Source organism: Pseudomonas luteola NBRC 103146 (assembly GCF_002091675.1).
GTDB lineage: Bacteria > Pseudomonadota > Gammaproteobacteria > Pseudomonadales > Pseudomonadaceae > Chryseomonas > Chryseomonas luteola.
In genome coordinates this window covers 1-41,318 of record NZ_BDAE01000031.1, presented here as the reverse complement: position 1 = coordinate 41,318, position 41,318 = coordinate 1, and the positions used below count along the sequence as shown (strand labels likewise).

General features: G+C 53.0%; 48 protein-coding genes. 28 read left to right on the top strand and 20 right to left on the bottom strand.

The genetic code is table 11. The features are described 5' to 3' along the window. Positions 1-203: hypothetical protein (locus tag PLU01S_RS26025; RefSeq protein WP_218019573.1), on the top strand; the 203-nt coding region annotated here is incomplete at its 5' end. A gap of 7 nt (positions 204-210) precedes the next feature. Further along, positions 211-486: a hypothetical protein gene (locus tag PLU01S_RS22365; RefSeq protein WP_074824019.1), complete on the top strand. Its 276-nt coding sequence runs from the start codon at positions 211-213 to the stop codon at positions 484-486. Positions 487-672: 186 nt separating this feature from the next. On the opposite strand, the gene PLU01S_RS22360 is transcribed toward PLU01S_RS22365, so the two are convergent. Beyond that, on the bottom strand, positions 673-1,416 hold the full coding sequence (locus PLU01S_RS22360) for a class I SAM-dependent DNA methyltransferase (RefSeq protein ID WP_074824397.1): 744 nt from the start codon (positions 1,414-1,416) through the stop codon (positions 673-675). 328 nt (positions 1,417-1,744) lie between these two features. On the opposite strand from PLU01S_RS22360, the gene PLU01S_RS22355 reads away from it, so the two are divergent. From PLU01S_RS22355 to PLU01S_RS22305, 11 genes are all read left to right on the top strand, one after another. Next, positions 1,745-2,170 carry a hypothetical protein gene (locus PLU01S_RS22355; RefSeq protein ID WP_074824014.1) on the top strand — a complete coding sequence of 142 codons (426 nt, stop codon included), beginning with the start codon at positions 1,745-1,747 and terminating at the stop codon, positions 2,168-2,170. 57 nt (positions 2,171-2,227) lie between these two features. Beyond that, positions 2,228-2,698, top strand: a complete 471-nt coding sequence (locus tag PLU01S_RS22350) for an NUDIX hydrolase (RefSeq protein WP_074824012.1) — start codon at positions 2,228-2,230, stop codon at positions 2,696-2,698. A 213-nt stretch (positions 2,699-2,911) separates the two neighbouring features. Then, on the top strand, positions 2,912-4,330 hold the full coding sequence (locus PLU01S_RS22345; RefSeq protein ID WP_074824009.1) for a glycoside hydrolase family 28 protein: 1,419 nt from the start codon (positions 2,912-2,914) through the stop codon (positions 4,328-4,330). Positions 4,331-4,420: 90 nt separating this feature from the next. Then, positions 4,421-5,137, top strand: coding sequence for an rRNA pseudouridine synthase (locus tag PLU01S_RS22340; RefSeq protein ID WP_074824006.1), 717 nt, complete (start codon positions 4,421-4,423; stop codon positions 5,135-5,137). 46 nt (positions 5,138-5,183) lie between these two features. Further along, the gene (locus PLU01S_RS22335; RefSeq protein ID WP_074824003.1) at positions 5,184-5,645 is read left to right on the top strand and encodes a YehS family protein; all 462 of its coding nucleotides are present in this window, start codon (positions 5,184-5,186) and stop codon (positions 5,643-5,645) included. A 48-nt stretch (positions 5,646-5,693) separates the two neighbouring features. After that, on the top strand, positions 5,694-6,734 hold the full coding sequence (locus tag PLU01S_RS22330) for an RNA methyltransferase (protein ID WP_074824000.1): 1,041 nt from the start codon (positions 5,694-5,696) through the stop codon (positions 6,732-6,734). Between the two features lie 103 nt (positions 6,735-6,837). After that, positions 6,838-7,038, top strand: coding sequence for a glutathione S-transferase N-terminal domain-containing protein (locus tag PLU01S_RS22325; protein WP_083397852.1), 201 nt, complete (start codon positions 6,838-6,840; stop codon positions 7,036-7,038). Positions 7,039-7,136: 98 nt separating this feature from the next. Continuing rightward, on the top strand, positions 7,137-7,397 hold the full coding sequence (locus PLU01S_RS22320) for a glutathione S-transferase family protein (RefSeq protein ID WP_083397851.1): 261 nt from the start codon (positions 7,137-7,139) through the stop codon (positions 7,395-7,397). 127 nt (positions 7,398-7,524) lie between these two features. After that, positions 7,525-7,929: a 3-phosphoshikimate 1-carboxyvinyltransferase gene (locus tag PLU01S_RS22315; RefSeq protein WP_074823998.1), complete on the top strand. Its 405-nt coding sequence runs from the start codon at positions 7,525-7,527 to the stop codon at positions 7,927-7,929. 204 nt (positions 7,930-8,133) lie between these two features. Further along, complete coding sequence (locus PLU01S_RS22310) at positions 8,134-9,792, top strand: nitrite/sulfite reductase (protein ID WP_074823995.1); 1,659 nt, start codon at positions 8,134-8,136, stop codon at positions 9,790-9,792. Beyond that, positions 9,776-10,276 (top strand): DUF934 domain-containing protein, encoded by a 501-nt coding sequence (locus PLU01S_RS22305; RefSeq protein WP_010794851.1) that lies wholly within the window; start codon positions 9,776-9,778, stop codon positions 10,274-10,276. Before PLU01S_RS22310 ends, PLU01S_RS22305 begins: the two co-directional genes overlap by 17 nt. A gap of 45 nt (positions 10,277-10,321) precedes the next feature. Here PLU01S_RS22305 and PLU01S_RS22300 read toward each other — a convergent pair whose 3' ends face one another. Beyond that, positions 10,322-11,314, bottom strand: coding sequence for a YhdH/YhfP family quinone oxidoreductase (locus PLU01S_RS22300; protein ID WP_074823992.1), 993 nt, complete (start codon positions 11,312-11,314; stop codon positions 10,322-10,324). A 38-nt stretch (positions 11,315-11,352) separates the two neighbouring features. Further along, positions 11,353-12,378 (bottom strand): protease SohB, encoded by a 1,026-nt coding sequence (sohB, locus tag PLU01S_RS22295; protein ID WP_074823990.1) that lies wholly within the window; start codon positions 12,376-12,378, stop codon positions 11,353-11,355. A gap of 243 nt (positions 12,379-12,621) precedes the next feature. Between sohB and PLU01S_RS22290 the strand changes: the two genes are divergently transcribed. The 3 genes from PLU01S_RS22290 to PLU01S_RS22280 all read left to right on the top strand — a co-directional run bounded on the left by PLU01S_RS22290 (position 12,622) and on the right by PLU01S_RS22280 (position 14,610). Then, complete coding sequence (locus PLU01S_RS22290; protein ID WP_074823987.1) at positions 12,622-12,933, top strand: SCP2 sterol-binding domain-containing protein; 312 nt, start codon at positions 12,622-12,624, stop codon at positions 12,931-12,933. A 50-nt stretch (positions 12,934-12,983) separates the two neighbouring features. Next, positions 12,984-13,748: an SDR family oxidoreductase gene (locus tag PLU01S_RS22285; protein WP_010794855.1), complete on the top strand. Its 765-nt coding sequence runs from the start codon at positions 12,984-12,986 to the stop codon at positions 13,746-13,748. A gap of 82 nt (positions 13,749-13,830) precedes the next feature. Next, on the top strand, positions 13,831-14,610 hold the full coding sequence (locus PLU01S_RS22280) for a TSUP family transporter (RefSeq protein ID WP_010794856.1): 780 nt from the start codon (positions 13,831-13,833) through the stop codon (positions 14,608-14,610). Here the strand turns inward: PLU01S_RS22280 and nudC are convergent. From nudC to PLU01S_RS22250, 6 genes are all read right to left on the bottom strand, one after another. Then, entirely contained in the window at positions 14,578-15,408 is an 831-nt protein-coding gene (gene nudC, locus PLU01S_RS22275; RefSeq protein ID WP_074823983.1) for an NAD(+) diphosphatase, read from the bottom strand. The genes PLU01S_RS22280 and nudC overlap by 33 nt on opposite strands. Continuing rightward, positions 15,405-17,093: a FimL-related protein gene (locus tag PLU01S_RS22270; RefSeq protein ID WP_074823979.1), complete on the bottom strand. Its 1,689-nt coding sequence runs from the start codon at positions 17,091-17,093 to the stop codon at positions 15,405-15,407. Before PLU01S_RS22270 ends, nudC begins: the two co-directional genes overlap by 4 nt. A gap of 36 nt (positions 17,094-17,129) precedes the next feature. Then, positions 17,130-17,942, bottom strand: coding sequence for a crotonase/enoyl-CoA hydratase family protein (locus PLU01S_RS22265; protein WP_074824395.1), 813 nt, complete (start codon positions 17,940-17,942; stop codon positions 17,130-17,132). A gap of 280 nt (positions 17,943-18,222) precedes the next feature. Next, the gene (dnaQ, locus tag PLU01S_RS22260; protein WP_074823976.1) at positions 18,223-18,966 is read right to left on the bottom strand and encodes a DNA polymerase III subunit epsilon; all 744 of its coding nucleotides are present in this window, start codon (positions 18,964-18,966) and stop codon (positions 18,223-18,225) included. A gap of 13 nt (positions 18,967-18,979) precedes the next feature. Continuing rightward, complete coding sequence (gene rnhA, locus PLU01S_RS22255) at positions 18,980-19,432, bottom strand: ribonuclease HI (RefSeq protein WP_010794861.1); 453 nt, start codon at positions 19,430-19,432, stop codon at positions 18,980-18,982. Continuing rightward, entirely contained in the window at positions 19,425-20,192 is a 768-nt protein-coding gene (locus PLU01S_RS22250; RefSeq protein WP_010794862.1) for a methyltransferase domain-containing protein, read from the bottom strand. Before PLU01S_RS22250 ends, rnhA begins: the two co-directional genes overlap by 8 nt. A 270-nt stretch (positions 20,193-20,462) precedes the next feature. Here PLU01S_RS22250 and gloB point away from each other — a divergent pair, with 270 nt between their 5' ends. The 7 genes from gloB to fabI all read left to right on the top strand — a co-directional run bounded on the left by gloB (position 20,463) and on the right by fabI (position 29,426). Beyond that, complete coding sequence (gene gloB / locus PLU01S_RS22245) at positions 20,463-21,239, top strand: hydroxyacylglutathione hydrolase (protein WP_074823975.1); 777 nt, start codon at positions 20,463-20,465, stop codon at positions 21,237-21,239. A 74-nt stretch (positions 21,240-21,313) separates the two neighbouring features. Next, entirely contained in the window at positions 21,314-22,897 is a 1,584-nt protein-coding gene (locus PLU01S_RS22240; RefSeq protein ID WP_074823972.1) for a LysM peptidoglycan-binding domain-containing protein, read from the top strand. A gap of 155 nt (positions 22,898-23,052) precedes the next feature. After that, positions 23,053-24,882 (top strand): extracellular solute-binding protein, encoded by a 1,830-nt coding sequence (locus tag PLU01S_RS22235; RefSeq protein WP_074823969.1) that lies wholly within the window; start codon positions 23,053-23,055, stop codon positions 24,880-24,882. Continuing rightward, positions 24,882-25,964, top strand: a complete 1,083-nt coding sequence (locus tag PLU01S_RS22230; protein ID WP_074823960.1) for a microcin C ABC transporter permease YejB — start codon at positions 24,882-24,884, stop codon at positions 25,962-25,964. The genes PLU01S_RS22235 and PLU01S_RS22230 overlap by 1 nt, the downstream gene beginning before the upstream one ends. After that, positions 25,964-26,986, top strand: coding sequence for an ABC transporter permease (locus tag PLU01S_RS22225; RefSeq protein ID WP_010794867.1), 1,023 nt, complete (start codon positions 25,964-25,966; stop codon positions 26,984-26,986). Before PLU01S_RS22230 ends, PLU01S_RS22225 begins: the two co-directional genes overlap by 1 nt. Further along, positions 26,964-28,613 carry an ABC transporter ATP-binding protein gene (locus tag PLU01S_RS22220; protein WP_074823957.1) on the top strand — a complete coding sequence of 550 codons (1,650 nt, stop codon included), beginning with the start codon at positions 26,964-26,966 and terminating at the stop codon, positions 28,611-28,613. Before PLU01S_RS22225 ends, PLU01S_RS22220 begins: the two co-directional genes overlap by 23 nt. 18 nt (positions 28,614-28,631) lie before the next feature. Next, positions 28,632-29,426, top strand: coding sequence for an enoyl-ACP reductase FabI (gene fabI, locus PLU01S_RS22215; RefSeq protein ID WP_074823955.1), 795 nt, complete (start codon positions 28,632-28,634; stop codon positions 29,424-29,426). 34 nt (positions 29,427-29,460) lie between these two features. On the opposite strand, the gene PLU01S_RS22210 is transcribed toward fabI, so the two are convergent. The 5 genes from PLU01S_RS22210 to pcsA all read right to left on the bottom strand — a co-directional run bounded on the left by PLU01S_RS22210 (position 29,461) and on the right by pcsA (position 32,312). Further along, a complete protein-coding gene (locus PLU01S_RS22210; protein ID WP_074823952.1) occupies positions 29,461-30,291 on the bottom strand; it encodes a formate/nitrite transporter family protein in 831 nt (276 codons plus the stop codon). Between the two features lie 13 nt (positions 30,292-30,304). After that, the gene (locus tag PLU01S_RS22205) at positions 30,305-30,550 is read right to left on the bottom strand and encodes a hypothetical protein (protein ID WP_010794871.1); all 246 of its coding nucleotides are present in this window, start codon (positions 30,548-30,550) and stop codon (positions 30,305-30,307) included. A 191-nt stretch (positions 30,551-30,741) separates the two neighbouring features. After that, a complete protein-coding gene (locus tag PLU01S_RS22200; protein ID WP_010794872.1) occupies positions 30,742-31,116 on the bottom strand; it encodes a response regulator in 375 nt (124 codons plus the stop codon). A gap of 92 nt (positions 31,117-31,208) precedes the next feature. Continuing rightward, complete coding sequence (locus tag PLU01S_RS22195) at positions 31,209-31,415, bottom strand: hypothetical protein (protein WP_010794873.1); 207 nt, start codon at positions 31,413-31,415, stop codon at positions 31,209-31,211. Positions 31,416-31,604: 189 nt separating this feature from the next. Further along, positions 31,605-32,312, bottom strand: coding sequence for a phosphatidylcholine synthase (gene pcsA / locus PLU01S_RS22190; protein WP_010794874.1), 708 nt, complete (start codon positions 32,310-32,312; stop codon positions 31,605-31,607). Positions 32,313-32,683: 371 nt separating this feature from the next. Here pcsA and dusA point away from each other — a divergent pair, with 371 nt between their 5' ends. Continuing rightward, positions 32,684-33,694, top strand: a complete 1,011-nt coding sequence (gene dusA / locus PLU01S_RS22185; RefSeq protein WP_074823949.1) for a tRNA dihydrouridine(20/20a) synthase DusA — start codon at positions 32,684-32,686, stop codon at positions 33,692-33,694. Positions 33,695-33,739: 45 nt separating this feature from the next. Continuing rightward, positions 33,740-34,663 (top strand): transaldolase, encoded by a 924-nt coding sequence (gene tal, locus PLU01S_RS22180; protein WP_010794876.1) that lies wholly within the window; start codon positions 33,740-33,742, stop codon positions 34,661-34,663. A gap of 12 nt (positions 34,664-34,675) precedes the next feature. On the opposite strand, the gene rssC is transcribed toward tal, so the two are convergent. Together rssC and rssB are read right to left on the bottom strand one after the other, a co-directional pair. Further along, entirely contained in the window at positions 34,676-35,158 is a 483-nt protein-coding gene (rssC, locus tag PLU01S_RS22175) for an anti-sigma factor antagonist RssC (RefSeq protein WP_074823947.1), read from the bottom strand. After that, entirely contained in the window at positions 35,155-36,339 is a 1,185-nt protein-coding gene (rssB, locus tag PLU01S_RS22170) for a two-component system response regulator RssB (protein ID WP_010794878.1), read from the bottom strand. Before rssB ends, rssC begins: the two co-directional genes overlap by 4 nt. A 224-nt stretch (positions 36,340-36,563) precedes the next feature. Here rssB and PLU01S_RS22165 point away from each other — a divergent pair, with 224 nt between their 5' ends. Further along, a complete protein-coding gene (locus tag PLU01S_RS22165; RefSeq protein ID WP_074823944.1) occupies positions 36,564-36,863 on the top strand; it encodes a PilZ domain-containing protein in 300 nt (99 codons plus the stop codon). A 56-nt stretch (positions 36,864-36,919) separates the two neighbouring features. On the opposite strand, the gene PLU01S_RS22160 is transcribed toward PLU01S_RS22165, so the two are convergent. Then, positions 36,920-37,567: an MlaA family lipoprotein gene (locus PLU01S_RS22160; protein ID WP_037030381.1), complete on the bottom strand. Its 648-nt coding sequence runs from the start codon at positions 37,565-37,567 to the stop codon at positions 36,920-36,922. A 215-nt stretch (positions 37,568-37,782) separates the two neighbouring features. On the opposite strand from PLU01S_RS22160, the gene PLU01S_RS22155 reads away from it, so the two are divergent. Next, positions 37,783-38,049, top strand: coding sequence for a DUF4404 family protein (locus tag PLU01S_RS22155; protein ID WP_010794881.1), 267 nt, complete (start codon positions 37,783-37,785; stop codon positions 38,047-38,049). Positions 38,050-38,051: 2 nt separating this feature from the next. Here PLU01S_RS22155 and queF read toward each other — a convergent pair whose 3' ends face one another. From queF to PLU01S_RS22140, 3 genes are all read right to left on the bottom strand, one after another. Continuing rightward, positions 38,052-38,885 carry an NADPH-dependent 7-cyano-7-deazaguanine reductase QueF gene (gene queF, locus PLU01S_RS22150; protein ID WP_074823941.1) on the bottom strand — a complete coding sequence of 278 codons (834 nt, stop codon included), beginning with the start codon at positions 38,883-38,885 and terminating at the stop codon, positions 38,052-38,054. A 65-nt stretch (positions 38,886-38,950) separates the two neighbouring features. After that, complete coding sequence (locus PLU01S_RS22145) at positions 38,951-39,730, bottom strand: ABC transporter permease (RefSeq protein ID WP_074823938.1); 780 nt, start codon at positions 39,728-39,730, stop codon at positions 38,951-38,953. Next, a complete protein-coding gene (locus tag PLU01S_RS22140; RefSeq protein ID WP_074823935.1) occupies positions 39,727-40,659 on the bottom strand; it encodes an ABC transporter ATP-binding protein in 933 nt (310 codons plus the stop codon). The genes PLU01S_RS22145 and PLU01S_RS22140 overlap by 4 nt, the downstream gene beginning before the upstream one ends. Positions 40,660-40,822: 163 nt before the next feature. Here PLU01S_RS22140 and PLU01S_RS22135 point away from each other — a divergent pair, with 163 nt between their 5' ends. After that, on the top strand, positions 40,823-41,233 hold the full coding sequence (locus tag PLU01S_RS22135; RefSeq protein WP_010794885.1) for a PA2817 family protein: 411 nt from the start codon (positions 40,823-40,825) through the stop codon (positions 41,231-41,233). Positions 41,234-41,318 lie beyond the last annotated feature (85 nt).

Below are 41,318 nucleotides of genomic sequence, written 5' to 3'. Positions count from 1 at the left end.
CCGACCTGAATACTCTCGGCAACCTGGTAAACGGACTTGGCCAAATCAACCGCTATGCGTTTCATTGCACCTCTCCCAGCGAACAGTCACCACTGTGTTATAGAAGAAATGTGGTGCAGGGAGAGTCCATTACAGCCTTCAAGTTTGTTCGCTTCGTTTACTCTAGCGCGCCCGCGCGCGCCTTAACCTGTCCGTTAGGCTAACTCTTCTATGGCGCAGACCTCTGAACTTGATGTATTACCCTTGCTAGAAAAAATTATTACTGCAAACTCTCCGGTTAGTTTGGCTATTTTAGTCTTTGCTGCGGTTATATGGATCGCAGGTGGCAATCTTCTTATTAGTTACCATTTTCGAAGGGTTGGGAATAAGCGACCAAGGCTTTTTCCATTTAACAACTTCAATCGTTTTGAATGGGCTGTCTTATTAGTGCTTTTGCTTACCGTCTTTGCCTCGTTTCTTATTGCATTATCAATCAATGAGAAGTAACAGCAGCCTAATAAATGGTTCAAACTTTTCGCTTCGCTCACTACGAGCTAAAGCACATCCCTTAGGCTATTCAGATTTGAATAAAGCCAGCATCTGACCGCTAACGCTGAGCAAAAGCATAGGCTTTTGTACTATCTCAACCACACAACAATTCCCTGTCATGGATGGCCGCTATCTCATACATCGTTAAGTCTTTACACAAACAAAAAAAGCATTCCCAAAAGTTCCATTCCAAGGGATGATCTTCTCATAATCATGTTCCAGAACATGAATCTCAAAGTACGGCTGCAATAACGTCTGTAACTCGTTGAAACTTACAGCCACCATAGGGTGTTCGTCGTGCCATACCTGGCGCTCATCAATTGTCGTTTTTTCGATGCGAAGTTTCAACGATTGCTGCTCACCCTCTCCCCTGTAATTCCAACATGAGCTAAAGCTGAATAAACCTTCAGGGTGATTGACGGTGTGCGATACAAATGAGCTGTTGTCGATAGTGTTCTTGTTGACTGCGTTGAAGCAGAAGATGCCATGATCGGCCAATGCGCCATATACGCTGGCGATACAGGCTTTCAGCCTTTCAACGCTTGCGCTGTAATGAATGGAATACAAAAAGCAGGTAATGAGATCGACCGGCTCTTCTACCGTGAAGCTGCACATGTCCTGCAAGGAAAACTGAGCTTCAGGGCAGCGAATGGATGCTCTATCCAGCATGGGCTGATTGATGTCGAGCCCAGCGCTTTGATAGCCAGCATCAATAAAATGCCGAACATGCGGCCCTGTTCCGCAGGCCAGATCGAGATGCCTGCTTCCGCCACTCCCGAATAACTGATGCAGCCGATGAACGCAGTGGCTTTGCGCCTGATAGTTGATATCGGCGCACATGAGATCGTAGTAACCCGACAGGTCGGTATAGAGGGCGTTGCCGGGCATGATGACCTGATTTGAGTGCAGCGTTGGGGGGCGCGCATCATATCCGAAGCGGGTCATCGTAAGAATGGGCGCTGTGGAAGTAAATCGGCCTTTACGAGCCTATTGTGCGCGATAGCGAGCTTGACTCGCATCGCTTGGAGCGCTCAGAGCAGCATGCTAGATGCCTTGCTGGCTTAACGTTTAAAGAATCTGTCATCCACGCCCTATACCGTAACCCTGGTAAGCAGCGCGTCTCCAGACCGTGTTCAGGCAAGAAGTATTGAAGCACTCTCCTTCACTCAAGCTTTATATCACCCCGGAAACGCTCCGCCTCAACAGGAGAGCCAAGATGACAAGGAGCGCTGATGCCCCTTCGAAAGATCAGCTTATTCGTGACCTTACCAAGGCCCGTACCGGCCTGATCCACACCTATGTAATGCATGTTGTGTGGTTTGTGGTCATGTGTGTGTTCTTCACGTTGCAGTGGGAAAAGCACGGTATGCAGGCGTCAGTTCTGCTTACACTCGTCACGCTTCCACCTGTGCTGTTCTACACCGTGCGGGTTCACAGGCTCTGCCGCAGCATTGATCCCAAGGCGCGTACGGTCGGGCTGATGACCGCGTTGATCACAACATTTGTGTTGAGCCCTTTTGAATCAGGACTGGTTCTTCCAGCCAAGAACCTGATGGCTGCAAACAAGATTCTCAAGGCTCATCAGCAGGTGACGACTCTGGCTCCTGTCGCCAAAACAGCCAAACAGCTGGGGCAAGCCTGAGCGGTCTACCTTTACCAGATACCATGCCCGGCTCTTACCCGACAAAGGCAATGACTCATGATCTCTGTCGATATTGACGGCTACCGCTTCCAGGTGCGTGCAGCGGCCGTTGTGGAACACGACAACCATATTCTGCTACACCGAGGCGTGAATGACTCATTTTGGGCATTACCTGGAGGCCGGGTTGAGCCAGGTGAAAACGCCCAGGCCACACTTGTTCGCGAAATGATGGAGGAGCTTGATGAGCCTATCGTCTGTGGCGAGCTGCTTTATTTGGTTGAAAATTTCTTTAATTACCTAAACCAGCCAAATCATGAAATCGGCTTGTACTTCCGGGCACAGCTTCATAGCCACTCTGCCCTTCTTGATACATCACGTAGCTATAACGGCATTGAGGCTAGAACTCGGCTGGAGTTTCGATGGTTTCCCAGGGCATCCCTTCGTGATGTAGACCTGCGCCCTGCCTTTTTGCGTGAATCGCTTTCCTTATCGACGCTTAACTTTCAGCATGTTGTGCAGCGAGGTTAAAACCTGCTTGGCTATACCCTTTCTCCCCTGAGCAACGTGTACGGTTGGTTTTGCACTCATTTGGCTTGCACGTTAAGCCGTGCCACCCCATTTCACTACCTACCTTAGTAGCCTCATAGCCTCGCGCCGCTTCGATTGCGTCTATAGTGGAAGAGCCGCGTATCGCGGCATCACCTGAAGCAGACAACTCGAATAAGGAATTGCTGAGTGAGCATGTTTAGTCGACGTCGTATTCTGGCGTCCATGGCAGGAGGGGCTGCTGGCCTCGCGCTAATCAATCTTCAAGGGTGCTCGTCGTTCGGGTCAGGCGGTTCTGGCCAGACCAACGATTGGGCCATGGCCGATGCGATCCGCCGCAAGACCACCGTCCCCCGCTTTCCAAACGTAGACTTCGATATCCGCCGCTATGGCGCGGTAGGCGATGGTCGTACCGACAACTCCAAGGCTTTTGCCGCCGCCATTCAGGCCTGCTTCGCTGCTGGCGGTGGTAGGGTACTGGTAACCGGTGGCGATTACCTGACCGGCCCCATCCACCTCAAGTCCAATATCAATCTGCATATCGAAGAAGGTGCGAAGATTCGCTTCACCACCGATCCCAAGGCTTATCTGCCTGCGGTATTTACCCGCTGGGAAGGTATGGAGCTAATGGGTTACTCCCCACTGATCTACGCGTACCGTCAGAAGAACATTGCTATTACTGGTAAAGGTGAGCTGGACGGCCAGGCCGACCGCACTACGTGGTGGCCTTGGAAAGGTAACAAGGAGTGGGGTGTGGAGGGCTATCCTTCTCAGGATGCCGGCCGCGAAGCGCTGATGAAGGATGTGGAGGCTGGCGTACCGCCTGAGCAGCGAATGTATGCCGAGGGGTATTACTTCCGCCCACCCTTCGTGCAGCCTTATCTGTGCGAGAACGTGCTGATCGAGGATGTGCGCATCGTACGGGCACCCTTCTGGCTCTTGAATCCAGTGCTGTGCGAAAACGTGACCGTGCGCGGCGTGCACCTGGAAAGCCTGGGCCCGAACTCGGACGGCTGCGACCCTGAGTCCTGCCGCAACGTAGTGATCGAGAATTGCTTCTTCAATACCGGTGACGACTGCATTGCCATCAAGTCCGGACGTAATGCGGATGGGCGCCGGATCAATCGACCTGCCGAGAACATTGTCATCGCCAACTGCAAGATGGAGGCAGGCCATGGCGGTGTCGTGATTGGCAGCGAGATCTCGGGCGGCGCACGAAACATCTTTGTCGAGCATTGCAGCATGAGCAGCCCTGATCTGGAGCGCGGTATCCGCTTCAAGACTAACTCCATACGCGGCGGCGTAATCGAACATATTCGCTATCGGGATATCACCATTGGTGAGGTCCAGAATGCGATCGTCATAGACTTCCACTACGAGGAAGGCGATGCCGGGAAGTTCGACCCAACGGTGCGCGATATCGAGATTCGCAACCTCGTCTGCCAACGTGCCGATCAGGTGTTTCAGGTTCGCGGCTTCGAACGAGCACCTATAAAAGACCTACGACTGGTGGATGTTCATTTCCAGAAGGCAGGTGGCATTGGTGTGCTTGAGCACGTGGAGGGTCTGACTGCACAGAACGTCACCATCAACGGGCAACCGTTTACCAGATAGCGGCATAAGATCAGGGCGGGTCGGATAAGTCCCGCCCTTTTCGTGCATCCCAGGTAAACTAGTCTTCTTTTCTGACGTTTGCCTCTCCTCATGACTGACTCCATTCGCCTTTCCAAACGCCTCATTGAACTGCTGGGCTGCTCGCGCCGTGAGGCTGAGCTGTATATCGAAGGGGGTTGGGTAACGGTCGATGGCAACGTTATCGACGAGCCGCAATTTCAGATTCACGCCGAAACGGTGGCATTGCTACCAGGCGCTTCGGCTACCCCGCTGGAGCCGGTAACGTTTCTGGTCTATCAGCCCGCTGGCATCGCCTCATTGCCAGACGCTGACAAGCATCTGCTTAGCCGTGAAACGCACTGGGCGGAAGACCCAAGCGAGCGACCGGTGCTCAAGGGGCATTTTGCTCGCTTAAAGCCAGGGCTGGCATTACAACCCGGCGCGGAAGGGTTGGCGGTTTATAGCCAGGACTGGCGGACGCTGCGCAAACTGACTGAGGATGCAGCCAAGCTTGAACAGGAATATGTCGTTGAAGTCAGCGGTGAGCTGGCGCAGAACGGGCTGGAACGCCTCAAACGCGGTCATACCCATAAAGGCCAGACACTTCCTGCCTGCAAGGTCAGCTGGCAGAGCGAGACACGCTTGCGTTTCGCCATGAAGAATCCCGAACCTGGAATCATTCAGCGCCTTTGTGAAAGCGTTGGGCTAAAGGTAGTCAGCATGAAGCGTCTGAGAATAGGCGGCGTTTCGATGGGCAAGCTCCCCTGGGGGCAGTGGCGCTACCTTTCACTTCAGGAACGCTTCTAACCGCGCTGCTCTTTACGTCTTTCACGCTTACCCAAGGATCACCCGCATGCTCAATAACGATGTATTACGTAGCGTTCGCTACATGTTGGATATCAATGACCGGAAGGTTGCCGATATCTTTAAATTGGCTGGCAAAACGGTCAGCTCAGATGACATTACCGCCTTTCTCAAGCGAGATGATGAGGCCGGGTTCGAGCTGTGCCCGGACGAGTTGATGGCCAGCTTTCTGGATGGTCTGGTCTTCCACCTACGCGGCAAGGACGAGAGCCGCCCCGCCCCTCCGCTTGAGCTGCCGGTTACGAACAACCTGGTGATGAAAAAGCTACGCGTGGCCTTTGAGCTCCGGGAAGAAGACATTTTGCAGATTTTGCAATCCGTAGACTTCACTATCACCAAGCCAGAGCTCAACGCGGTGTTTCGCAAGTTTGGACACAGCAACTACCGCACCTGTGGCGATCAGTTATTACGAAATTTCCTGAAGGGCCTGACGTTACGCGTGCGAGGCTGACCTACCCGTAGCAACCGTATTCCGCCTTATGAATCAGTAGTCTATTTCATGCGCATCCACGAAGTTCAAAACCGCCTTGCCGACCTCGGCGCCAAACCCATGCACATCGGACGCGTCAGTCGCGCCTGGCTGAAAGGCCTGCCACTCGACACCGGGACACGGCATCAGCAAACGGAAAACTTTCTGCCGCTGACCGTTCGTGAAGGGCTGCCTGAGCTTGCCCGCACACTTGACGGGCTTGCTCGATTGAAATCAGAGCACCCTGCTGCCGATGGCTCGGCGCGCCTGCTCGTAGAGCTGGCCGATGGGCAGATGGTGGAAAGCGTACTGTTACCTCGGGATGGTCTGTGCGTCTCTACACAAGTGGGATGTGCAGTAGGCTGTGTATTCTGCATGACGGGCAAGAGTGGTTTGCTGCGCCAAGTGGGTAGCGCTGAAATCGTGGCCCAGGTTGCGCTGGCTCGTCGTTTCCGGTCGGTCAAGAAAGTCGTCTTCATGGGGATGGGCGAGCCGGCCCATAATCTGGACAACGTACTGGAAGCGATCGATCTGCTCGGCACAGAGGGCGGCATCGGCCACAAGAACCTGGTGTTTTCAACCGTGGGGGACATGCGCGTATTTGAGCGTCTGCCTCAGCAAACCGTCCGTCCAGCCCTGGCGCTCTCGCTTCACACGACCCGTGCCGACCTGAGACAACAGCTACTGCCCAAGGCCCCCCGGATAGATCCGGAAGAACTGGTCGAACTTGGCGAAGCCTATGCTCGTCAGACGGGTTATCCCATCCAGTATCAGTGGACGCTCTTGGCCGGCATCAATGACAACCAGGAAGAGCTGGACGGCATCCTGCGCCTGCTCAAGGGCAAGTATGCCGTTATGAACATGATTCCCTACAACAGCCTGGAAAGTGATGATTACCAGCGGCCACGCAGTGAGCGTATCGTTGAGATCGTTCGCTATCTCCACAGCCGTGGTGTACTGACCAAAGTCCGTAATTCAGCCGGTCAGGATATCGAGGGCGGTTGCGGGCAACTTAGAGCGCGCGCCGTGCAGACCGTTGACAGCAAGCGGCTGATCAAGCGGGTCCGCTAAGCGCCACCCCGCCCTGGCGGCACTACCTTACCGCTTTACACATGGACATCTTTTTGCCTGAGGCCTGCTCACTGTAGACAGGCTCGCAGCAATAAGGATGTCCATGAAACTCTCCCCATACGATTATTGCCCCTTCTGCGTCCGTGCCGATATGGTTGCTAACTACAAGCAGGTCGAGCGCGAGAAGATCTACCTTTCCAATGATGACGAAGCTACCTGCTTCGAGCTGATCGGCGCAAAAAAGGTGCCTATTCTCCAGCTCAACGATGGCAGCCGCATGGGTGAGCGTCTTGATATTGCCTGAAAGCTGGCTGAGCTGGGCAACCTAGAGCGTGTCATACGCACCGGAATTCGTAACCCAATCGGGGCGCGATTATTTTCAGCTGCGCAAGGAAGCGATGATTGAGCGCTCATTTGAGCAGGTCCTTGAGGAAATACCCCCTCCACAAGCAAAGCGCAGAAAAAATGCTTGTAGGGCTAAAGGTTTTGCCCATACCGGCAGATAACGGTAACACCCTTAGCTGGGACGACGTACTGATCTATCCAACGCTGCGCAACCTGACGATGGTCAAGGGCCTGGCTATGCCACCCCATGTAAGCCACTACGTTGAGTCCGTAGCCGCACTTACCGGCGCGTACACCTACTACGACAGCGCCTTGTAAGCAGTCGTTTAAGGCAAAGTGTTTCATCTGCCGGTGCGAAGAGATAGGCCTGTACACGTCCTGTGCAGGAAGGAAACCTGTTAGCTCAAAGGCCTCTGCCCTGGCAGACGCAAAAAGGATCTGTACGATGCCGGATATCGATATCCATCAAGACCCCTTCGTTCAAGGCCTGAAGGAGCGCTTGCCCAGCGACCTGAAAGAGTCGTTCACCGAGGAGCAGCTCCAGGCGCTCAAGGTTGCGTTTGGCGCCCGCCAATGGGGAAAGCATGCGGTTGACCTTCGCGCCACGTTCAAACTGTGGCGCTGGCGGTACTACTGTGTGTTCCTGGTTGGCCGCAACCGCCGTGATCTGTCCCGGCGCCAGCATGAGCTGTCCCAGATGGCTAAGGCGTTCGTGATTGCTGTTTTCCTGCTGTTTAGTATCGCGGTTGGCTTGGTAATTCTCTATCTGATCAAATCGGCCCTGAACATCGATATCTTCCCCAACTTCTCGTTTGGTGTGTGGGACTGGTTCAAGAGCCAATTCAACTAGTCCACCTCTGGTAAGACAGCGCTTCCCTTAACCCTAGGGCAAGCGCTGCCTTGCCATGCCTGCTTGAATCACCCCTTATCGCTCAAATCGATTTTTATATAAAAAAACATCACTTTTAAGCATATACGGGTGCTGTTATCGTGGGCATATCTGATAAGAACGCGCAGTCGTGCGCGCACAGCCTTAGCCTGAGCAGGATTTTTAATGTACGTATACGACGAATACGACCAGAGGATCGTCGAGGAACGCGTCAAGCAGTTCCGCGATCAGACCCGCCGTTATCTGGCTGGTGAGCTTTCAGGCGAAGAGTATCGCCCACTCCGCCTGCAGAACGGCCTGTATATCCAGCGCTACGCCCCCATGCTGCGTATCGCGGTACCGTATGGCCTGCTCAACACCAAGCAAGTACGCAAACTGGCGCAGATCGCCCGCGACTACGACAAAGGGTATGCCCATGTCAGTACGCGCCAGAACTTTCAGTTCAACTGGCCTGAGCTTGAAGAGATTCCGGATATTCTGGCCGAGCTGGCTACGGTGCAGATGCATGCCATCCAGACCAGTGGCAACTGTATTCGTAACACGACAACCGACCAGTTCGCCGGTGTAGCGGCGGACGAGCTAGTCGACCCACGTCCCTGGTGTGAGATCATCCGCCAGTGGTCGACCTTCCATCCCGAATTCGCCCACCTGCCACGCAAGTTCAAGATTGCCGTGAACGGCGCCAAGATGGACCGTGCCGCCATCGAGGTTCATGACATTGGTCTTGAGGCAGTCAAGAACGAAGCGGGCGAGCTTGGCTTCCGCGTGTTGGTAGGTGGCGGACAAGGCCGTACGCCTTACGTAGGTGCGTTCATCAAGGACTTCCTGCCCTGGCAGCATCTACTGACCTATCTGGAAGCGATCCTGCGCGTCTATAACCGTTATGGTCGTCGGGATAACAAGTTCAAGGCACGCATCAAGATCCTGGTGAAGGCGCTGGGTGAAGAAGCTTTTGCCGAGAAGGTCGAAGCGGAATGGGCGCATCTTAAAGACGGCCCTAGCACCCTGATCGAAGCAGAAGTCGAGCGCGTGTCCAAGTTCTTTGTTGATCCGGCTTATGAAGCGCTCGAAAACCAAAGCGAGGCCTTGGCAAAGCTGGACGCCGAGAATCCGGGCTTTGCCCGCTGGAGAAGCCGCAACACCTTCCCGCACAAGAAGCCGGGTTACGTAGCGGTAACGCTATCCCTCAAGCCCACCGGCACAGCGCCTGGCGATATCACTGACAAGCAGCTCGACACCGCTGCCGATCTGGCGGACCGCTACAGCTTTGGCGAGCTTCGTACGTCCCATACGCAAAACATCATACTGGCAGATGTCCGTCAGGATCAGTTGTTCACGCTGTGGAACGAACTGCGCGAGAATGGTTTTGCGACACCAAATGTGGGCCTTTTAACGGATATGATCTGCTGCCCAGGCGGCGATTTCTGTTCGCTGGCGAATGCCAAGTCCATTCCGGTGGCCGAGTCGATCCAGCGCCGCTTCGATGATCTGGACTATCTGTTCGATATCGGTGATATCGACCTGAACATCTCCGGCTGCATGAACGCCTGCGGGCATCACCATGTAGGCCATATCGGTATTCTGGGCGTAGACAAGAAAGGCGAAGAGTTCTACCAGGTGTCGCTCGGCGGCTATGCCGGTCGTGACGCCAGCCTGGCAAAGATCCTGGGCCCCTCCTTTGCTCAGGACGAAATGCCGGATGTGATCGAGAAGATCATCAATGTTTACGTCGATCAGCGCACCGAAGATGAGCGTTTCATCGATACCTACCGCCGTATTGGCATCGACCCCTTCAAGGAGCGCGTCTATGCAAAGAATCATTAAGGGACGTGAGGTCGTTACCGATAACTGGCACCTGCTGCCAAAGGAAACCACCTTCGAGGAAATTCCCAACAGCGATAACGTCATCATTCCCGCTGCGCTCTGGCTTGAGCATGGTCATGCCTTGACGACACGCGACGGCGGGCTGGGCGTTTGGCTGGATAGCGATGAAGAGCCGGAAAGCATTGCTGATTCCCTGGAGCATTTTCAGGTAATCGCCATTAATTTTCCGGCCTTTACTGACGGTCGCGGCTTCAGCTACGCGCGTCTGCTGCGGGAGCGTTTTGGTTACAAGGGAGAGCTTCGCGCCATTGGCGATGTGCTCCAGGACCAGCTCTTTTTCATGCAGCGTTGTGGCTTTGATGCCTATGTGATCCGTGCAGATCGTGATCCAGAAGCAGCCCTGGCAGGCCTGGACGATTTCACGGTTGCCTACCAGAGCGGTGTAGATCAGCCCCAACCGCTTTTCCGGCGACGCTTGGCCTGATGAAAAAAGCCCCGTATTAGCGGGGCTTTTTTATAGGCTATGTATTCATTGAAGATTGACGAGTGCCCGTCCGATCATTTTACCTGCCAACATCTGATTGATAGTGCCTAGCAGATCATCAAGCGGTACTTCTCGTGTGATTTCATCCAGCCCCTCCAGCCTCCACTCTGCCGAAAGCTTTTCCCACATGGCTGCTTTTACAGATAGGGGCAACTCTACCGAGTCTACCCCCAGTAAATTGACACCACGCAGAATGAACGGAAAGACCGATGCCTTGAAACCACTGCCAGCCGTCAGGCCGCAGCTGGCAACGCTTGCGCCATAGCTCAGGGACTTCACGATATTGAACAGGATGTCACCGCCCACGGTGTCTACCGCGCCGGCCCATTGCTCTTTTAAAAGCGGCTTTTCAATACCATCTAATACCGTGGCACGATCCAGGATCTGTTGTGCGCCAAGGTGATGGAGAAACTCGGCCTGCTCCAGCTTGCCTGTGGAAGCCGCTACTCGATAGCCCAGCTTGCTCAACAACTTGATGGCAAGGCTTCCAACACCACCACAAGCACCCGTTACCAGAACAGTACCCGCTTCCGGTACCAGGCCTGCATGCTCAAGCTTGTCGATACACAACCCAGCCGTCAGGCCTGCTGTACCCAGCGTCATGGCCTCACGTAGCGACAAAGCCTCAGGCCGCTTGATCACCCAGGCAGCAGGAACACGAATGTATTGCCCGAAGCCTCCCGGCGTATCCATGCCAAGGTCATACCCCGTCACGATGACCTCGTCGTCTTCTTTAAACTCATCCGACTGAGATTCGACCACGATACCGGCCGCATCGATACCAGGGGTATGAGGATAACGCCGTGTAACACCGCGATTACCAATCGCCGACAGGGCATCCTTGTAATTGAGCGAGGAATAACAGACCTTGATCAGCACCTCGCCAGCGGGCAGTTCATCGATACGGCGCTGGATGACCTCTTGCTGGAATGCCCCATGAGGGCCTTCCGTAATCCAGAGCGCCTTGAAAGTATCCATCTACCTTCTCCTAATCGTGATGCCTGAAAACCTGGGCATTACTGCCAGGGGCGATGCTGAGTGAATCTACCCCACCATGTCGTAACCAGTCGGTCGACAGTGGCGCTGGCAAACAGACCTACGCGCTCAGGCAATGTCTTTCTTTCAATAAAGCGAACCTGGAAAAGCTCTGCCACTTTGGCTCGCTCGCACAGGTACTCGTCACTGGTCTTGAGTTCATCAACCAGACGCTTACCCAATGCCGATTCACCGAGCCATACCTCTCCTGTGGCCACCTCATCCATGATCAGTTGCGGGCGATACCGATTCACGAAGTTCTTGAAGAGTTCATGGGTTTTCTCTAGGTCTTCCTGGAATTTCTCGCGCCCTTTTTCCGTATTTTCACCGAATACCGTCAAGGTGCGCTTGTATTCGCCAGCCGTAAGAACCTCATAATCGACATCGTGCTTTTTCAGCAGCTTGTGCACGTTGGGTAGCTGGGCAACAACACCGATCGAGCCCAGAATGGCGAATGGCGCACTCAGGATGCGGTCACCGATACAGGCCATCATGTATCCGCCACTGGCAGCAACTTTGTCGACACAGATCGTCAACGGAACACCTGCCTGACGGATGCGTGCCAGTTGCGAGGCTGCCAGCCCATAGCCATGCACCATGCCTCCACCGCTCTCCAGACGAACAACCACTTCATCCTTGGAAGTTGCCATCGTTAATACGGCCGTCACCTCATGGCGCAGTTGCTCAGTGGCAGACGCCTTGATGTCGCCATCGAAATTCAGCACATAGACGTGACTCTTGGCAGCCCCTTTCTTGCGATTGGCCTTTTCTGCTTTCGCCTCCTCCTTGCGCATCGTCTTGAAGCGTTCCTTGTCAAGGACGCTCTGCTGCAAGCGGAGCCTTAGCGATTTGTAGAAATCATTCAGTTTCTGGACTTCAAGGTGTCCTCCCGTGGCACGCTTGCCTTTACTGCGTGGGGCAGCGATAAAAATCAGCACCGCCATGATGGCAATGACAACCGTAACGGTCTTAATTAGAAAACTGGCGTAATCCGCAAAAAAATCCACATGCTCTCCTTACTGTCGACAAGCCTTCCGCTCATCCACGACTCTTGATCCACTAAGCATACTCATGGCTACGCTTGCCAGCCAGCGGGACACCCAGGCAACTATAGCGTATTCAAACAACCGTATGATTTTCCATTGACAGCGAACACTAGCCACCCTACTCTCGATTCATTGCCGCTGATGAGCGGCTGGGCTAACCGCGGACGCGTCCGCATTCACGTACGACCCCTAAGGATTCCGCATATGAGCAGTGCTGACATCATCGAAAACCTGAAAAGCAAGTTCAATCCTGATGCGGCCGCCGGCCTGGATCTCACTTATCAGTTTGACATCGAAGATGGTGAGAATTATCACCTGGTTGTGAAAGATCAGACTTGCGACGTCAAGGCAGGCAATGCTGACGAGCCGGATTGCACGCTCATCATGACTACCGACACGCTCAAAGGCATCGTTTCTGGCGAAACGGATGGCATGCAGGCCTTCATGGCTGGCAAGGTTCGCGCCGAAGGCAACATGATGCTGGCCATGAAGCTCAGCGAATTGTTCCCTAACTAAGCACGTGAAAGCCGAAGCATGCTCCGGCTTTTTTATAGCGGAGAAATGACATGAGCGCAGCGTTCGATCTTACCGGCAAGACAGCATTTGTCTCTGGCGCAAGCCGCGGCATAGGTGCTGCTATCGCCCATTTGCTCGCTGCGCAGGGTGCTCATGTCATCGTATCCAGCCGCAAGGCCGACGGCTGCCAATCGGTTGCAGACGCGATTAACCAAGCTGGCGGTCAGGCAACCGTCATACCCTGCCATATCGGGGACCTTGATCAAATCAGGCAGACGTTTATCCACATCGGTGAGCGCTTTGGCTCTTTAGATATCCTGGTTAACAATGCCGCTATCAATCCGCAGTTCGGGCATATTCTCGACACGGACGCCGAGGCATTTCAAAAGACGGTTGATGTCAATATCCGCGGATATCTGTTCATGTCCATCGAGGCGGGCAAATTGATGCGCCAAGCCGGCACGGGCGGAAGCATTATTAACATAGCCTCGGTCAACGGCGTTTCGCCGGGCCTCATGCAGGGTGTTTACTCCATCACAAAGGCGGCGGTTATCAACCTCACCAAAGTCTTTGCCAAGGAATGCGCCAGTTTTGGCATCCGCTGCAACGCCTTGCTTCCCGGCCTTACCGATACACGCTTTGCATCGGCACTGGTCAATAACCCCTCCATCCTCAATCTGGCGCTTCAGCAGATTCCGCTCAAGCGTGTCGCACAACCGGACGAGATGGCTGGCGCAGTGCTATACCTTGCCAGTGATGCGTCAAGCTATACCACCGGTACGATCCTAAACGTCGACGGTGGCCTCTTGGCATAACCGCCTGGGCTTTCTAACCCCTCCGTTATTAGGCACTATACGGCCCGCCCCGCCGGGATAGCGGTCTTGTCGAGCTGTAGTTATGCCTTATGATTTTGCGCTTGAACCCATCACACTTATTATCCTCGCGGCCGTTGCCTTTCTTGCAGGCTTCATCGATGCCATTGCTGGCGGAGGCGGCCTGCTAACGGTTCCCGCCCTGCTCCTTGCTGGCGTGCCTCCTCACTTGGTACTGGGTACGAACAAGCTGAGTTCGACCTTTGGCAGCGCAACGGCAGCCTATACGTTCTATCGCAAGAAACTGTTTACGCCTCTCAAATGGAAAAATGCCCTGAGCGCTACCGCACTGGGCGCAGCCGTCGGTGCAATTGGCGCACATTATCTTCCTGCACATTGGCTGGACCGGCTACTTCCGCTCGCCGTATTCGGATGCGGTATCTACCTGCTGTTTGGTCGGCTGCCTGAGGCTCCGCTGGATGCTGATGCTCAGATCCCTCGGAAGCGGCAATGGCCACAAGGGTTGGGACTGGGGTTTTACGATGGTTTGATCGGACCAGGCACGGGCGCTTTCTGGACGATCAGCACACTCATTCTCTACCGGATCGATCTCGTCAGGGCCAGCGGCGTAGCGCGCACGATGAATTTCGTCAGTAATGGCGTAGCCCTGGCGGTGTTTATCTGCCTTGGCCAAGTGGTCTGGATGCTTGGACTGACCATGGGTATTTCGCTGATGTTTGGCGCCTACCTGGGCGCCCATACAGCCATAGCCGGAGGCGCAAAATTCATACGCCCCCTGTTTATTCTGGTCGTACTGGCACTGACGGCGCGTTTAGTCTGGCAACACTGGTTCGGGCATGCCTAGCCTGCGTGCGATATAAAGCTCTATGAGGAAACGGGCAATGGACTGTTTGGCTGGCAGCTGGGGCAGATTATCCAGCTTGAACCATTGGGCATCTTCGATTTCCTCCGGCTGGCAAACAATATCTCCGCCAGCATACTCGGCATGGAAGCCCAGCATTAATGAGTGAGGAAAGGGCCAGCTCTGACTTCCCAGGTAGTGCAGGTTCTTGACGTCGACGGCGACCTCTTCCTTGACTTCACGCGCCACGCACGCCTCGATGGTCTCACCTGGCTCTACAAACCCAGCCAAGGTACTGTAAACGCCCGGTGCGAAGCGCGGAGAGCGCGCCAGTAAGACTTCATCATCCCGAGTAATCAGCACAATGATACTGGGTGACAAGCGTGGATACTGGGTCAGGCCGCAAGCAGGACAATTAAGCCCGCGCTGCCCTTTGATGATCACAGTAGGCGTGGCGCAGCGGCCACAGTAACGATGGTCGTTCGCCCAAGTGCCAATCTGTGCGGCATAACCCAACATCTTGAAGACGGCATGCTCGGCCTTGAGCATCAACGGACGAAGAGGCTGCCACTCATAACCTTCAAGTTCGGGAGCAGACACGACTTCATACAAGGCAACAGCCTGGCCATCGAAATAGCCCAAGCCGTAGATACCGGATGCTGTCAGCTCTTTTAAAAACGGAGAACTCTGAGAAAACAGAACATTGTCTTCTCGGGTCAGAAAACCCATCGGACTATGGACAATGATCAAACTATCAACACTGCCTGACAGGTCCAGGCAACCCGGCTCCCAATGACTCATGCTGCGGCAACAGGCCTCCACCCTAGGGCACTTACACTCTCTGTAGCCAGCTCGAGGATATCGGGCTGCCCAGAACGGGACGCCATTGCACCGCTTTCAAGGAAGAACTCGATGCTGCTCAATGCATCCGCCAGTACTTCGAGTAGCGAAGCAGTCGGCATGTTCAAATTATTCACCATATGCGCCTGAATATACTGGGCGCAGATACCAGTCAGCTCCGCCGCACGGGCATGCTCCAGAAACAACAGAGCACCTCTCACGTTATGCAGCGTTGCAGGGACATTGGCCAGGTGTATGGCTTCACCCCTGGCGTCCAGATACGCCGAAATGGATTGCTTGGCATTGGAAAGCCCTGTCTTGGCTTCAGCCAGCAGCAGCATCTGGGCCTCGTTCAACAGGTGGTTGCCAAACGACTCGCCCTCCTGCCCTGGCGACGCGGGTACTGGGCAGGTTTCCTTGTCGGTTTCGTGCTCAAAACAGGAAACCAAGCTTTCCACATAAAGGATGGCATCGGCGAGATTGTCGAGCTGCACCTGTTCCACCGCTCCGGCTTTGGCCCACTGATTCAGCACGGGCAAATGTGCTTGCAGGGCTTGACCCGCGGAAGGCTGTCCTACCATGATCAATGTCTTCGCCAGAATACCCAGCTGGATATAGAGTCGGGCATACGCATCAGGCTCAGCCACACGCCGTTCTACAAGATCCAGCAGTTCCTTAACGGTTGCCAACTCTTCATGAATCGCTTGCGAAAGCGATTGCATAACCGCCTGGCTTGGTCCTGTCAGCCTGCGATATTCTCTGTCGAGCATCGCGTCGGTATAAGGCAGCGTATCGATGGAGAACGCTTCTCGCAGCTCTTCAGCGCGGGCACCCGAGCTTTCCGACAAGGCGATAAGGTACAGGAGATCCTTCAGGATACTACGAGGCGGTTCGTACTCCGGTACCGTCAACAGCTGACGGAGCTCACGGTCAAGACGTGAAAACAGCTGCTTCCGGGTCCGGTGAAGTAGCAGGTCGCCCTCTCGAAAAGCTTCAATGGCAGCAGCACCGACCCAACACAGCCTTGCTCCCGCTTGATCACATAAAAGATGGTCGAGGCGCGTCAGTGCACGCTCCATCAAGTTGAGGCTCGCCTTGGGGTTCTGCTCCTTAAGCAGGCCCAGCAAGCCAATCTGATACATTTGCCGCATGCGACGCGCCAGACCGCGCTGCTCGTTGAGAGACAAGTCATCAGTACGTGAGACAGGGTTACGCGGCAGATCCAGCCGGACCGTGAAAAAATAGCATTCAGGTAACGCGGGTTGCCCCGTCACGCGACGCAACTCGTTAATAGCAGGCAGTAACAGCTCCGGCATTTCTTCATAACGGCTGCGGAACTGCTCAAGGTAACGACGCAATACATGCAGGGCGTGACAGAGCGCCATCAAATGGTCGTCACGTTCTGCGCCAGCACCTGCCGGAATGTCAGTCACCAGCTCAAATGTTTCGTGGGCGAGCAGCTCGGCTCCAGCCAGCTCAATAAGGGACAGGGCGCCGCGAATCTGATGAATGCACTCGACGGCACGCTGGAGCAGACTACTGCAGTGCCGCTCCATAATGAAACGCTCTAAATTCTGTTCAGCCTGATCGATGGTCGCGAACAATTCGTCGCGCACCAGACTCAGTGCTCTCGCTCCGGTAACCATACCGTCAAACGCCTCCTGCGCTACATCCGCTTGCCATCAGTCCGGAAACTCCGGAGTTTGCCTGCTCATTTGCGCCGCCAATGCGATACGCAAATCGGTTGATTGCAGCATTGCCGCATTCCATGTGGCGATGTAATCCAACCCCTCATCTACCCGATGATCACGCATATAACCAATCATCGTCTTAGTACCGCGTATAGCCAGCGGTGATTTGGCAGCGATGGTATGCGCCAATGAAAATACGTCTTCCATCATCTGCTCAGCCGTTGCATAGATACGGTTGACCAGCCCCATGGAATACGCTTCCTCACCACTGAAAGATCGCCCTGTGTAAGCCAGCTCTCGCAGCATGCCTTCACCGATCAGATGAGGCAGGCGTTGCAATGAGCCCAGGTCAGCCACCATGCCTAGATCAATTTCCTTCAAGGCAAATTGAGCTCCGGCTGTGGCATAACGCATGTCGCATGCGGCTATCAGGTCAACAGCGCCACCCAGGCAATATCCCTGGATAGCAGCCAGAACCGGCTTGCGACACTGATCGACTGCGTTGAAAGACGATTGAAGTTCAAGAATCTTGGAGCGTAATAACTCCGAATTGCGGCCTACGTCACGTCCAAGCTGACCGGCGGTCTCGCCAAGTAACGAAAGGTCTATACCGGAAGAAAAATGAGGACCTGCGCCTGACAGCACAACGGCCCGTACTGAACGCTCCTGATCGGCCCAATGAAAGAGACTGCGTATCTCCTGCCAGAACTCGGCGTTCATGGCATTGATCTTTTCGGGTCGATTGATAATCACATGAGCGACCTTATCGACACGCTCAAGACGGAACGCGCTGAATTCTTCCATCTGCTCCTCTTCCAAGCTGGAACGATTCTCGAAAACGGGGTAGCGGACAATCAAAAGCCGCCTTGCCTTGATAGCGATATGCCGCTACTCATACTGCGACTTTAGTCACATCATAAAGCAATACGGTTCAGTTGATAATTCGAAATATTTGCACTGATGTGCCAAACAGGCGTTTCCGAGCGTCTGCGTGACATTTTGACAGGAACTGTTCAGCTGGAAAGGCATAGCGATAGGGAAACAACCTTGGCAGTTCGCCTAAACCGCCAAGGTGTAAAAGAGGTTAATGCTGGGTGGCTTGCTCTTCCATCTGAGCCCATAACGCTGGGGCGCCTGCAGACTTCTCAATGGCAGCCAGACGCGCAGCATGATCGGCCAATTCAGCCTCACTTGCCGTGATGACTCGTGTCCTGGCACGGTCCATTGGCAGACGGCGAATCGGGCTGATACCGCTGTCATTTCCATTACCTTCCTGTCCCTGCCCGGCAAGGGATAGGGAGGTCTGCCCACCGGTCATGGCCAGATAAACATCGGCCAGGATCTCAGAGTCCAACAAGGCGCCGTGCAGCTCGCGGTTCGAGTTATCCACTCCATAACGCTTGCACAGCGCATCCAGGCTATTACGCTGACCTGGATGACGCCCACGCGCCATCATGAGAGTATCGAGTACCGTGCAATGATCTGTAATCTCTGCCCACTCAGGTCGATCACCTAGCAGACGAAACTCGTTATTGATAAAGCCGATGTCGAACGCGGCGTTATGAATGATCAGCTCAGCGCCCTTGATAAACTCAAAGAATTCTTCTGCAATGTCACGAAAGCGCGGCTTGTCCGCCAGGAACTCACTGGTGATGCCGTGAACGGCGATAGCACCTTCGTCAATCTCGCGATCAGGATTGAGGTAGACATGAAAATGCCGGCCCGTCAGTCGACGACCAATAACCTCAACACCACCAATCTCGATGATTCGGTGCCCGTCGGTAACGGGCATACCGGTTGTTTCCGTATCGAGTACTACGCTACGCATCTAAAGTCACCTATCACACTGTCCGCAGGGCACGGATCTCATCAACACCACGATTAGCCAGCTGGTCAGCCCGCTCGTTACCGTGATGCCCGGTATGTCCTCTTACCCACTCCCACTCGACTTCATGTCGAGCCACCTGGGCATCGAGGGCTTGCCACAAATCGGCATTCTTGACCGGCTGTTTGGCAGCGGTTTTCCAGCCGCGAGCCTTCCAGCCACGCAACCACTCTGTGATACCACGCATCACGTATTCGGAATCTGTCACGATTCGTACGTGACATGAACGCTTGAGCGCTTCAAGCGCGCGGATGGCGGCCATCAGCTCCATTCGATTGTTGGTCGTAACGGCCTCCCCGCCCCACAATTCCCGCTCGTTGCCCTTGTAGACCAGCAAGGCACCCCAACCGCCAGGGCCAGGATTTCCCTTGCAGGCACCGTCCGTGTAGATCTCTACGATGTCACTCATTCGTTCCGCTCGTTTCGCGACGGCTCACCTTGGCAACCGGCATGGGAATCAGCTTTCCACGGGGTTCACGGCGGGTCTGTGGCAAGGGACGAAGCCCGACCATCAGCTTGCGAGCCGACAATAAATAGAAGCCTGCACCTGGCGAGGGCTCGCCTTCCCGATTGCGCTCCAACCAAGACAAACGATTCTGCCAAACCGGCGAAGAAAGCGGCGGACGATAACACCCGAACCGACGTTTCTCCAACGCGAATCCCAGCAATGCCAGCCAATCAGCTACACGGCTGGCACCAATACAACGGGCCTTGCGAAACGCGTCGCGGGCAAAATAATGCCTGACACCCCAGGTACTCCAAGGGTTGATACCAAGAATCAGCAGATGCCCACCGGGCCTTACGCTAAGGGCAGCCTCTCTCAACAAGCGATGGGGTGAAAGACAGAAATCCAGACCGTGCTGGAGCAACACCACATCTGCTGCATTTTCACCCAGTGGCCAGGCACCTTCTTCGCAGGCGATATCGACACCTGGCAACGGCGGCCCGAGACGCACACCATGACGTAACTGGTCTGCGCCTGGCGGGATCTTCAAGGAGGGGCCATAGTGGACTAAATAACCTCCAAAGTGGCGCTTCAGCTCCTCGGAAAGCAGGCGCTCCTCTTCCTCAATCATTAACTGGCCCAACGGACCATCAAGCCACTGGCGAGCCGAGCGCATCAGCGTCAACCAACGCTCATCAGCTTGGGCGAATGCGTCATTTACCATATGCTTTTCCTCCAGAGGTGCTATAGAGCACCTGGATTTAGAGACGCTTGAGCACCAAGGCGGCACCCTCGATACCAAACAGCAAGTGTCCCCGACGATGGACAGCAATCTACAGACTTTAAACAGTTCTACACATGAAGACTGTATCTTTTCATGATTGCTTGCAGACTTCCGACAAGCGATAAACGCACGACACTGCTTTAGTGCTCGCTTCTCAAACTCATAACCGCCTAATATGCAACTTTGCACATCTAACGGTAGTTACCGCACATGATTCAGATAGACGCCCTTCCCGCCTTTTCCGACAACTACATCTGGGTGTTGCAGGATCCGTCTTCCAAACGTTGTGCCGTGGTAGATCCAGGCGATGCTGCCCCTGTCCTTGAATGGCTGGAACGGCATCCCGAATGGACGCTTACAGACATTCTTCTCACTCACCACCATCACGATCACGTAGGCGGTGTGCAGGCGCTCAAAGGAGCGACAGCGGCCCACGTCTACGGTCCGGCACTGGAAGGCGTACCCTGTCTGGACACCGCACTTAATGAAGGCGACAGCCTTGAAGTTTTTGAGCGCCCCTTTCACGTCCTGCATGTTCCTGGACATACCTTGGGCCATATTGCCTATGTTCGTACCGGCGCTCAGCCTTTGCTGTTCTGCGGCGATACTCTATTTGCAGGCGGCTGCGGCCGATTGTTTGAAGGGACACCTGCACAAATGCATGACTCGTTGCGTAAGTTTGCTCAGCTTGCGCCCACGACCAAAGTGTACTGTGCACATGAATATACGCTGAACAACTTGCGTTTTGCTCATGCCGTAGAACCGACTAATAACGAGCTGACCAAACGATACAGGCAGGTAGAGGCCATGCGCGAGCGAGGCGAAATGACGCTCCCCTCTACCCTAGAGCTAGAGCTTGCTACGAACCCGTTCATGCGCTGTTCAACCCCTTCTGTCAAACGCGCTGCGGACGAAAGAAATGGCTTTCCAACCCGCTCGGAAGTAGAGGTTTTCACTACCTTACGCGCATGGAAAGATCATTTCTGAGGACTAGTCAATCTTGACCCTGCGGAGCGGCATTCCTAGAATCGCGCAAATTTTTCCGGGGATGCACTCAGCTAATGCCGCCACAGCCGCCACATAATGCCGACGTAGACGGACTGGCTCGCACCGCGAAACTTTCTGCTCTTTTCCTTGCTGTCTTCCTGGCGGGCTGTCAGGGAATGGCGCCTAAAGACCAGGAACGCTATCTCCCAGAAGACAGCCTGAGCAGCAATATCAATATGCATCGGGAGCCCGAGTGGATAAAGCTCGGCACCCAGAACAAGGCACCCAAGGATATCTGGGATCGCATGCGCAGTGGCTTTCAGCTGCAAAGCGAAATCGGCGTAAATCCTCGTATCGAGCAGCAGCGGCTCTGGTATGTCAGCAACCCGACCAATATCGAAAAATCGGCTAACCGGGGCGGACTGTACCTGCACTATATTGTCGAAAGGCTTGAAGAGCGGAATATGCCCCTTGAGCTTGCCCTGCTTCCGATTGTAGAAAGCTCCTTCAACCCCTTTGCGCTTTCACGCAGCGAGGCGGCCGGGATCTGGCAATTCATTCCCACTACCGGGCGCTATTTCAACCTGCAACAGACTCGCTGGTACGATGGACGACTGGATATCACAGCGTCTACCAACGCAGCGCTCGATTATCTTTCCAAGCTCCACGATATGTTCAATGGCGACTGGCTACTGGCACTGGCAGCCTATAACGCCGGCGAGGGTACTGTAGGTCGCGCCATTGAACGCAACCAAAAGCTTGGATTGCCTACTGACTACTGGAACCTGTCTTCGCTTCCACAGGAAACACAGGACTACGTACCCAAGCTGCTGGCCGTTTCCCAGCTGATCATGAACCCGGAATCATACGGCATCCAACTGGACTCGATTGCCAACGAGCCCTATTTCGAAGTCGTCAAGATCAAGCAGCATCTGGATCTTGCTAAAGTTGCCAAGCTGGCTGATCTCGATGAGGACGAACTATATCGCCTGAACCCGGCGTATACCCGTCGGGTTACCATGGACGGACCCAAACAGCTCTTGATTCCGGCAGAAAAAGCCGAGTTATTACTCGAAAACCTGGCGAACGAATCCTCTGAAGCGATCGTAAGATGGCAGGAATACACGGTGCGCCGTGGTGATAGCCTGGGCGCTATCGCCAATCGCTACAGCGTAAGCACTCAACAGATCCTGTCACTCAACAAGCTGAAGTCCAGCCGACTGGCTGCAGGCCAGAGACTAATGATTCCTCGCGTATCAGGTAGTATTTCACCGGTCACTAGCCAGAAAGACGTTGCCGCCCTTGTTGAGGAGCCGGTGACTCGTACCTACCGGGTCAGAAGTGGCGATAATCTCTGGACCATCGCTCGCGACAACAAGGTCGAGCTGGGCGACCTGAAACGCTGGAACAATTTGGGCAAGCAGGGCCTTAGGGCAGGCCAGGTACTCAAGCTCTATGGCGCACCGGTGAAAGCAAGCAAGCTAGCCAACAGCAGCAAATCGCGCCAGAACGTGACGTACTATAGAGTCAAGCCTGGCGACTCGTTGTACATGATTGCTAAACATTTCAATGTACAACTGCAATCTATCCAGCAGTGGAATCCCAAGAGTGGAAAAAACCTCACGCCTGGCCAAACCTTGACTTTGTATCTCGATTGATGGGTCTTGGTGCGTCACAGGCAGTCATATACGTCTCTTTTTCCTGCTGAAGCGAACTGGTACCGTTACTGCTCAACGCCTTACAGAAAGAGTTCTGCCTGGCCGTACAGCTTATGATCAAGCCAGCCTCTCCGACACATACAATGAGCGCTAAGATGGCCCTTCGTTTTTCTGCCTGGATTCATGGCGCTCTTTTCGCCGCCGCGCTAGGGCTGGTGTATGGTAACGTCCATGCTGCCCCTCAGCATGCAGTTACCTTGTATGATGAGGCCCCCAAGTATCCAGCAAACTTTAGTCATTTTGATTACACCAATCCAAATGCTCCTAAAGGCGGCACCCTACGCCTGTCCGGCTTCGGTAGTTTCGATACGCTCAATCCCTTCAACAACAAGGGAACGCCCCCTGCCCAGATCAGCCTGATTTATGAAACACTGACATTTCATGCTCAGGATGAGCCTTTCACCGAATACGGGTTGCTGGCTGAAAAGATCGAAAAAGCCTCTGACAACAGCTACGTTCGCTTTTACCTGCGTCCCCAGGCTCGATTCAATGATGGAACACCAGTCACGGCTGATGACGTAGTATTTACCTTCAACGCCTTGGTCAATCAGGGTGATCCGCTCTACCGCAGCTATTATGCCGATGTAAAAGAAGTCAAAGCTGAAAGCCGGCTGGTGGTCCGCTTTGACTTCAAGACAACCCAAAATCGTGAGCTACCTCTTATTCTGGGACAGCTACCGGTTCTACCTAAGGCATGGTGGGCCAGCCGGGATTTTGGGAAGTCTTCTCTGGAACCACCTCTTGGTAGCGGTCCTTACCGAATCGCCAGCCTGCAGGCCGGGCGCTCGCTTAGGCTTGAGCGTGTAAAAGACTGGTGGGGTAAGGATCTTGCCGTTAACAAGGGCTTCTACAACTTCGACACTATCACGGTTGACTACTACCGTGATCAGAACGTAGGACTGGAAGCGTTCAAGGCGAATCAGTTCGATGTGAACCAGGAGATGTCCGCCAAGAATTGGGCAACTGCTTACGAAACACCGGCCTTGAGAGAAGGACGAATCGTTAAGGCGGAAATACCTAATCATGAGCCTCAAGGCATGCAGGCTTTTATTTACAACCTGCGCCGTCCCATGTTTCAGGACAAGCGGGTACGCCAGGCTATTGCAGTTCTATTCGACTTTGAATGGAGCAATCGTCAGCTGTTTTACGGCGCCTATACACGTAACAACAGTTACTTCGAAAACTCCGAACTGGCTGCCAGAGGACTACCCGGCCCAGAAGAGCTGAAGATTCTGGAACCTCTACGCGATCAACTGACTCCACAAGTCTTTAGCCAATCGCTGGAGCCTTCCCGTACCGACGGAAGCGGAATTATCCGACCGCAACAACGAGAGGCGTACCGGCTCTTGCTGGAAGCGGGCTATCACATCGAGAATGATCGCATGGTGGATGCACAAGGCCATCCACTGCGCTTTGAGTTCATGTTGGCCCAACCCGCCTTTGAAAGAGTGCTGCTGCCCTACAAACGCAACCTCGCGGAAGTTGGTATCACCCTGGATATTCGGCGGGTAGATGTATCCCAGTTCGTCAATCGTGTACGCTCCCGCGACTTCGATATGACAATTTTCAGCTGGCCACAGTCCAGCTCGCCCGGTAATGAACAGCGTGACTTCTGGCACTCAACCAGTGCAGATGACCCTGGAAGTCGTAATCTGCTCGGACTGAAGGACCCTGCCATCGATCGTCTCGTGGAAATGCTAATCGGCGCCGATACTCGTGCTTCACTAATTACCCATGCCAAAGCGCTAGATCGCGCCTTGCTTTGGGGGTATTACGTCGTTCCCAACTGGTATACCGACCGCTGGCGAGTTGCCTACTGGAACCGCTTCGGACGCCCCGCTAAGCAACCCGACTCCGATTTCGGCCTTATGACTTGGTGGCAAGTCAGCGATACGGCACGCAAAACGTCGCAGGTGAATCCCTGATGCTGTCCTACGCCCTGCGGCGATTGCTGCTGATTATTCCTACGCTGTTCGGCATCTTGCTCATCAACTTCATTATTATTCAGGCCTCTCCTGGCGGCCCTGTTGACCAGGCCATGGCTCGCCTGCAAGGTTTGGGCGCGGGTGGCGCAACAAGCCGCATTACGGGCAGCGGGAGCGAGTCGGCAGAGCATGGCAATACACATTATCGCGGTGCCCAGGGCCTGGATGAGGATCTGATCAAGCAGCTCGAAAAGCAATACGGCTTTGATAAACCTGCAACGCAACGCTTCTGGCTGATGATAAAAAGTTATGCCCAACTGGATTTTGGCCAGAGCTTTTTCAGGGACGCCAAAGTAACTGACCTTATCCTGGAAAAGTTGCCGGTCTCAATTTCCCTTGGCCTGTGGAGTACACTGATTCTGTATCTGGTCAGCATTCCACTGGGCATTACCAAGGCTATCCGTCACGGCAGTACGTTCGATGTATGGACCAGCTCTGCCATCGTCATTGGCTATGCAATCCCAGCCTTTCTGTTCGGTATCCTGCTGATCGTACTGTTTGCAGGCGGCAGTTACCTGCAATGGTTTCCACTGCGTGGCCTGACATCACCCAACTTCGACGAACTGACGCTAGGTGGCAAGATCGTCGACTACTTCTGGCACCTGGCGCTCCCGGTAACTACCCTTGTGATCGGCGGCTTTGCAACGCTTACGTTATTGACCAAGAACAGTTTTCTGGACGAAATCAATAAGCAGTATGTCATCACCGCACGGGCCAAAGGCCTGACAGAGCGCCGCGTCCTCTATGGGCATGTTTTTCGAAACGCCATGCTTTTGGTCATATCAGGTGTCCCTGCGGCATTACTGGGCGTATTTTTCACCGGCTCATTATTGATTGAAGTGATCTTTTCCCTGGACGGCCTCGGGCTGCTTAGCTTCGAGTCAGTCATGAGCCGGGATTACCCAGTCGTATTCGGAACACTGTTTTTATTCACTCTGTTCGGGCTGGTGACCAAATTAATCAGCGACCTGACTTATATGCTGATCGATCCTCGCATTGACTTCGAAAGCCGAGACTACTGATGCCGCGTCTTTCCCCCCTCAATCAACGCCGCTGGAGTCGCTTCAAGGCTCATAAACGAGGCTGGTATTCGCTCTGGCTGTTTATCGTCCTGTTTGTTCTTTGTCTCTGCGCAGAGCTCATTGCCAATGACAAACCTTTGGTCATTCATGTCGATGATCAGTGGTATTTCCCTGCGTTGGTGCATTACAACGAAACCGACTTTGGCGGTGAGTTTCCGCTGGAGCCCAATTACAAAGGCCCCTACTTCGAAAAGCTGATGACTGAAAAAGCAGCCTCTATGGTATGGCCGCTCATTCCGTTCAGCTACGACAGCATCAATTACGACCTCAATATCCCAGCCCCTGCCCCACCCTCGGCACAAAACTGGCTAGGGACAGATGATCAGGCAAGAGATGTTCTGGCCCGTATCATCTATGGCTTTCGCATATCGGTCCTATTCGCCTTGATTCTAACCATCGGCAGCAGCCTGATTGGCGTGCTTGTAGGCGCGCTACAAGGTTATTTCGGCGGTTGGGTAGATCTTCTAGGGCAGCGCTTTCTGGAGATCTGGTCAGGTTTGCCCGTGCTGTTCCTACTGATCATCCTGTCCAGTTTTGTACAGCCTAACTTCTGGTGGCTGCTGGGCATCATGCTGCTGTTTTCATGGACGTCTCTGGTAGATGTTGTGCGCGCTGAATTCTTGCGTGGCCGTAACCTTGAATATGTACGTGCGGCACGCGCGCTCGGCATGAAAGATCCTGCGATCATGTTTCATCATATTTTGCCAAACGCCATGATCGCTACCATGACCTTTCTTCCCTTCCTGCTCACGGCAGCAATTGGAACCTTGACGTCCCTGGATTTTCTAGGGTTTGGGCTTCCGGCTGGTGCACCCTCCCTGGGCGAGCTGATCGCTCAGGGTAAAGAAAACCTGCAGGCGCCCTGGCTGGGCATCTCGGCCTTTGTGACATTGGCCTTGATGTTAAGCCTTCTAGTATTCATTGGCGAGGCGGCACGCGATGCATTCGACCCCCGAAAATAACGTGGCGTCTTCTGCCCAGCAGACCACCCGACTGCTTGAAGTGCGTGATCTGTGCGTCGAATTTCGCAACGGACAAGAGGTAGTTCGTGCAGTCGAGCAGGTATCGTTCGATATTTACCCTGGCGAGACCTTGGCTCTTGTCGGTGAAAGCGGCTCGGGCAAGTCTGTAACAGCTCATTCGTTGCTGCGTTTATTACCAGCGTCCACCGCCCACTATCCTGCCGGCCGTATCCTGTACGGTGGCCAAGACCTGCTGAAGTTGCCTGAAAGGAAACTGTACGGAATACGCGGGAATCGCATCGCCATGATCTTTCAGGAGCCGATGACATCCCTCAACCCACTGCATACACTCGATAAGCAGCTAGGCGAAGTCCTGGCGCTGCATAAAGGCATGAAAGGTCCTGCCGCACGCAAGCGTATGATCGAACTTCTCGATCTGGTAGGCATTCCCGATCCAGCCAGCCGCCTTTCAGCTTACCCACATGAGCTTTCGGGCGGTCAGCGTCAGCGCGTCATGATCGCCATGGCACTGGCATGCGAGCCGGATCTGCTCATTGCTGACGAGCCCACTACTGCACTGGATGTCACCGTTCAGCAAAAGGTTCTAAATCTTTTGAAAGATCTGCAGAAGCGATTAGGCATGTCGATCCTGCTTATCAGCCATGACTTGAACCTGGTACGTCAGATTGCCGATCGGATATGTGTCATGCAACGTGGTCGCATCGTCGAACAGGAAACGTGCAAGACGCTGTTTCAACATCCACAGCATCCTTACACACAATTACTGCTGGCAGCGGAGCCGAGTGGCGATCCGATTCCCAGCCATCCTGCACCTGTAGAACTGGCTACTGAACATTTGAGCGTCTGGTTTCCGATTCGTAAAGGGCTGTTTCGTCGAACGGTTGATCACGTACAAGCCGTTGACGACGTCTCACTAGCGGTTCCACGAGGTCAAACCTTGGGCATTGTGGGTGAGAGCGGCTCTGGTAAAACCACATTGGGCCTGGCCATTCTTCGTCTATTGGAAAGCTGCGGCCGCATACGCTTCGGCAATCAGGCGCTCGATCAGCTATCCTCTGCCCAAATTCGACCGTTGCGGCGACAGATGCAAGTGGTCTTTCAGGACCCTTACGGTAGTCTGAGTCCACGTATGTCCGTTAGCGACATCGTGGGAGAAGGACTGAGAATCCATCGCATAGGAACACTAGAAGAACAGGAGACAGCAATAATCGGGGCATTACGGGAGGTAGGACTCGATCCAGAGGTCCGCCATCGTTATCCTCACGAGTTTTCAGGTGGGCAACGGCAACGCATCGCCATTGCCCGGGCCCTGATAGTGAAACCTTCGTTGATCTTGCTGGATGAGCCTACCTCAGCGCTCGACAGGACAGTTCAGCGGCAGGTCGTGGACCTGCTTCGCGATCTGCAGGCCAAATACAATCTGACTTATCTGTTCATCAGCCATGACCTGGCTGTTGTAAGAGCGCTGAGTCACCAACTGCTGGTGATGAAAGCGGGCCAGGTTGTAGAACAAGGGAGTGCTGAAGATGTCTTTCAACGACCTCAGCACCCGTATACACGGCAGTTATTGGATGCGGCACTTGCATCGTCCGCCCCTGCCTATTAACCAAGAGGAAGAAAACACATGGGATTTCTCGCCGGTAAGCGCGTCCTGATCGTAGGCGTCGCCAGCAAATTATCCATTGCCTCCGGTATCGCTGCTGCGATGCACCGTGAAGGTGCCGAACTGGCCTTTACCTATCAGAACGACAAGCTCAAGTCCCGCGTTGAAGAGTTCGCGGCTGGCTGGGGCTCCAATGCCGATTTGTGCTTCCCTTGCGATGTTGCCAACGACGAAGAAATCGAAGCGGTGTTTACAGAGCTCTCCAAGAAATGGGACGGCCTGGACATCATCGTTCACTCCGTTGGCTTTGCACCCGGCGATCAGCTGGACGGCGACTTTACTGAAGTGACAACCCGTGAAGGCTTCCGTATCGCTCACGACATCAGCGCCTACAGCTTTGTTGCGCTGGCCAAGGCGGGACGCGAAATGATGAAGGGCCGCAACGGCAGCTTGTTGACCCTGTCCTATCTGGGTGCCGAGCGCACCATGCCCAACTACAATGTCATGGGCATGGCCAAGGCCAGCCTTGAGGCAGGTGTCCGCTATCTGGCAGGCAGCCTTGGCCCAGAAGGCACTCGCGTCAATGCTATCTCGGCTGGCCCCATTCGCACCCTAGCGGCCTCGGGCATCAAGAGCTTCCGCAAGATGCTTGCAGCTAACGAGCGCCAAACCCCTCTGCGTCGCAATGTGACCATCGAAGAGGTCGGCAACGCCGGTGCCTTCCTGTGCTCGGACCTAGCATCAGGCATCAGCGGCGAAATTCTTTATGTCGATGGCGGCTTCAACACTACCGCCATGGGTCAGATAGAAGAGTGATGTAAACATAAAAAAGGCCCCTAAGGGGCCTTTTTTATGGTGTATCGCTTCGTATCTGTGCATGGCTGAGAAGAGTAAAAATAAACGTTCCGCCTACAATATTACCCGCCAAGGTAGGCCCAACGAAGACAAGCCCGAACTCTGTCCATGAAAGCTCGCCGGAAAACACCAGATAAGCCACCTCAGCCGACCCCACGATAATATGGGTGAAGTCACCCAAAGCCATCAGGTAGGTGATCGCAATGATTATCCAAATCTTGGCATGCTCTGCTGACGATATCATCCAGACCATGGTTGCGATCATCCATCCAGAAATGATTCCCTTTGAAAACATTTCTGGTACGCCATTTTCCATTACTTTCCGGCCTATCTCCAGAAAGGCCGCATCGACTCTGGGTTCGAACAGGGGAAGGTAAAGCACGACATAGGAAATGAGCGATGTGCCGATCAAGTTACCTATAAGAACGATGCCCCATAACCGCAGCAATTGCCTGAACATATGCAATGACGGCTGCGTCATTACAGGAAGCACCGCCGTAATGGTGTTTTCGGTAAAGAGTTGCTGTCGAGCCAGAATTACGGCCAGAAAACCCACCGAATAACCAAAGCTCGAAATAAGCTTGCTTGTCTCTCCCTCAGGGAGATGAGAATTCAAAAGTCCCATCGCTATCAGCGAAAGGCCCATGGTTAGTCCTGCGCCCAGAGCAGACCAGAAAAGCGCACTGCTACTTCTCTCAAGCTCCTGTTCGCCTTGCTTTCTGATCGTTTCATGGAGAACCGCCGCGCGAGGCGGCTGGTTCTCACTGACATCCTGCTCTTCCTCAGCGGTAAGACCAGGCGTTTTTCCCTTATCGACCGAATCCATAGAGCTTCCTCGCTCAGCGGGTACTTTCTTCCCAGATAAGACTGCCATCCTCAGCGACTTCAACTACCCGGCTAAGCGCTGCGTCAGCAGCTTCTTCAGCCTCGGATGCCAAGTCGAAATGCCGCTCAGTGGCTACTCGATGAAAATGAGGCTGACTTCCTTCCTCTCGGGCCTTAACGCCAATCACGGCTTCAAAGCCGTCTTGCGCAGGTACGGCGGATGAAATCGCTTCGAAATGTTCGAAATGCTTGATTGCCATAAATACAGTCCTCTCGACGTTAACGTTGGCGTCCACAAGCCAACCGGATACTTAGTAGACTGATAAGGCTATAAAACGATCTGCCCGTGGCATAAAAGAATAAGTATCTGTTAGTACAACACAACAGATCGCCATACCATGGCAAGGCATCGACTGTTGTCGGCAGAAAGTTGGATCAACTAAAAGCGGCGTTAAGCCAGGAGCCGCTGGATGTAGTCCTGCAGCTTGTCCAAAGCAAAAGGCTTGGCCAATACTGGAGCTGTGCCAATCAGCGGACTGCCTGTATCCATAATTTCAGCCGGATAGCCACTGATAAACATTACTTTGAGGTCAGGACGTAGCTTAAGTGCCGGCTCGGCAATCATTACGCCCGACACGCCATCAGGCAATCTGTAGTCAGTGATCAGAAGATCGAGGTCAGGCTTTGTAGCCAGAATAAGAAAGGCTTCGGTCGATGAAGGCGCTTGAAGCACCTTGTAACCAAGCTCAGTAAGGTAATCAACGAGTATTAACAAGACCTGAGGTTCATCCTCTACGATTAATACTACTTTATCTGTAGAACTCATGAACCGTCTCACTCGATTAAACACGCAGCTTTGACCACGAAACAGGCTCAAGTTCCCCGTATTGGAAACTTGAGCTTTTAAATCTATATATCTTACTTATCGCTTTTATCGCCCTGCTCTTCTTTTGGTGAAGGCGTGACGTCACCCCCCACGTCAGCGCCGGCGCCTTTACCTGTGGATGATCCGTCAGGCGTCCCCATGCCGGCAGAGTTAGGGCTCGTCTTATCGTCAGCCAATGCCATGCCAGTTACAGACATCAGTCCCGTCAACGCCAATACAGCTAGTGCTTTGGTTTTCATAGCGGCCCCCGTCTTAGATTAGTGGTCTTCTTTTCACTTCGAAGCATTGCCTCGTCAAAGATAGACCTGATCACTCGACAGGTGTTCAAGACCAATGACCTTTATCGACCGACACTTTCATTACCAAAACTCATGGGCAATAAAAAGCCCCGCGTGAGCGAGGCTTTTGGGCAAAGACGATTTTAGCGTTTAAGCGCGCAGGTGACCAAACCACTCAATGGCCGAACGCCAAATGCAGATTCCAATGAAGTATCCAGACATGGCAAACCAGATTGCCAACAAAGTTGGACTATGGTCAGGATGATTAAGAATCAGCAACATACTGCACAGCAGCCAGACGAACGTTACTGCAATATTGATAGGCATGAACTTGCGCACTCGGAAAGGGTGCAAGAATTTCATGCGCGTCAAGGTCAACATCGCTAGCACAATAACGCCCAATAGCGTCAGCCACGGTGCTGGCGACAGGATATACAAATAAAGCGCTACCACATTCCAGGCTGCCGGAAAGCCTACAAAGTAGTTATCGCTGCTCTTCATGTTCACGTTACAGAAACAGAACAAGGAAGACACTAGAATCACTGAAACGGTAAAGAGCGCGGTGTAGCTTGGTAAAGGTATGTACTTGTAAATGAACAGCGCTGGAATGAAGACATACGTAAGGTAGTCAATCGCCAGATCAAGTACTGAACCGTCAAAATGGGGCAGAACAGATTTGGTATTGAGCTTGCGCGCCAGGGTTCCGTCCAGACCATCTACAATCAGGGCAGCACCGAGCCACAACAGGCATTCTTTGGGCTGATTATCAAACAGGGCAAGTGTTGCAAGCAACGCCAGGACAACACCCGTGGCGGTGACGCCATGGGCGCCCCAGGCTTTGAGCTTGTCTGAGGGCATGGTCAATATCACAGCGAATCTCTTCGTGGCATGAAATAAGGCTTATACAGTCGGCGCAAAGAAAAACAAACCGGCCATATGGTTAATAAATCAGATCTAGAATACAGGAGTTTGGAAAGGATACCGATACGAACATTCATGATGCTACCGACAAGACAAAGCGTACCCCTATAGAGTTCGCTGGAATATGAGGTATTTCGTCTTTTTGGCGTCTTCCAAATTAAAAAGCACGCGTAGCCAAGGATACGATACCGATCTTCGATTAGACGGGGGCTTTCCTGATAAGCTAGCGCTCAAGCTCGCCGAAGTTACTGACCTCTATTTCCGATGTCGTATTGGAATAGGCTGTAACGTAGTAACTGGAACACCCCATGACCGCCTCGAACACTCACCCAGCCTTGAACAAGCCTTCTACACTGTCACGCCGCTTCTCCGTTGCGCCAATGATGGACTGGACGGACAAACATTGCCGCTTTTTCATGCGCCTGCTTTCGAAGCGAACACTGCTTTACACCGAGATGGTAACAACAGGCGCCTTGCTTCGAGGCGATCCGGCACGCTTTTTAGCGTACGACCAAAGTGAGCATCCTATCGCGCTGCAGCTAGGCGGCAGTACTCCGCATGAGCTGGCAGCCTGTGCCCGCCTAGCCGAAGCAGCAGGTTACGATGAGGTCAACCTGAACGTTGGCTGCCCAAGCGATAGGGTACAGAATAACATGATTGGCGCCTGCCTGATGGCTCACCCCCAACTGGTGGCTGATTGCGTAAAGGCAATGCGCGACGCGGTAAGTATTCCCGTTACGGTAAAACACCGTATTGGGATCAATGGCCGAGACAGCTATGATCAGCTGCAGGAGTTCATTACCACCGTCAACGAAGCGGGCTGCAATAGTTTTACCGTACACGCACGCATTGCCATTCTGGAAGGGTTGTCTCCCAAGCAGAATCGTGAAGTCCCGCCGCTGCGTTATGACGTAGCCGCACAACTGATGAATGATTTTCCAGATCTTGAATTCATTCTGAATGGCGGCATTAAGACCTTGGAAGAAGCACAGACTCACTTGAAGACTTTCAATGGCGTCATGCTTGGCCGTGAGGCTTATCACAACCCGTATCTTCTGGCGTCTGTGGATCAATTAGTGTTCGGTGATGACCGTGCCATTACGACTCGGCACCAGGTGTTACAGTCGCTTCGTCCTTATATAGACAAGCATCTGGCGTCAGGCGGCGCCATGCATCACATAACCCGGCACATTCTGGGCCTTTCGCAGGGAATTAAGGGAGGGCGCCGCTTCAGGCAGCTACTCTCAGTAGATGTGCATAAAAGCTCGGAACCGCTACGTATATTTGACCAAGCCACTGAACTCTTGGAAGGTCATTGAATCTGGTCAAACACTCTAATCACTACGTGAGGATCGATAGCAAGCATGAACAAGCTAGAGCAACTCAAGCAATACACTACAGTAGTAGCCGATACAGGTGATCTGGACGCTATCACGCGTCTGAAGCCTGTCGATGCTACGACCAACCCTTCCCTTCTGCTGAAAGCGGCAGCATTGCCCCGCTACGCTCAACTGCTAGGCGACGCTCTCAACGATACGGGTGACGATATCGGCCTGGCTTGCGACAAGTTTGCGGTTGCTGTTGGCAAGGAAATTCTTAATGTCATTCCGGGTCGCATTTCGACTGAAGTCGATGCCAGGCTTTCATTTGATACAAATGCAACCCTGAGCCGCGCAGAGCGCTTGATCGACCTGTACGAGAAAGCCGGAATCAGCAAAGACCGAGTACTCATCAAAATTGCCTCCACATGGGAAGGCATTCGCGCTGCTGAAAAGCTCGAAAAAGATGGTATTCAAACTAATCTGACTTTGCTCTTTTCCTTTGCCCAGGCGGCAGCTTGCGCTGATGCTGGCGTTTTCCTGATCTCTCCATTCGTTGGTCGTATCTACGACTGGTACAAGAAAGCCGAAGGCCGTGACTTTACTGGAAAGGAAGACCCAGGCGTACAGTCAGTTTCCCGTATTTATCAGTACTACAAAGCCAACAAGTTCGAAACCGTGGTGATGGGTGCAAGCTTCCGTAACCTCAACCAAATCGAACAACTGGCAGGATGTGATCGCTTGACGATCAGCCCAGAGCTACTGCAGAGCCTGTCTGAAGATGAAGGCACGCTTGAGCGTAACCTGGTAGCAGGCGGCACAGCCGAGCCGTTGCATTCCCTTAACGAAAGTGCTTTCCGCTGGTCTTTGAATGAAGACGCCATGGCCACCGAGAAACTGGCGGAAGGCATCCGCCAATTCGCTCGTGATCAGGAAAAACTGGAAGGCCTGATTAGCGCCAAGAAGTAATGCCTGCCCTGGTCAATGCTTTTCTAAAGCATTGACCAGATCCTTGAATGCTTCACGATTGGATTCATTCAAACTCATCAGTATACGATGAGCCTCTAGCACCTTATCCCTGACGACTTCCTCAGACTCATCCTGCGGGGGGAGGTCATGCAGACAGTCCGAACATGGCACGGGCTGATTCACGATATTGAATACCTGATCAAAACCCATCGAATCCAACAATCGTGTGATATCTGGATTGGTGGTGACCAATGTTGGCAATAGGCCAATCTTTTGACGTGAAAGAATAGAGAGCTTTGCCAATAAGCCTAGCGTCGTACTATCGATACTTTTAGTGTCGATCAGATCGATTACGATTGATGAGAAATTCAACGCAGAAAAGATCTGTTCAATAGTGGCATCCAGCGCCGAGCATAATGTCAAGCGCACCTCGCCGATGAATTTGAGCACAAAGGTGCCATTCATTTCAGCGAACTGGATTTTACCGGTACTCATGCAAGGTTCCTGCTTAACACCAGCATGGCGATATCATCCGGCATCTCGCCCAAGTTGGCCAGTCCAAGCTGTTTCGAAATCCCACCTAGCGTCCCATTGGCCAGGCGGACCTGTTCAGGTAAAGAAGCCTCTTTCGCTTTCAAGTTCTCTCCAGGCAATAAATCAAAAATCCCATCGGAAAACAGCGCAAGGCTGAAACTGGCGGGTAACTCCAAAGTATGGTCTGAATAGCTGGCCTCTTCAAAAAGGCCAACCGGAAACCCCTTCCCCTGCAAAAAGCGTGTCTCTTCTGCAGTGTGCAACACAGGAAGCGGCAAGTGCCCACCAATACTGTAAGTAAGTACACCACTGTCTTCATCGATCACGCCACCCAACATGGTAACGTGTTTGCCCAGCTTACAGTTCAGCAAGCCACGATTGATATGCCCCAGCACATCGGAAGGCCTGAACTCAGGCAGAGTGCCATTACGACGAGATTCATACAACAGCCGCGTCGTCATAAACTTGAGCAACACCGTTACAAACGCTGACGACGCTCCATGTCCGGAAACATCTGCCAGATAAAAAGCGATACGGTGCTCATCAACGCGAAAATAATCGACGAAATCACCAGAGAGATACAAAGATGGAATGATCTGGTGAGCAAAATTCAAACCATTGGTTTCCCAGGGTGTTACCGGCAGCATATTCATTTGCACTTGCCGGCCGGCATTCTGGTCCTCCTGTAAAAGACTCAGGCTCGCCTGAAGCTCTCGATTGGCATTTTCCAGTTTGATGCGATAACGATCATTTTCAAGGCGAAGCCTTGCACGGTCGAGCGCCCGAATAACCGAATGTTCTAGAACAGCCAGATCCTCAAGAGGCTTGATGAGATAGTCGGCCGCGCCCAATCTCAGCGCCTCGACAACATCACTCATTACCCCTGCGCCCGAGAGGACTATGACAGGCGTATCGAGCGACATTTCCGAAATGCGCCGTAACAAGGAAAGCCCATCCAGCTGAGGCATTCTAAGGTCGCAGATAATGAGATCCGGCTGCTCACGCTCGAAGACTTGCAAACCCTGCATGCCGTTCGAAGCCTGTAAGACCGTAAAGCCGCTATCTTCGAGATAGTCCGCCAGACTCAGGCGTACAACCTCATCATCATCGATAATCAAAAGTGTGGCGCTGGGATTAGGCATAAACTATCCAGGCATGCGTATCCCTATGAGGTGGTCTTTTGGATCAGGCCAGGGTGCACGCAATAGGTACTATTTTTAATACGGCGCAGACACTACTCCCATCAGCCGAGCCGTTCAAGCGCCCCTTCTATCCAAACGGCTGAGGCTAGCTTTACAAGGCCTTGAGGCTAAGGCTATATGGTTTCGTTTACTTGCGAAGTACCTTTATTGAGAGACTTGTTCCAATGAGCTTAAGCGATCGTTCGTACAGCGAAAAGCGCGACTTTATTAGAATGCAGATTGATTCCAAGGCTATTCTTCGGACAAATGGCGAAGAAATAGACGCAATTTGCCGTGATTTGTCGAGCACAGGGCTTCAGATCGAAGCTAAGAGTCACGTCAAGGAAGGAGACAAAGTGATCGTAGTGATCCCCTCTGAACACCCGGAGCTACAAGGGCTAGAAGCCGAAGCCGAAGTGATTCGCGTCACATCTTTGGAACAAGGCAGTCAACTGCTAGGACTCAGCATCCTTTCCATGAATTAGATCACAGATCAGCATCACGTCAAGCAGAGACCTGCTGCCTGACGTGATGAGTCCTCTTAAAAGTCGTCTACCACGTTACCGTCTTTAATCTTGTATTCGCGACTTTGTAAGTAAGCGTTACGGATAAAGATGTACTTGTCGCCTGTAATCATTTTCTCGGCATCAAGCAGGTTAGCGCGTGTATCTACTACACTCAGCGCAAATGCCGAATTCCTCGCCGCCACATCACCCATATAGGGGTATGGCGAGGCATAGGAATCAGGAATTCGGCCTAGTCCATCACGTACTGTGCTGGGACCCAGGAAAGGCAAGACGACATACGGGCCGCTACCAACGCCCCAATGACCTAATGTCTGACCGAAGTCTTCGTCATTTCTCGTCAGTCCCGCATGAGTCGCCACATCAAATATACCCAATACACCCAGCGTGGTGTTCATGAGCAAACGTGCGGTATCTACACCAGCGGCATACGGTTTTGCCTGCAAAACGTCATTAGCTAAATTGCCAACATCACCAATGTTACGAAAAACATTACTGACTCCCGTTTGCACGACGTCAGGTGTGATCTTGTTATAACCCTGCGCGATAGGCTTCAGCGCATAGGTATCAAGCGTGTCATTAAAACGGAAAATACCTCGGTTGACCCCTTCCCATGGATCATCTTCCGAGGCAGCCAACACAGCGGTACTCGCGACAGTCAACATTGCGCCAAAGGCAATGCCGCCAATACGGGTACTCCATGCTCCTTTGTTAAACGGCATCATATTCTCCTGATGAGTTTGTCCAGTCTTACTGGCAGAGTGGCAAAATTATAACCGCGATGTCTTTGCAATTGGTTACGGATGAAACAACTTGCCTTATTGACCTTTGATCACTCAATTAGGTCTACAGGTGGGTACGCTTCAAAAGGAGAAAACGTATGCCCGCCTCTCGCCTGCAACAGGAGCTGATCGAACTACAGCACCAGCTCAAGACAAGCCCTCCTGAAAGCGAGGAAGATCGCGCCTCGCTAGAACTGTTAATCAGGGATATAGAACTGCAGCTTGCTCACGAAGACTCGACCAAGCCGGATTCCAATCTCGTCGATGGCGTAAATCTGGCAGTCGAGCGGTTTGAAGTCAGCCACCCCAGAGTAGCGAACACCCTCCGCTCGATCATGCAGAGCCTTGCGAGCATGGGTATCTGACATCACTGACGGGCCAAGCGCCCTGCTACCGGCAGATGTGCGGCATGAGTGCTTCGATAAGGATTGATATCAAGCCCTCCCCGCCGCACATACCGCGCATAAACAGTAAGCGATTCCGGCTCCAGCACGCTACGCAGATCAAGAAACATGCGCTCGACGCACTGCTCATGAAAATCTGCATGGCGCCTGAAGGAGATGATGTAAGCGAGCAATGACGCCCGATCAAGCACTGTTCTGCCCTCATACTCAATCACGACGCTTCCCCAGTCCGGCTGCCCCGTAACCGGGCAATTGGAGCGAAGCAGATGACTATAAAGCGACTCCCTCACAAGCTGACCAGGTAAGGCTTTTAATAAATCCGGTCTAGGCACATCGTAGTGCTGTACCTCAATATCCAGCTCATCAATACAGCTTCCGGGGGGCGTAACAAACCCTTCCCTGGCTACTAAATCTATTGGCTTTACCAAAACCCCAACGTGGTCTCCTGCTGCCTGAGACAGATCCCTTGTTAAAACCTCAGTGAGCGCCTCAGGACTTTCGAATGTTGTCTGATTGAGTGAGTTCAGATACAGCTTGAATGATTTGGATTCGATGATATTTGGCGAGTTGGCCGGTATGGAGAACTCGGCAATAGCAGCGACAGGCTTACCTTTTGAGTTCAGCCAGGACAACTCATAACACGTCCATATATCCATACCGCAGTAAGGTAACGTTTCTCTTGTAAGCCCCAATTCGGTCCATTTAGGGCTACGCGGTATGGGATACAGCAACGAAGGCGTATAGATATCCACGTACTCGCTCGTTTTACCGAGCGGAGAATGATCGACAGTTTGCATAGAATTTCTCAAGAATCCGAGGCGCGCTATGCCAGATGTACTCTCGCCATAGCGTCCTCAATATATCAATGACGCATGCCGCGCCCGCTCGTCAGCAGACGAATGCAGCATATATAGAGAACAATGGCAGCAATCAGCATAAGACCAATCGCGACACCAATTTGGATATCTGAAACGCCCAATATCCCATAGCGGAATGCATTGACCATATGCAGGATGGGATTAGCCATCGACATGCCCTGCCAGAACGGTGGTAGCAGATCGATCGAATAGAACACCCCACCAAGATAAGTCAATGGCGTCAGGATGAACGTGGGCACTATAGAGATATCGTCAAAGTTACGGGCATAGACCGCGTTTATGAAACCACCCAAGGAAAAAACGGCAGCAGTCAGGATGATCACAAGCAACGTGATTCCTAAATGATGCACCTGTACATGGGTAAAAAATAAAGAAAGAACCGTAACGATAGCCGCTACTGCCAGCCCTCTCAGGATACCGCCACACGCATAACCAATAAGAATGACATGAGGTGATACAGGCGAGACCAGCAACTCTTCAACAGAGCGTTGAAATTTACTACTGAAAAAGCTTGATACGACATTGCTATAGGAATTAGTAATAACGGACATCATGATCAAGCCCGGCACAATGTATTCCATATAGGAGAACCCGCCCATGCCTCCTATTCGGCTACCGATCAGATTGCCGAAGATAACGAAGTAAAGGGCCATAGTGATCGCAGGAGGCAACAAGGTCTGCGGCCAAATACGCGTAAAGCGTCGCACCTCCCGATGGACAATCGTTTGCAAGGCAATAAGGTTGGCTTTTATTTCAGTTTTCATCTCGCCACCTTTGCCAAGTTCTTTTCTACCAACGACACGAACAGCTCCTCAAGCCTGTTAGCCTTGTTGCGCATACTGATGACGTCTATGCCTTGAGCATTCAACTGAGTGAACAGGCCATTGATTCCAACACTCTTGTCGACTTGCACTTCAAGCGAGTGACTGGTGATAAGCCTGACCGGATAATCTTGAAGAGAGGGCGCAACTGATAGCGCCTGCTTTACATCAAGAACGAATGTCTCGACATGTAGTTTCTGAAGAAGCTCACGCATGCTGGTGTTTTCCACAATGGTGCCATGGTCAATAATGGCAATGTTGCGGCACAGCTGTTCTGCTTCCTCCAGATAGTGCGTCGTCAGAATGATGCTGGCACCCTGCTGATTGAGAGTGGTCAAAAAGCTCCACATCGAACGGCGCAATTCAATATCCACACCAGCAGTAGGCTCGTCCAGTATGAGCAACCTTGGCTTGTGAATGAGCGCCCTGGCGATCATCAAACGCCGTTTCATCCCCCCAGACAACATACGGGACGGGGTATCTCGTTTGTCCCAGAGCCCTAGCTGAGTCAGGTATTCCTCGGCACGCTCCTTGGCCTGCCTAGCAGGTATTCCGTAATAGCCTGCCTGCGTAACCAGAATATCGAATGCCTTTTCAAACTGATTGAAGTTGAACTCTTGGGGCACAACCCCAAGACAGCGCTTGAGTCCTGCCGGATCACGATCCAGATCGTGCCCGAAGACCGAAACCTGACCACTGCTTTTATTCACCAGCGTGGACAGAATGCCTATCGTGGTAGATTTTCCTGCACCATTAGGTCCGAGAAGCGCAAAAAAATCGCCTTCGTTGACATCAAGGTCCAACCCCTTGAGCGCCTGGAAACCATTTCCGTAGGTTTTAGTGAGTTGCCGTATGGACAGAGCTTCGTTCATCTCGCTCACAAATTTCAGAAAATTAGAGGGGCTAAATGAGGGTGCAATACCCGATTTACAACCTTTGACGAATGTAAACCCACATCATTCCAAATCGGGTGAGAAAAGACAGTCCGGCCATCCGCCTTTATACTGCTCCACTGTATATGAATGGGACATACACATGGCCACTGACTATTTGGAACACAACATGGCGCTTTTGGCGCACCTGCGGACCATATTGGCCGCATTGGGTGAGTCAGAGCAGATTCCTGAAGATAACCACGGGCTATTCCTGGACCGCTTCGACGAGCTTTTGACTGAGCTGCCCAAACATCCGGAAGAAAACCATTATCTAGGGCAGGACCTGATCAGCCAGATTTTCCATCGCTATCCCCAGGTTGCCCATCTGGTACCCAGGGACCTGCTGTGGTTCTTTGGGGGAGATTGTCTTCACTTCATGCCTGACGAGGAAATCGCCCGCTACCAGGCACTGGATGAGCGCCGCTTCGAAGCAGAGGCTGCTGGAGAGCCCTTTGACTGGAATCAAGAGAAGCAATTGATGCTGCTTCCAGACAACGGACAAACTCATTAGATAAAGCGATGAGGGTCACAAAGGCCCTCATCAAAAACAAGATGCACAAACAAAAACACCGCCAAGAAGGCGGTGTTTTTAATTT

Bases quoted from the DNA above. Each gene is read 5' to 3' on its own strand.
- PLU01S_RS22365 (WP_074824019.1), top strand. From the start codon at position 211: ATGGCGCAGACCTCTGAACTTGATGTATTACCCTTGCTAGAAAAAATT.
- PLU01S_RS22360 (WP_074824397.1), bottom strand. From the start codon at position 1,416: ATGCCCGGCAACGCCCTCTATACCGACCTGTCGGGTTACTACGATCTC.
- PLU01S_RS22355 (WP_074824014.1), top strand. From the start codon at position 1,745: ATGACAAGGAGCGCTGATGCCCCTTCGAAAGATCAGCTTATTCGTGAC.
- PLU01S_RS22350 (WP_074824012.1), top strand. From the start codon at position 2,228: ATGATCTCTGTCGATATTGACGGCTACCGCTTCCAGGTGCGTGCAGCG.
- PLU01S_RS22345 (WP_074824009.1), top strand. From the start codon at position 2,912: ATGTTTAGTCGACGTCGTATTCTGGCGTCCATGGCAGGAGGGGCTGCT.
- PLU01S_RS22340 (WP_074824006.1), top strand. From the start codon at position 4,421: ATGACTGACTCCATTCGCCTTTCCAAACGCCTCATTGAACTGCTGGGC.
- PLU01S_RS22335 (WP_074824003.1), top strand. From the start codon at position 5,184: ATGCTCAATAACGATGTATTACGTAGCGTTCGCTACATGTTGGATATC.
- PLU01S_RS22330 (WP_074824000.1), top strand. From the start codon at position 5,694: ATGCGCATCCACGAAGTTCAAAACCGCCTTGCCGACCTCGGCGCCAAA.
- PLU01S_RS22325 (WP_083397852.1), top strand. From the start codon at position 6,838: ATGAAACTCTCCCCATACGATTATTGCCCCTTCTGCGTCCGTGCCGAT.
- PLU01S_RS22315 (WP_074823998.1), top strand. From the start codon at position 7,525: ATGCCGGATATCGATATCCATCAAGACCCCTTCGTTCAAGGCCTGAAG.
- PLU01S_RS22310 (WP_074823995.1), top strand. From the start codon at position 8,134: ATGTACGTATACGACGAATACGACCAGAGGATCGTCGAGGAACGCGTC.
- PLU01S_RS22305 (WP_010794851.1), top strand. From the start codon at position 9,776: ATGCAAAGAATCATTAAGGGACGTGAGGTCGTTACCGATAACTGGCAC.
- PLU01S_RS22300 (WP_074823992.1), bottom strand. From the start codon at position 11,314: ATGGATACTTTCAAGGCGCTCTGGATTACGGAAGGCCCTCATGGGGCA.
- PLU01S_RS22290 (WP_074823987.1), top strand. From the start codon at position 12,622: ATGAGCAGTGCTGACATCATCGAAAACCTGAAAAGCAAGTTCAATCCT.
- PLU01S_RS22285 (WP_010794855.1), top strand. From the start codon at position 12,984: ATGAGCGCAGCGTTCGATCTTACCGGCAAGACAGCATTTGTCTCTGGC.
- PLU01S_RS22280 (WP_010794856.1), top strand. From the start codon at position 13,831: ATGCCTTATGATTTTGCGCTTGAACCCATCACACTTATTATCCTCGCG.
- nudC (WP_074823983.1), bottom strand. From the start codon at position 15,408: ATGAGTCATTGGGAGCCGGGTTGCCTGGACCTGTCAGGCAGTGTTGAT.
- PLU01S_RS22270 (WP_074823979.1), bottom strand. From the start codon at position 17,093: ATGGTTACCGGAGCGAGAGCACTGAGTCTGGTGCGCGACGAATTGTTC.
- PLU01S_RS22265 (WP_074824395.1), bottom strand. From the start codon at position 17,942: ATGGAAGAATTCAGCGCGTTCCGTCTTGAGCGTGTCGATAAGGTCGCT.
- dnaQ (WP_074823976.1), bottom strand. From the start codon at position 18,966: ATGCGTAGCGTAGTACTCGATACGGAAACAACCGGTATGCCCGTTACC.
- rnhA (WP_010794861.1), bottom strand. From the start codon at position 19,432: ATGAGTGACATCGTAGAGATCTACACGGACGGTGCCTGCAAGGGAAAT.
- PLU01S_RS22250 (WP_010794862.1), bottom strand. From the start codon at position 20,192: ATGGTAAATGACGCATTCGCCCAAGCTGATGAGCGTTGGTTGACGCTG.
- gloB (WP_074823975.1), top strand. From the start codon at position 20,463: ATGATTCAGATAGACGCCCTTCCCGCCTTTTCCGACAACTACATCTGG.
- PLU01S_RS22240 (WP_074823972.1), top strand. From the start codon at position 21,314: ATGCCGCCACAGCCGCCACATAATGCCGACGTAGACGGACTGGCTCGC.
- PLU01S_RS22235 (WP_074823969.1), top strand. From the start codon at position 23,053: ATGGCCCTTCGTTTTTCTGCCTGGATTCATGGCGCTCTTTTCGCCGCC.
- PLU01S_RS22230 (WP_074823960.1), top strand. From the start codon at position 24,882: ATGCTGTCCTACGCCCTGCGGCGATTGCTGCTGATTATTCCTACGCTG.
- PLU01S_RS22225 (WP_010794867.1), top strand. From the start codon at position 25,964: ATGCCGCGTCTTTCCCCCCTCAATCAACGCCGCTGGAGTCGCTTCAAG.
- PLU01S_RS22220 (WP_074823957.1), top strand. From the start codon at position 26,964: ATGCATTCGACCCCCGAAAATAACGTGGCGTCTTCTGCCCAGCAGACC.
- fabI (WP_074823955.1), top strand. From the start codon at position 28,632: ATGGGATTTCTCGCCGGTAAGCGCGTCCTGATCGTAGGCGTCGCCAGC.
- PLU01S_RS22210 (WP_074823952.1), bottom strand. From the start codon at position 30,291: ATGGATTCGGTCGATAAGGGAAAAACGCCTGGTCTTACCGCTGAGGAA.
- PLU01S_RS22205 (WP_010794871.1), bottom strand. From the start codon at position 30,550: ATGGCAATCAAGCATTTCGAACATTTCGAAGCGATTTCATCCGCCGTA.
- PLU01S_RS22200 (WP_010794872.1), bottom strand. From the start codon at position 31,116: ATGAGTTCTACAGATAAAGTAGTATTAATCGTAGAGGATGAACCTCAG.
- PLU01S_RS22195 (WP_010794873.1), bottom strand. From the start codon at position 31,415: ATGAAAACCAAAGCACTAGCTGTATTGGCGTTGACGGGACTGATGTCT.
- pcsA (WP_010794874.1), bottom strand. From the start codon at position 32,312: ATGCCCTCAGACAAGCTCAAAGCCTGGGGCGCCCATGGCGTCACCGCC.
- dusA (WP_074823949.1), top strand. From the start codon at position 32,684: ATGACCGCCTCGAACACTCACCCAGCCTTGAACAAGCCTTCTACACTG.
- tal (WP_010794876.1), top strand. From the start codon at position 33,740: ATGAACAAGCTAGAGCAACTCAAGCAATACACTACAGTAGTAGCCGAT.
- rssC (WP_074823947.1), bottom strand. From the start codon at position 35,158: ATGAGTACCGGTAAAATCCAGTTCGCTGAAATGAATGGCACCTTTGTG.
- rssB (WP_010794878.1), bottom strand. From the start codon at position 36,339: ATGCCTAATCCCAGCGCCACACTTTTGATTATCGATGATGATGAGGTT.
- PLU01S_RS22165 (WP_074823944.1), top strand. From the start codon at position 36,564: ATGAGCTTAAGCGATCGTTCGTACAGCGAAAAGCGCGACTTTATTAGA.
- PLU01S_RS22160 (WP_037030381.1), bottom strand. From the start codon at position 37,567: ATGTTGACTGTCGCGAGTACCGCTGTGTTGGCTGCCTCGGAAGATGAT.
- PLU01S_RS22155 (WP_010794881.1), top strand. From the start codon at position 37,783: ATGCCCGCCTCTCGCCTGCAACAGGAGCTGATCGAACTACAGCACCAG.
- queF (WP_074823941.1), bottom strand. From the start codon at position 38,885: ATGCAAACTGTCGATCATTCTCCGCTCGGTAAAACGAGCGAGTACGTG.
- PLU01S_RS22145 (WP_074823938.1), bottom strand. From the start codon at position 39,730: ATGAAAACTGAAATAAAAGCCAACCTTATTGCCTTGCAAACGATTGTC.
- PLU01S_RS22140 (WP_074823935.1), bottom strand. From the start codon at position 40,659: ATGAACGAAGCTCTGTCCATACGGCAACTCACTAAAACCTACGGAAAT.
- PLU01S_RS22135 (WP_010794885.1), top strand. From the start codon at position 40,823: ATGGCCACTGACTATTTGGAACACAACATGGCGCTTTTGGCGCACCTG.